Source organism: Belliella aquatica (assembly GCF_014637795.1).
Classification (GTDB): domain Bacteria; phylum Bacteroidota; class Bacteroidia; order Cytophagales; family Cyclobacteriaceae; genus Belliella; species Belliella aquatica.
This window is the reverse complement of the sequence record NZ_BMFD01000004.1, coordinates 84,685-142,355: the sequence shown is the minus strand read 5'-3', so window position 1 is coordinate 142,355 and position 57,671 is coordinate 84,685. Positions and strand designations below refer to the sequence as shown.

Sequence of the window (57,671 nt, the reverse complement as noted above, 5' to 3'; positions counted from 1 at the left end):
ACACATAGGTCAACAGTTGCTTGGAAGCTGTGTTGATTTCCACACCGACACCATTCACACAACTCATGACTGTATCATCCAAAGAGTTTTTCAAAGCTGATTGATCGACGTCGTGTTGATATTGACCGACTCCGATTGATTTGGCATCGATTTTTACCAATTCTGCCAAAGGATCCATCAATCTTCTTCCAATCGAAACTGCTCCTCTCACGGTCAAATCCTGATCGGGAAACTCTTCTCTCGCTACATCTGAAGCTGAATAGATTGAAGCTCCACTTTCATTGACCATCGTGACGATGACAGTTTTTGGTAAACCTATCGCTTTCACAAATGCTTCTGTCTCGCGACTTGCAGTTCCATTACCAATAGCAATGGCTTGAATTTGGTGTTTCTCTACCAAGTGTTTGATTGTTGCAGCTGACTCTGCAGTTCGCTTCTGTGGTTCGTTTGGATAGATGGCATCAAAACTCAATAACTGCCCTTGAGGTCCCAAGCAAACTGTCTTACAACCCGTTCTAAATCCAGGGTCTATTGCCATCACTGATTTTTCTCCCAAAGGTGCTGCAAGCAAGAGTTGTCTCAGGTTCTCGGCGAAAACCTTAATTGCATCCTCATCCGCTTTCTTTTTGGTAAAAAGTCTGACTTCTGTCTCCATAGAAGGTTTGAGAAGTCTTTTGTAACAATCTTTGATTGCCAAACGCACTTGCTCTACCGAGGTATTGGCAGCATCTTCCAAGATCATTTTTTCCATCAAAGCAATGGCAGACAATTCCTCAGGACAAGAATCCAACATCAAGAAAAGTTCTTTTTCTCCCCTTCTCATGGCCAACACTCGGTGCGAAGGCGCTGTTTTCACAGGTTCTGACCAATCGAAATAGTCCTTATATTTAATCGCTTCAGCTTCTTTTCCTGGCAAAACTTTAGAAACAAATGTACCTTCATTGATAAAGAGATCACGCATTTTCTTCCTCAATTCCACATTTTCGTTGACCCATTCGGCGATGATATCTCTTGCTCCCTGAAGTGCTTCCTCGGTCGAAGGAACTTCCTTACTTTCATCTACATACTTCTCAGCTTCTGCATCAAGATCAATGGATTGCTGCTCAAAGATCAAAGTTGCGAGAGGCTCCAATCCTTTTTCCTTAGCGATTGTTGCTTTAGTTCTTCTCTTTGGCTTGTAAGGCAAATACAAATCTTCCAACAAAGACATGGTCTCCGCTGCATTGATTTTCTTTTCCAGTTCTTCTGAGAGTTTGCCTTGTTCCTTGATCGATTTGAGGATTGCTTCCCTCCTTTTGTCCAAGTCTCTCAATTGTTGCGTTCTGTCTCGAATTGCAGCCACCTGCACTTCATCCAAACTCCCTGTGACTTCCTTTCTATATCGAGAAATAAAAGGCACTGTCGCCCCCTCGTCCAACAAAGCAATCGTATCTGTTACCTGTTTGAGTTTGATATTGAGCTCTCCAGCTATTTTCAAATAATGATCTATATCCATATTCAGAATTCTTATTCAATTTTGATGCGCAATTTATGGTATTAAGCCATGGAATCTAAAAAGAATCCACACTTATTGTGTCAATGGTCACTAAGGTATTGGAAATGTGTGGGTAAATTTACTCTCTGATTTTATGGGAAAATATTGAAAAAGTGTGTCGCCCAAATTCAGAAAAGGTCGTAGAGTCGACAGACGACTGTCAGCGGTCAACGGTTTGATTGAAATGATTTGAATTGATGGTTTTATTGGCAAATGAAGAGCAATCAGAGAAAATTTATCTTTGTTGATCTTTAATATCTGTAAAAACTAGTTTTATTATTTTGTACACTAATAACTGATCATCTAATACCCTATAACAATTAAAACTTTGAATTATGGCTAATAAATTTGATTGGAAAAAAGAACTGAAGAGTTGGGGGCTGATTTTGTCGGTTTTTGCTTTTCTCTATTTCACAGGACTGATGACTCCCATCATGGGAGGTATTCAATCTGTCTTGCTTTCTACAGGGTTAATCAAACCCAAGATTGCACTGGTCAACAAAGAGAACTTGGATTTTGACTACAGAGGAACATTCACGACTCCCGAAGGATCCATTATAGATTTAGAAGCCTTTAGAGGCAAGACTGTATTTATCAACCTTTGGGCAACTTGGTGTCCTCCCTGTCGGGCGGAAATGCCACATATTTCTGAAATGTATAAGAAAGTCAAGGACTCCGAAAACTTAGAATTCTTGATGATTGCTTTAGATAAAGACTTTGAAAAAAGCAAGAAGCTAGTGAATGACAAAGGTTGGAGTTTCCCGATCGTCCATGCCAGTCATGGTCTCAACAATTCCCTTCAATCCCAATCCATCCCAACAACAATCGTCATCAATCCCGAAGGAAAAATTGTCTTCTACCAAGAAGGAATGAGCAATTTTGATACGGAGGAGTTTAGGGGGTTTTTGAGGGGATTGTAGATTTTAAAAGGTAGATTTTAGATTCCTCCCTATCGGGAGACAAGCTCGCAAAGGATACTAAATGTGCAGAGTTGCGCTGAGAAAGTTTTTATTGCGATTTCATAGAGTAGATTTTAGATAAATCAAATGAGATAAAAATATTATTTATTTAATCTGCTTCTTTTTATGAAAATAAATATTTTTCTTTTATTATGTTACCTTTTTAGATAACTTTATTGCTGCAATTATTTTGGAAAAAGTTGAGCGATTTTAAAAGAGATATTGGTTTTTACGAAGATCACTTTAAAGATTTCTATCTAAGGCAATCACTTGCTGTACGTAAGAAAATCGACTGGACCCTATTAGTTCTAAAAACGACTAGAATTGTTCCTGAAAAATTCCTTAAACACCTTACAAATACTGATGGACTTTGGGAGGTACGGATTTCGGCAGATAATGGAATATTCAGAATCTTTTGCTTTTTCGATGAAGGAAATTTAATCATCCTTCTAAGCGGATTTCAAAAGAAAACGCAGAAAACACCAAAGAATGAAATAAAAAAAGCTGAAAGGCTTAAAAAAGAATATTATGAAAATAGATAAGAGAATCACATCATTTGATGACCATTTGGACGAGCAATATGGAAAATTAGGGACTGAATCTCGTGAGAAATTCCAAGAAGAATTTGAAACGTTCAAAATCGGTATTTTAATTCAAGAGGCAAGAAAAAAACAGAATCTTACACAAGAACAACTAGCAGAGAGAGTTGGGACAACTAAAAACTATATCTCTAGAATTGAAAATAACGCAAGCGACATCAGGCTTTCAACTTTAATGAGAATTATTCGAGAAGGATTGGGAGGTAGTTTAAAGTTCTCTTTGGATGTTTAATCTTGAAAATTATAAACCTGTTTCGAGAGATGAGAAGTGATATTTCGAAAGGTCCACCCCTATCGGGAGACAATCTTGCACAGGGGGATAAGGTGCAGAGTTGCGCTGAGGAAATGATGATAGAAGTGAGATATGAGACGTGAGATTTGAGATTTGAGACGTAAGATTTAAGACGCAAGATGGCTTGATAGCTTTGCGGACTTTGCACCTCGGCGGTCTTAGCGAGAGACATTCACTAAACTAGATTTGGCTATGTCCGCAACCTTATAACTTTTTAACCTTACAACTTTATAACCTCCTAGTAAGGATCAACATCCACAACCACCCTCACACTTCTGAATTCTTTGTTGGCGTACATTTCTTCTAAAATCAGCTGCAAATCATGTTTGAAGACTGCTTGGGCATTTCCTGATTTGTCTAGTTTGACGAGGGTTTCGAAGATGTATTGATTTTTGATTTTACCGATCAATCCCTTTTCAGGACCGAGCATGATTTTCTTGACTTGAATATCATTCAATAAATTATGCAAGTGTCGAGCGGCTTTTTCAACTACATTTTTATCCTTATGCCGACTTGAGATTTTGATCAACTTGACAAAAGGTGGATAGAAGAACTTTTGCCTTTCGGTCATGTCTTCGATATAAAACTTCTTGTAATTTCCGTTGACGATTTTCTCGTAGATATGATGATCAGGCTGCCTTGTTTGCACGATTACTGTGCCTTTCTTTTCCCTTCTTCCAGCCCTACCTGCTACTTGTGTAATTTGCTGGAAAGCCCTTTCGCCAGCTCTAAAATCTGGGAAAAACAAAATCCTATCCGCATCCAATATCCCCACAACCGTCACTTTTTCGAAATCCAGTCCTTTGGTTATCATCTGTGTGCCAACCAGAATATCAATATTTCCCGCACCAAATTCTTCCAGCAACCTTTGATAGCCATATTTGCTCCTCGTGGTATCCAAATCCATCCGTGCTATTCGCGCCTCGGGAAACAAAAGCGTAAGGCTTTCTTCTATCCGCTCTGTTCCTAGTCCAACTGCCACAAGCTTCACACTCCCACAGGCGTGGCAAGCTTTGGGCACTTTCTCCTTAAATCCACAATAATGACAGCGCAATTCCTCTGCGAATTGATGGTAAGTCAACGTCACATCACAATGCTCACATTCGGGTGAAACGCCACAATCTTCACAGACAAGATAAGGTGAATAGCCTCTTCTGTTTTGGAAAATCAAAACCTGTTCTTGGTTATTCAAAGCTTCTTGAATTTTCTCACGCATCAGACGAGTCATTTCCAATTTGAGCAGGTTCTTCTTTTTGTCTTTGAGAATATCAGCAATATGATAAGCAGGCAATTGTGCATCTCCATATCGCCTATCTAATGGCACATAACCGTATTTCTTTGTTCGAGCATTATAAAAACTCTCAAAAGATGGCGTAGCAGATCCCAAAAGCGTCTTGGCTTGATGCAACCATGCCAACATAATCGCCGCATCACGAGCCTGAAATCTCGGTGCTGGATCATACTGCTTGAAAGAAGCTTCATGTTCCTCGTCCACAATCACCAAACCCAAACTATCGAAAGGAAGAAAAATAGATGACCTGACGCCGATCACTAGCGGAAATTTCCCACTAATGACGCCATTCCAAACCTCCACACGCTCGTTGTCAGAGAACTTGGAATGGTAAACACCCATTTTGCTTCCAAAGACTTTCTTTAATCTCCCCACAAGGTGTGTTGTCAAGGCGATCTCCGGAAGTAGTAACAGCACTTGACTTCCACTTTCTAAAGCCTCTTTGATTAACTGAATATAAATCTCCGTCTTTCCGCTTCCTGTGATTCCATGAAGCAAAGCCACATGTTTTTCTTCAAAATATCCCTTGATCTGAATTATAGCAGTAGTCTGCTCTTCCGAAAGCACAATCTCTTCTTTGCTCTCACTGATCTCTTCAAAACGGCTAATAATCAGCTTATACTCCTCTAAAACATTGTTTTTCATCAAGGTTTTGAGCGAACTCATGGACAATCCAGCTTCAGTAAATGCTTTTTTGTCCAAGCCTTTCAGATTTAACTCAGGTTTTTGGTAAACAGGGATTTCTTGTAAATATTTAAGTATGACCTCCTCTTGTTTTGGTTTGGAGGCTATTTCTTGAAAAAGTCTCTCCAAAGCCTTTTTATCAGTTGCATATTCCTGTGTGAGTCGAATTCTCGTTTCCACTTTAGGGGAATATTTATCTTTCACTTTCTCAAAAACAAGAATTGCTTCCTTGATCACCAAACTTTTGATGATGCCATGAATGCTCTTAACTCCCAACAGACGCTCACAATCTTCATAAGACAGTTCCTCCTGACTTGCCAAAGCCTGTAAAATCACTTCTTCCCTGGAGTCAAGCGGATACATCGACGTTTCCGAATCGTAAGCTGGATTGAGTTGGATTTTACTTTCACTGCTCAACTTCAATCCTGAAGGCAACGCCGCATTCATCGCCTCTCCGATATGGCAACAATAATATTCAGCCATCCATGCCCAAAACTTGATTTGCAGTGGATTGACCATGGCGTAGGTATCCAAGACATCCAAGATTGGCTTGGCTTCATATTCCTTGGGTGGTTTTTGATGCACCTTGCCGATGATCCCTGTAAGTACCTTTTTTTGACCAAACTGCACCATCACCCGAAATCCGATCCCAATATCCTCAGCAAGATTTCGAGGAATCTTGTAGGTAAACATTTTGGGAATAGGCACAGGCAAAATCACATCCGCGTAGAGCCGTGATTTTTCATCTTGAGGTTCGTAAGTATCACCGAATAAACTTTCCAAAAATCTATTGTTTTATCAATTTCTAATAAGGGTCATTCAAAAAAGACCTTAAGGCAAATATAAGAGAATGATGTTAGATATGAGATTTGAGAAGTGAGAAATGGTCAGGTTAATTGAGTGAAATAGATGATTGGGTGAAATAGTTGATTAAGTGGAATAGTAGATTGGGAGGAATAGGTGATTGGGTGAAATAGTTGATTGGGTGAAGCAGTAGATTGGGTGATCGGTTAAAAAGGTATAGTGATTTTTTATTGCTCCGAGTGTCGCAGAGAAGTCACCGAGCTTCGCAGAGGAAGTTATTAAGGGAATAATAATGAAATTGTTCGATTGATTAGGTTTATATGTTGCAGTATTGTTAATCATTAAATTTTATAAGGGAACGCAGTTAAATGGGTTTTAAGGAATTGATTTTTTTGGGATGTGATTTATTGTAATGCTTTGAATTCGCTAGGATTTAATTAAGCCGAGTTGATTATTATGGTAACGAGGCCTAAAAGGGTAGAATTTTTAAAGCTTGGATTGATTTTGAGGACTGAATTGATACTTTTATGTCAATTGCTCCAACCTAAAAATGGGTGGGAGATCGATTATAGTGAGAGGGAATAATGAAGAGAAGTAGATTTCTTTCTCTTACTTTTTCCATTGATGAAAAAGTAACAAAAAATCTAGGCCTGAATTGATGCTTTTAAATTGGGATTGCGGATATGTTGAAAATATCAAATCTTGACCCAATTTAATTTTAAGTCAATTGCTCCAACCTAAAAATAGGTGGATCTCGGTGCAAGCACGCGAGCTAACCCATTTTTTTAACGGTTTCCACAATCGCCTTAAAACCAGCTTCAATTAGGGCCGTCCTTGAAGAAACTAGAGGTAGTATGGGTTAGAAAGATAGTTGTGTAATTGATTAGGATTATAATCGTTAAATGTTAAATTTTCTATGGGAACGCAGTTAAATGGGTTTTAAAGAATTGATTTTTTTTGAGATGTGATTTATTGTAGATAAGGATCAGCGAGGGGATTATTATTCTAAGGCAACTCCGTCGGAGTTGCCTTTCATTTTTAGTATTGGATATCTTGTTATGTAGGGTGCTTGATCTTGGTACTTGGCACATCGTACTTTGTACAATGAAACAGAAATTGTACTGATTGTCAAAAAGTTGTCTTAGAAAAATTATATTCTTGGAATAATTATATGTTTTCTTGGTTTTTCGCCAAAAGTCGGCGAATGGTCGGAAGGGATACGGGACACGGTCGGGAGACGGTCGGCACACAGACGGGTAAAAGTGGTGTATTTTTTAGTATAAATATGTTTATTTTAGATTAAATTGTATTATTTTAATATTTTAAAAATGCTTTATTAGGATATTCCCTATAGCTCAATCTCGAATCCTGAATAACAGGAAAATCATCGTTGAAAATTACGGGGTTGTAGGCATGAGAATATTATACTATTCTAGATAAATATTCCACAAAACCCCATAACCCAACAACTTTCTCAAACTAAACCACCCAAAGCCAAACAAACATTCCACCAAGCAACCATGCATAGGCAATCACTGCCAAATACTTCAATACTTTTTCTAGTAATGGGCTTTTGGGAGCCATTTCTTTATGATGCATTACTTCTTTTCCTTTGAAAAAGCCTAAGTAAATTAATATTCCCGTAATGGCTAGAAAAACAAGATTCAGGTAAAATGTATAGTCGATAGCAAAATGTTCTTTGGAGGTAATGTCGGTACTACTTGGGTTTGGAAGAATTCCTGCAAAGTCAAAGCTGTAGTGCAAAAATAAGGAGGTTACTATCAATGCAGAGAATAGTAGGAAAAGTATAAAAAAAGACATTTTCCAACCATAGTAAGTGGCATTGATTCGCAATACGGGGAAAACAACCAAGTCACTAAATATAAAAGCCATTACTCCCGCAAAACTGACACCTTTGCCGAAAAGCAAAGCTGCTAAAGGGATATTCCCCATCGACCCAATAAAGGTCAGGAAGGCAGCTATGGGGCCTACAACTGTATGTTGTAATAACGTTAAAAATGAAAAGCTACTCTGTCCATCTCCAGTGTTGATAAAGAGAGTTTGAAAAAAAGTGTCTGGAATAAATCCTGATACAATTCCAGCGATAGTGAATCCAATCGTCACGTCTTTCCAGACCATTTTCCACTCCATCGCATATTGTTTCCCGACTTTAGCCCAGTTTTCAGATGATTTTATCCGCTTCTTGAGTGGCTTTTTATCTTGTTCTTTCTCTTCACTTTCACCTAGATTTTTTCTTGCTTGCTCGATCAATTTACTTGGCTTGATCACTCGAATTAAAATCCAAGCAATCAAGATTAAAAGAATTCCACCAACATATTCACCTACGACAAACTGCCAGCCCAAAAAAATTGAAATAATTATTCCCAGTTCGATAACTAAATTGGTGGATGCTAAGAGAAATGCCATTGAAGCAGAGAAGCTTGCTCCTTTTTGGAACAGAGATTTGGTGGTGGCTAAAGCTGAAAAGCTGCATGAACTTGAGATAAATCCGAAGAAAGTCCCCAAAAAAATACTTTTTGAGCTTGCATCACCCATGGTTTTCTGCATTTTACTTTCAGTTACAAAAATCTGAATCATTGAACTCAGCGCATATCCCAAAATAAAAGCCCAAAGCGCCATCCAAAAAAAACCTAAACTTGTATGGGCCGAATGCCCCCAATTCTCTAAGAAATCCTGCATTTGTTATTGATTTAAATGAAACAAAAGATAAAACCTAGATAGCTTGTATATTCTATTAAGCATGAAATAGCTAGGCTCATATATTCATAAAATAAAAATACTTTCCAAAAACACAAAAAACATCTATAGGGACGGTCTAAAAACTTCATTGAATGAATTTAAATATAAGAGAGTAGGAATTTGCAGCTGCTCTTTTCGTCTCTAGCAATTCTTCATTTCATCCTTCATCCCTTATAATTCCACCTTTTATTTTACTTCCTATAATCCACCTGCTTTCTCAACTGATCCATTTCTTTGGAAAAGTCGAAGCTTCGGCTTAGGCGTTCGAGTTTCTTTTGGAGGTTTTCCAAAAACTTCATGTGCGCTGGGCTGTCGGGATTGAAAGGTCGGTGGGCTAATTCTCTTTTGATATTTTCTACTTCTTGGATAGTGACAAATGACTTTGGATCAATCCAGGAATTCTTAAAACGCTCCCAAATATAATCCTCCGCTTGCTCCGTGGGATGAATCATGTCCGATTTGTAAAAGCGATAATCACGGAGTTCGTCCATCAGAATCTCGTAACTCGGGAAATAATGCACATGATCGAAAGACTCTGCAATATCATGACAAGCCAATCTTAATAAGCTTTTACTGAGTTGATTCTCGGGAATCCCGTCTTTGGTATGGCGAACAGGGCTGACGGTCAAAATGATATTGGCATTGGGATTGAATTCCCTATACATATTGATAAAGCCGATGTACGTTTTATGAATTTCCTCCAAATTGAGTAATCTCTTTTCAAACAAGTCACCCGGTTGTTTGTGGCAATTGGCTACGATCTGCCCTGAAGATCCGTATTCATAAATCCATGCCGTACCAAATGTAATCAACAGGTGAGAGGCATTTTCTAGTTGCTTTTTGGTTTGTTGCTGCTTTTTGTGAATGAGACGCTCTAAGGAATCCTTGCTATATCCTGACACATCAGAATGCATCCCAAAATGAAGATAAACCGCATCCCGAATCAAGATCATATCAGTATTAACTGGCATTTCAAGCAATGCATCTTCTAACACTTGTGTGATAGAAATCGGATTAAAAAGTGTTCCGAATGGATTGTTCAACACATTAAATTTCCTGTCATGCAGTTTCTCCCCGATCATCGTAGAAAAACATGATCCAATGGCATAAAGTGAAGATTGGTGATTGATCTTCGGTTGAAACTCAGGGATATCAAAACTAGTAGTCCATTGCATGACCTAAAATTAAGGAGAATCCTTTGATATAGACAATGGTTGGGGGAAAATTATGGAGAAAGGTTTATTGAGATTTGAAGGTTGTAAGGTTTTAAAGTTGTAAGGTTGAGGGTTATTTAAGGTTTGAAAGTTGAAAGGTTATAAAGTTATAAGGTTGAGGTTTATTCAAGGTTTGAAAGTTGAAAGGTTATAAAGTTATAAGGTTGAGGTTTATTGAGGTTTGAAGGTTGAAAGGTTTTAAAGTTGTAAGGTTGAGGTTCCTCACAACCGTTCCCGAATGGGAACAAATCTCGATTGGCCCCGAGTCGCTACTCGGGGTTAAAATGATCGAATAACGCACCCTACCAACTCCGGAAGGAGTTGAATAACGCATGCTACCAACAAAAAAGTACCTGCCTGATGCAGTCAGAGTTGAATTTTATATGTATTAGGCAAAGCTTATCCCCTTACATTATGCCTCCATGGCTTGTATCCCCACAGTCCATTAATTCCAAGAAGAAAAGTCTAGCAATAAAAAAAGGTCTGTGCTAACACAGACCTTAAAGTAGGCTTTATTAATGTTCAACAACTGATCACTCAGTCCACTAATCTCCAAATTAACTGATCACCAATAACTAATTTACTAATCACTCAATCAACCGGTTCAACCATTATTTTTCACCCAATTAAACGCATTGACAAATGCCTCTACCCAAGGGGTGATTTCATCGTCTAATCTTTCTGTGGCGTAGTGTGGCCAATTCCATGGCTTCAACGAACGCTCAATGTGTGGCATAATGGCTAAATGTCTTCCGTCAGCAGATGCAATCCCTGCTACCGCATGATCTGATCCGTTTGGATTTCCTGGATATGCCTCGTAAGCGTAAGTCATCCCAACGTGATAGTCGGAAAGTGACTTTGGTAAAGAGAATTTACCTTCTCCATGCGCGATCCAAACTCCCAATCGCTGACCTTCCAAACTCTTGAACATGACCGTTTCATTTTGAGGAATGGTCACATTTACGAAAGCAGATTCAAACTTGTGAGATTCGTTGTGAAGCATTTTTGGCTTGACATCGTGTTCTGGGGTAATCAATCCCAATTCCACCATCAACTGACAGCCATTACAAACACCTAAACTCAAGGTGTCTTTTCTCGCATAGAAGTTGTCTAATGCTTGTTTTGCCTTTTCATTGTAAAGGAAGGCGCCTGCCCAGCCTTTCGCTGAACCAAGTACATCGGAATTGGAGAATCCGCCTACAAAGACGATCATCTGCACATCTTCCAAAGTTTCTCGTCCTGCAATCAAATCTGTCATGTGGACATCTTTGACGTCAAAACCTGCTAACCAAAGTGAATAAGCCATCTCACGATCTCCATTTACACCTTTCTCACGAATGATAGCCGCAGTTTTTCCTGATTTTTCTTTTCGATAAGGATTGAGGCTGAATGAATCAAAGGTTCCCTCCCATTTGGAATTAAATGAATAGGAAAGTGGCTGTGATTTGTAGTTTTCAAACCTCTCCAAAGCAAGTTTATCTCCTGACTGCTTTTTATCCAACAAATAGGAAGACTTGAACCAAGTATCACGCATTTCTGCAACATCCAACTCCATATTCAAACTTGTCAACTCAACTTTTCCAGTCATATTGACCGTTGCTAGGGCGATGTAATCGATTTCTTGATTTGCTAGGACTGCTCGTGTTCTTTCAGGATTGACCACTTGGATCAACACACCTGGGTTTTCAGCAAAAAGTGATTTTATAATATCGTTTCCAGCTAGTCGATCTGTTTTTACAGTAAGCCCAACTTTTGTTGATGGGAAAGTCATTTCTAACAAAGCGGTGATCAATCCTCCTGAAGAAATATCATGACCTGCTAAAATCTCACCTTTTTCGATCAACTTCTGCAAAGTCATAAAGGCTCTTCCAAAATAGTGATTATCCTTTACATCAGGCGTTTCAGAACCTATTTTATTTAAGATCTGATAAAAGCTCGATCCTCCGAGTTTTGGGAGATCTTTAGAAAAATCGATGTAAAACAATTTGCTTCCATCTACTGGTTTCAGGTCAGGAGAAACTGTTTTATTGATATCTGAACATTCACCAATCGATGAAATAATAACTGTTCCAGGAGAATAGACGACCTTTCCGTTAGGGTATTTTTGAGTCATGGATAGGGAATCTTTTCCTGTAGGAATATTTACTCCCAAATCAATTGCAAACTCACTTACTGCTTCTACAGCTCTGTAAAGTCTGTCATTTTCGCCTTTGTTTTTTGCTGGCCACATCCAGTTGGCACTTAGGGAAATTCCTGCCAAACCATCTTGAATCGGAGCCCAAACCAAATTGGTCAAAGCCTCAGCAATTGCTAACCTTGATCCCGCTTCTGGGTTTGCCAAAGCAGCTACAGGTGCATGACCGATAGACGTCGCGATACCTTTTTGACCCGTGTAATCTATCGCCATCACAGCGACATTATTCAATGGAACTTGAATCTCTCCTACTGTCTGCTGCTTAGCAACTCGACCTGTCACAGAGCGATCGACTTTGTTCGTCAACCAATCTTTACAAGCCACTGCCTCTAATTGAAGCACTTCAGAGATATATTGTTTCAGATGCTGAACATCAAATTCGGAATCTGCAAAATTTGAATTTCCACTCTTGTCTTCTAGAATTGTCTTTGGAGAACTGCCGAACATGTAAGACAAATTCCAATCAACTGGCTTTTCACCTGTATTTTGATTTTCGAATTTGAAGTGCATGTCACCTGTCGTCTCACCGACCACATAGAATGGTGCTCTTTCTCTTTCTGATATCTTTTGAAGCAAGTTTAGATCTTTTTCTCCAACGACAAGCCCCATTCTCTCTTGGGATTCATTGCCAATGATTTCTTTTGAAGAAAGGGTTGGATCGCCTACTGGCAATTGGTCGATGTGGATCGTTCCACCTGTAGTTTCTACCAATTCAGAAAGGCAATTCAAATGTCCGCCTGCACCGTGATCGTGAATGGAAACGATTGGATTCTCGTCAGATTCAGCCATGGCACGAATTACATTCATGATACGCTTTTGCATTTCAGGATTGGATCGCTGAATGGCATTCAATTCTATCGCATTGGAAAATTCTCCGGTAGCAACAGAAGAAACTGCACTCCCTCCCATTCCAATTCGATAATTGTCACCACCCATGATGATGATTTTATCACCTTTGGCAGGATCATTTTTCTTGCTGTATTGACTTCTTGTGAAACCAACACCACCAGCTAACATAATCACTTTATCGAAACCATGTGCCTTGCCATCTTCTTCATGTTCAAAAGTCAAAACTGACCCTGAAATCAAAGGCTGACCAAACTTATTTCCAAAATCACTCGCTCCGTTGGATGCTTTGATCAAGATATCCATAGGAGTTTGATAGAGCCAAGGACGTTCTGAAAGGTTTTTTTCCCAGCTTCTCCCCTTTTCTGAGCGCGGGTATGAAGTCATGTAAACGGCTGTTCCAGCTAATGGAATAGAGGCTGTTCCTCCAGCCATTCTGTCTCTAATTTCTCCTCCTGCACCTGTTGCAGCGCCATTGAAGGGTTCTACAGTTGTCGGGAAGTTGTGCGTCTCTGCTTTGAGAGAAATGACGGTATCAATCGTCTCAGTATCAAAAAAATCTGGTTTATCCTGTGTTTTCGGAGCGAATTGCTGTGCTCTTGGGCCTTGAACGAAGGCTACGTTATCTTTATATGCAGAGACAATTCTGTTGGGATGTCTCTTTGAGGTTTCTTTGATCAGCTGAAAGAGTGTTTTTTCTTTTTCTTCTCCATCAATGACAAATGATCCATTGAAAATCTTGTGTCGGCAATGCTCCGAATTCACTTGGCTAAATCCAAATACTTCCGAATCTGTCAAAGGTCTTTCCAGCTGCTTGGATACATTTTCTAAGTATTCTACTTCCTCTTGGCTGAGTGCCAAACCTTCAGCAGCATTGTAAGCTTTGATGTCTTCTATCTCTAGAACTTTTTCAGGCTGTGCATCAATCACAAAGATATCTTGATCCAGACCCTCATAAGCAGCCTGCAACATTGGATCAATGCTTTCATCTTTGGAAAGAGGAAAATACTCTTCTATCCTTAGAATCCCTTGAATTCCCATGTTGATGGTGATTTCCACTGCATTTGTTGACCATGGAGTGATCATTTCCTTTCGAGGTCCTGCATATCGGCCTGATACTTTATCGGATTGAATTTCTTTTGCTTCGCCAAAGAGCCAAGTAAGTTTTTCAATATCTGATTTTTGGATTGGGTGTTTGGATTGAACAGCGTAAATAACTGCCTGAGGGGATTGGAAAAAGAGAATCATGTCCTGAGTTTTGGATGTCTTTTTTTAAGAAGAATCAAAGGTACACAATTGCGTGAAAAGTAGAAAACAGAAATGATGATTGGAAAATTGAAAAATTGGAAAACTGAAAAGGTTGGAAGGTGAGGAAAGTTGTAACGTTCTAAGGTTGAGGTTTTGTTGGTGAAAAAATCTAGTATTTAAAAAAATAACCAGTAGCTATTAAACTACTGGTTATCAATTTATTTGTAAATAGTATACTTAGTCTATTGAAGGGAATTTGACAGGGTCAACTTCGTTCATCATGCTGTAAATTTTCTCTACCACATCCTCAATCGATGGTTTTGAGAAATAATCACCATCGGAAGAATAAGCAGGCCTATGTGCTTTTGCAGCTAAGGTTGCTGGTTCTGAATCTAAGTGATAATAAGCTTTTTGATCTTCAATCACTTGCTGCATCATGTAAGCCGAAGCTCCTCCCGGAACGTCTTCATCTGCAAATAATACTCTATTGGTCTTTTGGATGGATTTCCCTACCACGCCAGTCGTGTCAAACGGCAATAATGTCTGTGCATCAATTACCTCAATGTCAATCCCCAATTCACTCAATTCCTGTGCTGCATCCATGACGATTCTACACATGGAACCGTAAGTTACAACGGTCATGTCATTTCCTTCTTTCAGCACTTCAGGAACTCCCAACTGCACTTTAAACTGACCAATGTTACTTGGCATTTTTTCTTTTAATCTATAGCCATTCAGACATTCGATTACTAAAGCAGGTTCGTCAGCTTCAAGTAAGGTATTGTACATCCCTGCAGCTTGGGTCATGTCTCTAGGAACACAAATTATCATTCCTCTTAAAGAATGAAGTAACATTCCGATTGGGGAACCTGCATGCCATACTCCCTCGAGACGGTGACCTCTAGTTCGCACGATCAATGGTGCTTTTTGACCTCCTTTGGTACGGTATTGCAAAGAAGCAACATCATCCGCCAAAGTCATTAAGGCATAGTAGATGTAATCCAGATACTGAATTTCAGCCATCGGGCGAAGGCCTCTGAGCGCTGCTCCAAGTCCTTGACCGATGATGGTACATTCTCTAATTCCAGTATCTGTCACTCTCAACTCACCATATTTGGCTTGTAGTCCAGCAAAAGCCTGATTGACATCTCCAATCTTTCCTACGTCTTCACCAAAAGCAAAGAATCTTGGATCTCTTTGGAGAATATCATCAAAACAAGCTTGTAAAATTTCTCTTCCATCTACTAGTGGAGACTCCTCAGTATATTTTGGAGCCACTGCGTCGATTTTTTCTACACTGAAAATGGATTCACTATATAAATGACTGTTGTATCTGTCTTTATTTAATTCTTGTTGATGCGCATACCAAGCCCTCAAATCCGCTTTTACTGATTCAGCGTCAGTTCTTGAAAGCCACAAAGCTCTTCTAACTGTACTGATCACATCTTTTCTAATAGGATTCAAGGTCTTTTTCAAATCCTCTGCTAACTGCGTGACAGCAGTAGCATTTGAAGATTGCGGTGCCATGGCTGTAAGCAATTCTACAGCTTCTTTCAATTCATTTTTGATGCCATCAGCAAATGACTTCCAAGCTAGATCTTTTTGTTCTTTGACAAATTTCTTTGCCTCTGAATCGATCAGATCTAGTTGCTCTTCCGTGGCAATTTTTCTTTCCAGAAGAAATTCTCTGAATTTTAAGAGACAATCATGGTTTTTCTCCCATTCTAATCTTTCTGCTGATTTATAGCGCTCGTGTGAACCTGAGGTAGAATGTCCTTGTGGCTGTGTTACATCCACTACGTGAATCAATACAGGAACGTGTTCTTCTCTCGCAATTCTAGCGGCATTTTCAAATGCTCGATCTAAAGATTCATAATCCCAACCTTTGACTACGAAGATTTCATATCCTTTTTGGTCATCATTGCGCTGCAATCCCTTGAGGATTTCAGAAATGCTGCCTTTCGTCGTATGATATTCATTTGGGACAGATATTCCATAACCATCATCCCATACCGAAACGACCATAGGAACTTGAAGAACCCCTGCTGCATTGATCGATTCAAAAAACATTCCTTCTGAAGTGGATGCATTTCCAATTGTACCCCATGCCACCTCGTTTCCTTTGTTAGAAAATTCAGTTAAATCATGCAGACCTTTATTTTCTTTGAAAAGTTTAGAAGCATAAGCAAGGCCAAGCAATTTTGGCATTTGTGCGGCTGTTGGAGAAATATCAGCAGATGAATTTTTCATTTCTGCGAGATTTTTCCAAGTCCCATCATCATTCAATGATCTTGTCGCAAAATGCCCATTCATCAATCTACCCGCGGAAGCTGGATCAGCCTCAACGTCCGTATGTGCATACAATTGCGCAAAGTATTCCTTGACAGTTAATTGATCTATGGCAAACATAAAAGTCTGATCTCTATAGTAGCCAGCTCTAAAATCTCCTTTCTCGAAGTATCGAGCCATGGCCAATTGAGCCAGTTCTTTGCCGTCACCAAAAATTCCGAATTTCGCTTTACCCATGAAAACTTCCTTTCTTCCCATTAGAGAAGCCTGCCTGCTTTCTTGAGCTATACGGTAATCATTTAAAAGTTGCTCCTTATTTAGAGCCTTAGGGTTCCTGTTCTTAGATAATGTTGCCACTTCTCTCATATTAAAGTAATCTTTTAAGCTATTTTGGGTTATCACACTTGTCTTCCAAGTATTTCAAAAATAAAGAATTTTGTTATTTTTACAAACTCGAGCAGGGAATAATTTTTACATTTTTCAATAATTTATTTTGATAATAATTATTTTTAAGATTTAAAAAAGAATAAAATTTTACCATATTCTTTTTTTCGAAATATTATGAATATAAATAGGCAAATATGCCAATAGATATAAAAGTCTCAGGCCAAGAATAAAAATGCTCAGAATTATAAGTTTTAAAACCATGATTTTTGAAATTTTATTAAGAAAAACTCGATTAAAAAAAATTTAATTCTATATATCATTTGATTTCATCTTCGAATCAAAATAAGTAGGATGAATTAGAAAGAGAATCCCTATCCCTTATTATATTTGCCGCCATAATTATAACCCAAATTTACACGACATGATAATAGGTGTTCCAAAGGAGATTAAAAACAACGAAAACAGGGTTGCATTGACACCGGCAGGTGCTCAGGAGCTAGTAAAGAGAGGTCATTCTGTATTTGTTCAACATACTGCTGGTGAAGGCAGTGGATTTACTGATGATATGTACACAGAGGCTGGTGCTGCTATTCTTCCAACTATCGAAGATGTGTACGCTATCGCTGAGATGATCATGAAGGTGAAGGAACCTATCGAACCTGAATATAAATTAATCAAAGAAGGTCAGTTGTTGTTCACTTATTTCCATTTTGCATCATACGAGCCTTTGACCAAGGCAATGATCGAAAACAAGTCGGTTTGTTTGGCTTATGAAACTGTAGAGAGACCTGATAGAAGTTTGCCACTTTTGGTACCTATGTCAGAAGTTGCTGGTCGTATGGCAATCCAAAAAGGAGCGAATTACCTTGAAAAACCATTAGGTGGCAGGGGTATTTTGTTGGGTGGTGTACCGGGTGTTCTTCCTGCCAAAGTAATCATTTTAGGTGGTGGAATCGTAGGAACACAAGCTGCATGGATGGCTGCTGGACTTGGTGCGGACGTAACGATCATGGATGTATCTCTTCAGAGAATGAGATATTTGTCTGACGTGATGCCTGCCAATGTTAAGACCATGATGTCTAATGAATACAATATCAGAGAGATGATCAAAGATGCTGATTTGATCGTGGGAGCAGTATTGATCCCAGGAGCAAAAGCACCACACTTGATCACTAGAGATATGTTGACAGATATGAAAAAAGGTGCAGTATTGGTAGATGTTGCCGTGGATCAAGGTGGATGTATCGAAACATGTAAGCCAACCACTCACGAAAACCCTACTTACGTGATTGATGAGGTGGTTCATTATTGTGTGGCGAACATGCCAGGTGCAGTTCCTTACACTTCTACACTTGCATTGACAAATGCTACACTTCCTTATGCGGTACAATTGGCAGATAAAGGCTGGAAAGTAGCTGCTCAGGAAAATAAAGAGCTTGTTCCAGGACTGAATATCATCAACGGTGACGTGGTGTATAAAGCGGTTGCTGAAGCATTCAATTTGGATTACGTACCAGTTGACAAATACTTAGCTGACTAATTATTCGCTAAAATATATATTTAAAAAAAGCCTCTCTGATGTATATCGGGAGGCTTTTTTTGTAAGAAGTCAGAGAAAAGAAGCAAGAGCCAAGAGGGAAGATTTAAATTTTAGAGGGTAGATCTTAGATTTTAGATTTAAGAGGGTAGATTATAGATTTACCACAAAGGTGGCACAAGGACACAAAGGCAGTTTTATAGTCATATCGAACGCATGTGAGATATCTCTTTGTGATTTTAGAAGGTAGATTTTAGATTTTAGAGGGTAGATTATAGATTTACCACAAAGGTGGCACAAGAACACAATGGTAAGTTTTATGGTCATATCGAATGCATGTGAGATATCTCTTTGTGATTTTAGAAGGTAGATTTTAGATTTTAGATTTAAGAGGGTAGATTTTAGATTTACCACAAAGGTGGCACAAGGACACAAAGGCAGTTTTATGGTCATATCGAACGCATGTGAGATATCTCTTTGTGATTTTAGAAGGTAAATTTTAGATTTTACGCATGTGAGATATCTCGATCTGCTCGATATGACGTGTCCCTAAATAAATAGTGTTTATCTGTGTCCATCTGTGGTAAAAAAATTGGCGAAAGATTTCTAAAAGTTCATCAACAATCCTACTCCATTTGGAGTGATTCCAATATGATTCATGATCGTAGGGAGTTCTTTGCCATGAATATTGTGAAAAACATACTTGATCGCATCGAAACTCATCAAAAATGCTCCTTGCAAAATTACAGATTTACCAAAACCTTTAAATTGATCTTTGTCTAATCGTCTACCTCTTTCTAATAAATACAATCCACCAGCCATATACCCCAAATCCAAAGCAGCGTTGACCAGCAATATTTTTTCAATGCTGTTTTGTGCATTCATCGTTTCCCAAAATTCTGAACTCGGCACTTCATTCATCGCTGAGTAATATCCAAAACCAGCAATCGCCAAATTAACCGTATTCCAGTAGATGTTCATTTGATGAAAAGCTTTTGTCTCCCCTGCTGTTCTTCCAGCCATGATCCCGCCCAAAGCAATATTTCCTAAAGCCCATGAACCTAGGATGATCATTCCTGATTTGTTGTAATCGATTCTCACTTGATTGAACTCCGTCAGTTTTGTGGGAACGTCCTGCGCTTGAACCAATGTAATTGCAAACAAGAAAAATAAGATTGCTAGAAATGCAGGTTTGAAATTTTGATTTTGAATCATAGTTTTTCTTTTTTAAAGTTTTTAGAGTTGATTTTGTTTTCAATCAACCCATCAAGAGCATTTGTTTTTCATAAGCAAAAGCAATTAACCTCGCCCCAAAAAACACCAGTATTATTGCCACCACCCTATTCATATTTACCATAAATTTCGGCGTGACAAATGGTTTCAATTGCTTGGCTACAAATGCTTTCAAAAGATCAATTCCAAAAACTACAAACAATATCCCAAAATAATATAGAAATACATCTGATGATGAAAAAGAATCTTTGAGATTGACTACTCCAGCGATCGAAATCCAAAAAAGTAATACAAAAGGATTGATTCCATTGATGCTAAATCCTTTCATAAATGCAGTTCTCTTTTTTGGTTTGAGAATTTGAAAACCTGCGGAATTAGGTCTTGAACCCCCTTTTTTGAAAAAAGTAACGATCCCAAAGCCAATCAAAACTGCCGCTCCGAGATAGCCAAGTATCACCTCAAAGTAAGGATTTTGAGCAAAAATACTGACACTAAAATAAGTGATCAAAACATAAATAAGATCGCTTGTTAGTATTCCGAATGCTAAAATTGCGGTATTTCTAAATCCACTTTGAATGGAGTTTTGAATCAGGGTAAAAAATACTGGACCAATCATCGCTGACAGCAACAAGCCCATACTGATCCCTTCAAGTAATGCCTGATTTATCATCATTTAAGACTATGATTTTGCAGAAAATTCAACCAAGATGTTTGCTTTTCACCTTTGAGAACTCTCGGGAATTTATTCTGTCCTCCCTCCTTGCCTTCTGATTTCATCCATGCGTAAAATAAAGATGGGGAAATAGCCGTAACATTCACTTCTTTAAGCGCATGTTTTCTCTCAACTGCATAGTCATCATTAAGAAAGCTTAATTTTTCATCGAGTTTAACTTTCATTTCTGAAATATCTACTTGATCTTCTGTTCCGATAAACCAATGATGCGCAAACAAACTACCATGTGGCAAACCCAGCACAGTAAATTCACGGATATCAATATTCATATCATCTTCCAATAGATTGATTGCCTTATTCATATTATCCACAGAAAGATGCTCCCCACATAGGCTCAAAAAATGCTTTGTTCTGCCTGTGATGACGATTTCGCTTTCTTCTTTGGAGACAAACTTGATGACATCGCCAATCAAATACCTCCACGCACCTGCACAAGTACAAATCAAAAGTGCATACTCTTTTCCCTCTTCAATTTCATCAATTTTGAGGGTTTGAGCATTTTCTTTCACCTCTCCGTTATGGTCAAAGTTTTGATCATTGAAAGGGATAAATTCATGGAAAATTCCCGTATTTAAAACTAAGCGCATGGATTTTTGATCCGGCTTGGCCTGAAATGCCAAAAAACCCTCGGAAGCCAAATAGGTCTCCATGTAAATCAAAGGTCTATCTAATAGCTTTTCAAAACCACGTCTATAAGGTTCAAATGAAACACCTCCATGAACAAATATGTGTAAGTTAGGCCAAATATCATGAATTGTTTTTACTTGATATTTTTCAACGATTTTTTCCATCAAAATCTGCAGCCAAGCGGGTACGCCAACGATGATTCCAATATCCCACTTGGGAGCATTTTGGACGATTTGATCCAACTTTTGACCCCAATCTTTATTCTTAGCTATCTTTTTTCCTGGCTTATAAAAACGCTGAAACCAGATCGGCAATCTTCCTGTAGTAATTCCACTTAAATCCCCAGAAAAGTATGTTCCATTGAATTCCAAATCCGTACTTCCACCGAGCATCAAAATACCCTTAGACAACAAATGATCGGGGATTTCATATTTAGAAAGAGAAAGAATCTGTCTCACTCCCGTTTTTCGAATCGCCTTCACCATATCCTTAGAAATGGGGATAAACTTAGAAGCCGCTCCTGATGTCCCTGAGCTCAATGCAAAATATCTAATCGCTCCAGGCCAAGTGATATTTTTCTCTCCATTTTTAAGCTTGTGCCACCACTCTTCATAGATTTTATCATAATTGTAAATCGGTACTTGCTTAGAAAAATGAGTATAAAAATCATGATCTCCATTTTTGAAACTTTTGAGAATCTGATCAAATTCGTACTTTTTCCCAATTTCTGTTTTAGCCGCTTTGATTAAAAGTTTTTGTAGCGTCTTCTTTTGTAACTCCAAAGGCGCACTGAATTCTTGCTCGAGAGATTCTCTCAATCTGATCCCTTTTTTTAGTAATGTCCCTAATATTGCCATATCTTTGTTTAGGTACCTGAAACAATTGAAATATCAAATTTAAGGGAATGAGTATCAAAGAAAACTTAATTGAAATAAAAAATACTTTTGTAAATTCTGATTGCCTTCTCGTTGCGGTCAGTAAAACCAAACCAATAGAAGCCCTAAAAGAAGCTTATGCTGCTGGAATAAGGGATTTTGGAGAGAATAAAGTTCAAGAAATAGTGGACAAGCAGCCACAAATGCCAGAAGACACCCAATGGCATATGATCGGTCACCTTCAGCGGAACAAGGTTAAATATATTGCTCCGTTTATTCACTTGATCCATGGCGTAGACTCTTTCAAACTGCTCAAAGAGATCAATAAAGAAGCTAAAAAATCCGATCGCATCATCCCTTGTTTACTACAAATGCACATTGCCAAAGAAGAGAGTAAATTTGGATTTGATGATGCTGAAATGGAAGAAATGCTTCAAAGTGATGAAATCAAACAACTGCAACATGTCAAAATCGTTGGGTTGATGGGAATGGCTACATTTACGGAAAATGAAGTGGTAATCAGAAAAGAGTTTAAAGGTTTGAAATCACTGTTTGACGACTTGAAATCGAAAGAACTTCCACAAAATTTTGACTTAAAAGAAATTTCTATGGGCATGAGTGGAGATTACATCATTGCACAAGAAGAAGGAAGTACGATGGTGAGGATCGGTTCGGCGATTTTCGGAAGTAGAAATTAGAAGATTGAGCGATAGGTTATAAGGTTAATAGGTTTAAAGGTTTAAAAGTTGGCTTGCGCGGGAGTAGGATTCGTGCAGCCTTTAAATATAGATTTGGAAATTACTACTCAAAGAACATTACAACTTTTCAAATTCTAACTTTACAAATAATTAAGAAACTATGAATATATACATAAAAATAGGGGCGGTTCTGGGAGCTTTGGCTGTGGGGATCGGGGCATTTGGAGCACATAGTTTGGCAGGGATTTTAGCTGAGTATGGGAGAACTGAAACTTTCGAGACAGCTGTAAAATATCATTTTTATCATACCCTAGCAATTGCCCTTATCGGAGTTTTGAAAATTCAATTTCCCGATAACAAAAAATTAAATTTCTCAGGATATTTCTTCCTATTAGGGATTATCATTTTTTCAGGATCGCTTTACGTGATGTCCTTAACAGGAATCACCTGGCTTGGAGCCATTACTCCAATTGGAGGTGTGGCATTTATCTTGGGATGGGTTTATCTATTCTTATCAAGCAATTCAGCTAAAGTTAATTCATGATGTTTAAAAAAGCTTTTTTATCCGTTTTACTAACGGTTACTTTTATTTTCATTGGATTTTCTCAAAATGAATCGAGAGAAGATAGCGTTTCTTTAAGATATCAAAAGCTTCATTCACTTCTTGGACCTAACACATTTTTCGACAATCATTTGACTGGCTTTATGCTCTATGATTTGGATAGTCAGTGGGTGCATTACGAGAAAAACAGCCATATGAATTTCATTCCAGCTTCCACAACAAAGCTTCTTACTTTTTATGCTTCCCTGATGGTGATGAATAATCAAACCAATACCTTTCGCTATACCACCAACGGTAATGAAATTACAATTTGGGGTTCTGGAGACCCTTCTTGGAAATACAATATTTTGCCCCAGCCTAAAGTTGAGGAATTTCTAAAACCCTACAGCAAGGTATTTTATTCAGATCAAAACTGGAATGATACCCCCTTTGGATATGGATGGCAGTGGGATGACTATTATTATGCCTATTCTGCAGAACGCTCTCCTCTGCCCATTTATGGAAATATCGTGACTTTTAGAAATGTTAACCGCATTCCTCAAGCTAGCATTTCTTCTTTCAAAACCGAGTCTAAAAACATCGGTGGTAACCTAACTACCGTGAGAAGAGATTTTCATAGCAACACTTTTTACTACAATCCAAGGACTTACACCAATCCAGGGCCGATCTTGCCATTTGTCACATCTCCAGAACTTACTGTCACCCTATTGCGCGATATCCTTCAGAAACCTGTTGAATTGGTCAATACAAAACTACCTTCCAACAGCCAAACATTTCATGGAGGCTCCATGCGTCCGCTTTTGAAAGAAATGTTGCAGGAAAGCGATAATTTTATTGCAGAGCAAATCCTCCTAATGGTTTCTGATCAGATGTTGGGAGAATTGAATAGTGAAAAAGCCATAGAAAACGTTTTGAAAAAGTATTTAGATGATCTTCCGGATAAACCGCAATGGGTAGATGGCTCGGGGCTTTCGAGACATAATCTAGTCACGCCAAGAAGTATGATCAGGCTAATTGAAAAAATCGATCAAACTATCCCAAGAATTGAGCTGATTAACCTTCTTCCTCAAGGTGGAATTAATGGAACATTAAAAAATAATTACAAAGGATCCAAACCCTATGTATTTGCCAAAACGGGGACAATCAGTAACAATCATGCTTTGGTCGGCATCATCAAATCAAAAAGTGACCGCTATTATGCCTTTGCATTTTTGAACAACAATTACCTCAACAAGGCGAGTGAAGTTAGAAGAGAAATGGAAAAAGTCTTAGTCTTCATTAGAGATAATTATTAAGAAATATGATTATCCGCAATGACACCCGTTTGTGATTTTATCACAAATAATCTTGGGGATAATTGTCAAATACCGACAGCTAAAGGTTCATAGCACCTTAAATTTAGGATTTAATTTATTTTAAGTGGCTACCGTTGTAAAAGCGGATATACATATCAGGAAATAAATTTAGCTTTATAAATCATTCTTGAAATTGAATAGAAATGAATAAAAGAAACTTTATCAAATCACTTGGCCTTACGCTTGGAGCTGTTCCATTTTTTGCTTTTGATAATCTAAAAGAAGAAAGGTCTAGTTCTATTTCACTCCTGCCTAAATCTCTCAAAAAAGGCGATACCGTAGGATTGATCAGCCCTTCTTCGGCTACAGCAGAGCGCATTCAGTTTATGTTTGCTCAGGAAGCTTTAGAGGCTTTGGGATTCAGAGTGAAACTTGGGGAAAATCTCAAAAACCGTCGAGGTCATCTTGCTGGAACGGATGAAGAAAGAGCAGGTGATTTGAATAGCATGTTCGCCGATGATGAAGTAAAAGCTATTATTTGTATCCGTGGAGGTTCTGGAGCGGCGAGAATCCTCCCAATGATCGATTACAAATCAATTAAAAAGAATCCAAAACCACTTCTTGGCTATTCTGATATCACTGCCTTGCATAATGCCATTCATGCAAAAACAGGCTTAATTACTTTTCATGGACCCAATGGAACTGGAAGCTGGAATAATTTCAATGTACAGCAATTCGAAAATATCTTTTTTGACAAAGCGTTGACCACTTTCCAAAATGAAGTTCAAAAAGGGGATGATTTGGTCATCAAAAATAATAGAACAATCACCCTAAAATCAGGTACAGTAGAAGGAAAAATCCTGGGAGGAAATCTTACTGTACTCACTGCACTTTCCGGAACACCCTATTTGCCTGACTTCAAAGATTCCATTCTTTTTATTGAAGACATTGGCGAAGACCCATACAAAATCGACCGGATGATGAGCACCTTAAAACTCAATGGTACTTTAGATCAGATCAAGGGATTTGTCTTTGGTCAATGTACTGACTGCACTCCATCGGGTGGCTATGGTTCACTTACATTGGATGATGTATTGGATGATTATATTCTTCCATTGGGAATCCCTGCATACAAAGGCGCTATGATTGGGCATATCCAAAAGCAATTTATCATCCCTGTTGGTGCAAGAGTAAAACTCGATGCAGATGCAGGTACTTTGACTATGCTAGAAACAATATTTCAATAAAACCTTATGAAAAAAACTCACTTAATAGCTAGCCTTTTCCTCGTATTGGGACAATGGAGCTGTATTTCTACCCAGAATATTTCAAAACAAAATCAAAATATGGATTCAGATAAAATGACATATTTGGCACTTGGTGATTCTTATACCATCGGAGAGGGTGTTGAGGCGAAAGACCGCTATCCCCATCAGGCAGTGGAAATGCTCGAGGCATCGGGAATTGTTTTTTCAGAGCCAAAAATCATCGCCACTACAGGTTGGACAACTGATGAATTGAAAAAAGGTATTCAAGCTTCAGATGTCAACGGAAAAACTTACGATTTGGTCACTTTACTGATTGGAGTAAACAATCAATATCGAGGAAGACCTGTTGACAATTACCGAAGTGAATTTCGACAACTTTTGGAAGATACCATCGCTTTTGCAAAAGGAGATAAAAGTCATGTCGTGGTGCTTTCAATTCCAGATTGGGGAGTTACACCTTTTGCGGTAAACAGGGGTTCGGATCAAGAAAAAGTAGCGCGCGAAATTGATCAATACAACCAAGCAAAAAAAGAAATTACAGAAGAAATTGGCGTTACCTATATCGATATTACTGAACATTACAGAATCAATGGGATGAAGCCTGAGTCAGTTGTCTCAGACCAACTCCATCCAAGTGGTTTGATTTATCAATATTGGGCGGAAAAATTGGTGGAGATTGTTGAGGTAATGGAGTTTTAATATTCAGATGTTCATCAACCAAAATCACTATCTAAGAGGTATCTAACAGTTAAATAGAGAAATTTCCTTATCTAACAACCATAAAATAAGGAAAAAAAACGCCTAGATTTTCGGGTCAAAAGAGTCGTTCTTAAAAGTTATTTTCAAATTTGAGCCCTTTTTATGTAAGTTCGTTGTATTAATGAAAATTCAAAAAGAAAAATATGTCCAAAACTAAAATAACCGTAAATCCCAATGGCTTTCTAAAAGTAGAAGGGGATTTTGAAATTGTTGACAATCAGGGTAACGCCTATGGCCTTCAAGGAAGAACCACATTAGGACTCTGCAGGTGTGGTCACTCTAATAATAAACCTTTTTGTGATGGTTCGCATAGAGGTAATTTCGAGCACGAAGCGACATCCTTTGATTTACCTCCAAAGAAAGTATAAAACAGTCTTAAGTAGCAAACAAACTCGAGATAACAAGTTAGATCGTTTTTAGTCTTGAAGCTACAGAGTAAGTCTTTATGCGTTTAATTGAGAGTCAATAGACCGCATGCGGACACAGCATTACCTAGCAAAAGCCCTGATTGATATACGAATCAATCAGGGCTTTTTATTTAGGGTTTTCTCTAATATGCTAAATATTAATGTCAGATATCTTCAAAATAATCTGTCCCAAATTCATATTTTTTTTTGTTATCGAATTTTTCCTCCAATCGCTCAATCCGTCACTCAAGGTGTCTTATCCCATTTTAATTGAATTTATATTAAGATTCTGCTTCATTGGCGGAGTTTTTGAGCTTTTTAGTATTGAGGGACAAGCCCTTTTCTAAATTACATGTTTAACCTAAATCTAATCAAATGGAAATTTTTAATAGAAATGCTTTTATCAATCTATCCAAAAAGAAGGGGAATCCCTTTGTAAGTATTTATAGTCCTACATCAAGACAGAGTTCTGAAGGTTATAAAAAAGATCAGATTCATTTCAAGAATCAATTGCAAGAAGTCACTATCAAATTGGAGAAAGATCATAATATTGAAAATAAGGAAATCAAAAACTTACTTTCTCCAGCTTTTGAACTTTTGGATGACCAGACTTTCTGGCAAAATAATTCAGATATGTTGGCATGCTTTATTTCATCCGAAGGCATGGAAGTAATCAAAGTACCCATTGATCTAGAAAATGGTCAAAATTTCATTGGCGAGAAACCTTTGTTATTGCCTATGATTCCTGAATTGTCAGATGATGGACATTACTACATCTTATTGCTCAATCTTGATAAGAACCTATTGTATGAAGCTACAAGAAATACAGTACAAGAAATCATCCTAGACCGTGAAGAGGTAGCGGTGTCTTTTACCACTGAAGAAAAGGAAGATGAAAATCAAAAACAATTGCAGGGTCAGGGAGGGTCTGGCAATGCAGGTGCAATGTATCACGGGCATGACGGTGGTTCTGATGAAGTGAAAAAAGTCACCATTCTAAATTATTTCCACAGAATGACCAATATGCTTGAGCCCAAGCTAAATAACAATCCACTACCGCTAGTTTTGGCTGGAGTCGATTACCTTATTCCTATTTTCAAAGAAGCAACCAAATACAATCACCTCTTGGATGGGCATGTGAGTGGTGCTTATGGCGAAAAAGACATGATGACCTTACATCAAAAATCTTGGGAGGTAGTCGCACCATTTTTTGAAAAAGAAAGAATCAAGAGAAAAGAGGCTTTCAACCAAAAGGCTGCAGACGGACTTGCAATAAGTAATGATAATTTAAAAATCATCAAAGCTGCTCTGACTGGCGGAATAGATACGCTTTTGGTGAATATGAACCACAAACATCTTTTCGGAACTTACGATCCTGAAACCCACCAAATCAACGTGTCTGAAAAGCAAGAGAACACGGGGCATTGTCTGATAGATGAAGCTGCCGCGAGAACAGTTGAATATAAAGGCAAAGTATATATGGTAGAAGAGGAAAACATGCCTGAAGAAGCACAAGTTGCAGCGATACTCAGGTATCCTTTATAATCAAAAATCTTATTTCATTAACCCAAAAAAGACAGGAAATCCTGTCTTTTTTGGGTTAAATAATATGCTTAGATTTCCCAAAAGACATACTCAAAAAATAAGGATTTCAGCAGTTCAGGTTTCGTAATAGAATATCTCCTGTTTTTTTTAAAATTGAGAAAAAAAAACTTGTTTTAACATGAAAATTATATAATCTCAAATCTTTTTTATAAGTCCTATCTGCTCTCTTTCTTATGAGAAAGAATTGTATTTGACATAAAAAGACTTAGTACTAACTTCCCTAAGAACCCTCCAATAAGAGCAGGAAAAAAAGCATTGAGGCCACAAATTATTATTTCGAAAGGAGCAAGGTTATGAGATGTTGAATCCCAAAATGCAACATCAAATATTATTCTGGCTAAAACAGCCATAATAACCCCAAGGGAAACAAAATTGGCAATTTTGAGAGGTTTTTCTTTGAGATAAATTTTAATAAAAAAAGAAGATAGAAAAGCTCCAACTCCCATAATCAGATAAATGCTTACTCCAAACAAGTCTTGTTGATTATATGGTTGAAACCAATATGCTATCCCTCCTAATAATAGTCCTATTAATGAGATCGCAATTGTTATTTTATATTTCATAAAACAAATATTAATTTTATATTTTTATAAATATACCAAATAATATTTTACATTACCAAGAATATATAAACCTATAATACAAATATCACGGACAAGACATAAAAAAAGCAGACCCGATCTCAGGTCTGCTTTTTAAATTATTTTAAATTCTCTTAATTTCCTTTTGGAAGGACATTAGAGATCAGGGATACTTTTTCGATTGGCTCGGCAGCATTGGAGTAAACTCTTACTACGGAGTTTTGCTTGCCCATTTTACCGGCAGAGTTGAATACAACTTTCATTTCTCCTTTTTCTCCTGGTGCGATTGGAGTTTTTGGCCAGTTAGGTGCAGTACATCCGCAAGTCACTGCTACATTAGAAATCACCAAAGGCGCATCTCCTGTGTTTTCGAAGATAAATTTATGTTCTACCTTATCCCCCTGAGTAATATCTCCGAAGTCGATAGATTTTTCTTTAAAGATGATCTGAGCACCTTTTTTTTCTTGGGCTTGTACTGCTATTGCAAACAGTGCCATTACCATGATTAATACTAACTTTTTCATTGCTCTAAGTTTTAATTTATTCTTTGTTTTCTATATTCTAATTTAAAATTACTCAATCAACTAATCACTAATCAAACAAATAACTTAATTCACTATTACTCCAATTCACTATTTTCTGAATTAAGGTAAAACCTAGGATGAAAGTTCACCATGAATACTTCTTTTGTTGCTCTGGTCACCGCAGTGTAGAGCCATCTGATGTATTCATGATCCACTTGCTCCTCTGTCAGGTATCCTTGATCGACAAATACTGCCTCCCACTGTCCTCCTTGTGATTTGTGACAAGTCAATGCATACGCAAATTTAACTTGTAAGGCCGAAAGATAAGGATCTTTTTTTATCAAATCCATCCTTTCTCCTTTGTTGGCTACATCTGCATAATCCTCTGCCACTTCTTGGTAGAGGTTTTTATATTGCTCCACACTCAAAGCTGGAGTTGGGCTGTGGAGCGTATCCAAAATCACCTTCGCTTCAAAGTAAGGTTCGTCTGGATAATCTATTAGCTTCAATTCTAATGTTGCAAATCTCAAGCCATACAATTCTTCAAAAGAACGAATTTTTGCAACTTCCACAAAATCCCCATTAGCAAGAAAATTCACCTTGTCTGAATCTGCCATATAGGTATAATTGTTTTTGACAATCATCAACATATCACCTGCAGAAATTTCCTCTTCATAAAAGTGGATGGTTCTTCGAATGTATTCATTGTACTGTACTGCCATTTTGTTAGATCGGGTAACTATGATGGTATTTTCCACGCCATATTTATCATAAGCATACCTTAAGCCATCTTCCAATCTTTCTCCGGTCATTTTGAAGAAATCCTTGAATCCCTTGGTATAAAAACCAATCACAGGTTTCTCTTGCAGCACCTGACCTCTTAGCAAAGTGGCATTATACAAGATGCCAGAATTAAGTTGCTGCCGCATGACTTCTTGCAGTTCTGTATCCTCCACGGCTAGTCTAAAATTCCGAATCAAATAACTCTTATCCAATGCCGGACTTAGTGAGCTACCAACAGGAGGAAGCTGTGCAGTATCACCCACCAGCAAAAGTCTGTTGGTGGATTCTTGAAAAACAAACCGAACCAAATCTCTTAACAAACTTCCTGCTCCATCATCTGCAAGCATGGAAGCTTCATCGACGATAAAAACTGTGTTTTTGTAATAATTTTTCATCAAATCAAAGCCCATCGTCAATTCAGGTGAATTGCCTTTTGGGCGATAGATAATTTTGTGAATGGTAAAACCAGATTTCCCTGAATAATTACTCATTACTTTCGCCGCGCGTCCTGTTGGCGCTAAAAGCAAAGACTTCATATTTAGTCTTGGAAGAGAGTTTACCAATGCAGAAATCACAGAGGTCTTTCCCGTACCCGCATATCCTCTCAAAATAAATGTGCTTCCCTCAGCTACTTCGGTTTTGAGAAAGTGATCCATCTTCAAAAAAAATGAAAGCTGTCCCGAAGTAGGTTCATGGGGGAAATTTCTTTGGAGTAAAATAGAAGGCTTTGTATTGACTTGATTATCTTTATCGTTCATTAATCACGAAGCTAAGTCTAAAATGACGAAATTGGAAAAAGAAATTGAGGAGAAATTTGGGGGAAGACTGAGAACACGTGTCAATGGCGTATTGATCCAAGATGAGAAAATTTTGATGATCAAGCATAAAATGGGCGAAAACAAATTTCTTTGGAATGTGCCTGGCGGAGGAATGAAATACGGGAGTTCTGTTGCTGAGAATTTAAAAAGAGAATACCTTGAAGAAACAGGTTTAGAAATCAAAGTTGGGAATTTCCTATGTACTTATGAATATCTGCACAAACCTCTACATGCTGTGGAGCTTTATTTTGAAGTTGAAGCGATCGGTGGGGAACTTAAAATGGGCAAAGATCCAGAACTGTCTGATGATCTTCAATTGATCACAGAAATGAGCTTTCTTGACATCGATAATCTTGCGTTTATCAAAAAAGAAGAAAAACATCGGCTATTTTGGGGAATAAAATCACTGAATGATGTGAGAATGTGGAAAGGATATTTTAATTTTGAAAATAATTATCTAAAATAGCACTTTAATAAATATACCATCAACCTTATTTAGCAGATTAAATCAATCCGAAAATGACGTTAACTAGAATTTTATCTATTGTCTTCTTATTAGGCGCACTTGGCCTAGGTTACATGCTTTATGACTCCGTGGACAGCGTAGTAGAAAAAGAAAAAGAAATCGCCAGAACAGAGGCTCGAATTATTGAGAAATTACAAATGCTCAGAGATGCACAAATTGCTTACGTTGCTACTAATGGTGAATATGCCGGTAACTGGAACGATTTGAAAAAATTCATCGAAGAAGGACAGATTTGGTTAATCCAAAGAAGTGAAACCACTAAATTATTGGATTACGGTAAGGAAGAAACAACCGTAACTTTTGATACTTTAGGATCTGTAAACGTAATAGATTCTCTATTCAATGAAAGAAAATATCCTGATTTCAACTTAGAAGCATTACATGTAGTTCCTGGTTCTGGTGGACAGACTTTTGAGTTTTTCTCTGATAAAGTCGAAAGAAATCAAAGAGAAATCCCTGTATTTGAAATCAGAGATCCAGACCCTATTAATCCAAAAAGAAGGTTGAATAATAAGGAAAAAGCCTTGAGAGTAGGTTCTAGAACTGATTCATCTACTTCAGGTAACTGGGAGTAATCTTGGCTAACTCTAAAGAAAATATTCAAGAGAACATTTACAGCGATAAATTTGATACCCAAGCGGTATCAAGTTTATCGCTTTTCTTATTTGATGAAAAATATATTCTCCTATCCAAGGATATAAATGGGGATGTATCTGGTATTCATCAAAAGTTTTTTGCCGATCTGAAGTCTTTAAAATTCGTCATAGAACGAGACAAACTTTATGCATTAGATGTTCGAAAAAAAGTTTTTCTATTCCAAAAACCTGTTGCATTAATTCCTGGATTAGTTTTCGATTCTAGTCATCTTCCTGTTTACTTAGGGTTTTCGGAGGAAAATGGAAATGATGTAAGTTATATATCCTCCGGTATAGATAGCAACAATTGTTATTTGGTATCAAAAATAGGTAATGAACTGAAAGAAGTTTTTACAGGTACAAGCAAGCAAATTTCATTTCATCATGGGGCAGCGTCATTTTTATCCTACATCTTAAAAGATAAAAACACCTATATCAATCAAGAGACCTTCATTTCTGTTTTTAGCCATGGTTTTTATCTTGCCGCTTTCAAAAATCAAAAATTAACTGTTTTCAATGTCTTCGACTGCGATGATAGAGATAGTCTGATGAAATATTTGTTTGGAATAACCAATCATTTAAATTTTGATCGTAAATACTGCAGAGTCACCGTGTTTGGTGAATACGCTGCTTTAGATCTTGATCAAGAATTTGGTCGTACATATTTCAAAAATTTCGTTTTGGATCAACCAAAAGCGAATCAACAATACCAATTAGGTGCTGGCATATTTCAGAATTCAAATTTATTTGAAGCCTTCTGGGAATACTAAAAGACAACCCAATGACAAAAATAGCCATTTTCCCAGGATCATTTGACCCTTTTACAAAAGGGCATCACGACATCGTCAACAGAAGTCTTGATATTTTTGACAAGGTGATTATAGGGATTGGATATAATTCATCTAAAAAAAATAGGTACTTTGATATTGACATCATGGTCGAAAAAATCAAAGAGACCTATGCTTTGAATGAAAGAGTTGAAGTTCATGTGTACAATGAATTGACGTCAACCTTTGCAAAAAAGCATAACGCTAATTTTCTGGTGAGGGGATTGAGAAATACAACTGATTTCGAATATGAAAACACAATCAGTCAGATGAACCGAAATCTTAATCCAGACTTAGAAACTGTATTTTTGATTACATCACCAGAATTCGCTGCTATCAGTTCTACAATCATCCGAGAAGTTCACAGATTTGGTGTTGACATCAATAAGTATCTTCCTTACGAAGTCTGAGCTTTCGGTGCCATTCTTAAAAAGCGTTTGTAAAGATACCTCATGGAAGGATAAGAGTTGACTAATGCGACTTTTGCTTCATGATGACTCAGCCATTTAATATCTTCTATTCCTTCTTCTGCCTGAGGCTTCATTCCTTTATCATCCATATTTTCCATTGCATACCAAAAAGTCTTTTTGAGAATACTCTTTCTATTATGCGTATAAGTATGCCATGTTTTACAGATTTCAGGTCCTAACTTGACCTGAATAGCGCATTCCTCTTCCACTTCTCTAACCGCACACTCCTCTGGACTTTCACCTTTTTCGAACTTGCCCTTGGGCAAATCCCACTTTCCTAAGCGGTGGATAAAAAGCACTTTATCCTCTTTTGTCACTACTCCCCCAGCTGCCTTGATAATTGTAAATCTACTTTTGATAAACTTTTTCAAGGTTTCTTTATCCTTTGTCACTAAGACCACAGAATCTAAATTCTTAAGTTTCCTTGTACGCATAAGGTATAAAAGTTTGATTATAACATCTTTGGATGGGTTGGTAATCAAAACATCATCATGAAAATTAGCCGTTGCAGGTAAGTCAGCTGGATTTTCATAGATACATTCAAATGTCCTATCATCAGTAAGTTCCTGAGGAGTCAAAATATCCAAAGGCTTATCATTTATAAAAATCTTCATAGTGCTTGGTAAATTTTATCAAATGAAATCGCTACGCAAATCAAAAATGCAGAAAAAAAATCAACCTGCACAATCCCGCTTGATTTTTATCTGCTATTTTTGAGGTATGAAATTATTTGATAAAACTGTAGCGGCTGAAGTAGCTTCAAAACTTCTAGAAATCAAAGCAATTCGTCTTCAACCTGACAAACCATTTACTTGGGCTTCTGGCTGGAAATCACCGATTTACTGTGACAATAGACTTTCTCTTTCCTACCCTGAGGTGAGAAATCTGATCAAAGACCATTTGATCAAAGCCATCCAACATTACTTTCCTCAAACTGAGGCAATCGCTGGTGTTGCAACAGCTGGGATTCCACAAGGAGCACTTTTAGCAGATGGATTGGGATTACCATTTATTTATGTTCGATCGAAGGCAAAGGGCCATGGAATGGAAAACATGATCGAAGGAAAGGTTACACCGGGTCAAAAAGTCGTAGTTGTAGAGGATCTAGTGTCTACGGGAGGTAGTTCTTTAAAAGCTGTAGCTGATCTGAAGGCCGCTGGCTTTGAGGTGTTGGGAATGGTTGCAATTTTCACATATGGATTTGATGTTGCAGCAGAGAACTTCAAAAATGCAGGAGTAGATTTGATTTGCTTGAGTGATTATGCAGCGATGTTACCACAGGCATTGGCTAATGACTATATTAATGACGATGAAACCTTGGCTTCATTAGTAGAATGGAGAAAAGATCCCGCTGTGTGGGGAAAAGAATAACCATCACAATATTATTTTTAATTGAAAGTAAAAAAGAGAGCTACGAAAGCTCTCTTTTTTTATATCTATTTCTACAACTTCTCAGTCAGAATAGATAATGCTGTCATAATTCCTTCTCTGTAATTTCCCAATCTGATATTTTCATCAGGACCATGTTGATTGTTGTCTGAATTGACTGTTGGTATGGTCACAGCTGGAAAACCCAGTGCATCAACAAATGGAGAAATTGGTAGTGAACCTCCACTGATCCTGATCTTTATTGGAGATTTAGCAAATGCTCTTATGAAAGCTTTTTCTAACCATATACCCGGTTCCGAATCAAATGGCGTTCGAAATGCCTGATAGGAAATTGTTCCTTTCCATTTGACAAGTTTAGGATATTTCATCCGTTCTTCGTCTGTGGGTTCTCTGTCCAAGATATGATAGCCTTGTTCTTCAATATGACTGCGAACCAATCCAAATAACCTCTCTGGATCACTTTCAGGTACTAATCTGATATCGATCTCTGCTGTAGCATCAGCAGGTACGATTGTCCTTGACTCCGCTCCTATCCATCCTGACCCCAAGCCTCTGATATTTAAAGAGGGGTATTGAATTGACTCTTGATAATTGCTCCCAACTTGGTCTGTGAAGCCAATTCCAAGTTTTCTTTTGATTTCTGCTTCATCATCTGGAACAGCATCAAGGATCATTTTCTCTTCTGGACTTAAATTAATCCCATCATAAAATCCCGGAATGATCACTCTACCTTCATCATCTTTCATTGATGCCAATAATTTGGATAACCTAAGTGCTGGATTGGGAGCGTAATTTCCATAATGTCCAGAATGCTGCGCCGCTCTAGGACCAAAAACAGTCAAAGTGATTTCTGAAATACCTCTTGCGCCAAAACTCAATGTTGGTTCATTGCTCAGGTGTCTTGGCCCATCCATGATTAGCATCATGTCTGCCTTGAGTTTTTCACGGTGATCCAAAACAGCTGCGGGTAAATTCGGAGACCCAATTTCTTCTTCAAAATCCAAAATCACTTTCAAATTGTAGTTGGGTAAATGACCTTCTGCAATCATGGCATCCCAAGCAGTCAAAAACATAGCTAAAGGACCCTTGTCATCTGATACTGCTCTTGCATATATCCTCCATTCATCATCAATTCCTTCTTCAATTTTATCCATCGAAATCTCTTCCCAATCCCCAGATTCATTGATTTTCTTCAACACTGGGGTGTATGGATCCGCTTGATTCCATTTTTTTCTATCAACAGGCTGGCCATCGACATGGAAATAAAACAAGACTGTTTTATTCGTAGCTTCCACTTCGTAGCTTGCTAACATCAAAGGGAATCCTTTGGTAGCTAATTGTTGAATACTCCAATTTCTATTGGAAAAATTCTCTTCGCACCATTCTAAATTAGGAACAAGCTGATCAGGATGATTAGAATCGTTGGGTATTGAGACAAGCTCATTGAGCAACTTAACACCATTGACAAGGTGCCTTTCTGTCGTTTTTTGAAGATCAATATGTTGGGCTTGAACCAAGCCTGGAAGACATAAAAAAATGGCACTTATAAGTTTATAGATTTTCATGGTGAATGTGATTTAGCATGGTTGAATTTAAGCCACAATAAATAAATTTAAAAGTCAATTCTATAAACGGCTCAAAATAAATAAACCAGTCCCGAATGGACTGGTTTATTTATTTTTATATGTATACCCGCTTTCTTGGCAGTAGCCATACATAATGTTGTATGTAGTTCATCATTTCAGCTGAGGTCAGTCGACTGAGGACTATTATTCGCATAATTATAATTAAAATATTCACCTCCTGTCGTCATTGCGGATAATCATATTTATTTGTGGATGAATGTAAAACTCACATTTACCCTATCTGTCAGCGTCTGTTCTTCGGGACTAAAAGTAGGCTCTACTCTATCTTCAGAGGCTGTCTTCATCATCATCGTTTCCATTCGATACTCAGTTGGCTGGAAACTAGCACCTGAGCTGTAGTTAACTTTATAAACTCGGATTTGATCGATCCCCATGGTCTTAGCAATGATATCAGCCTTTCTCTTTGCATCAAGCAAAGCCAATTCTAAAAGCTTTTCCTGATAAGATTTCTTTTGATTCTCAGAAATACCAAAACTCACATTATAACTTAAGTCAGCCGATTCATTGATTGATTCGACGATTTTCACTAAATCATTATCTCTTTGCTTGAGTACGACTTTGATATTTTGGGTGGCAACATATCCACTATCTTTAGAAGATCCTCTGGTATAGATTCTATTGATATTGACATAGTAGTTTTCCACTACAAATTTGTAATCTTTTACACCTGACTTTTTCAATGCATCTTCGATTGCTTTTGTCTTTTTATTCAGCTTGTTAGTTACGTCTGAAACTTTCATCCCCAATTCTCGGAGATTCATATTAATAGTAGCTTCATCTGGCATCACTTTGATTTCACTGGCGCCATCTACTTCAATCGATGGGACAGATTGTTGCTGTGCAGAAGCAAATAATGGCAGTAGCAAAACGGGTAATATAAAGAGTAGTTTTTTCATAAAATATAGATTTTAGTCTGTTTACAGTATTCAAATCCCAAGCCACAAAAACTTAATATCTGTTAATTCCCAAAATTGATTTTCTTGAGAAAGTATTTATCCTAAATTTAAGGGTAAGAAATTATCAAACCACATTCATGACGAATTAACATCCCATTATGTCTCAACAATTTTCCATACTATGAAAAATATTAACAAGCTTTTTGCCCTATCAGTATTCGCTTTCCTCATCCCTATTCTCAGTTTCTGTCAAGGAACAAATGTAAATTTCTCCATTTCAGAAAAAGTCAACCAAGATTCACTTCGCAATATTGACATCTTGCTTAAGAAAGCAGTAGATAATCAATGGATTGCTGGAGCAGTTGCATTGGTGGCGGTAGATGGGGAAATCGTCTATGAAAATGCATTTGGGTACAAAAACATAGCTCAAAATAAAGCGATGAAGACAAATGATATTTTCAGAATGGCCTCCATGACCAAACCTATCACTTCTATTGCAATTCTTAAATTGTATGAAGATGGAAAATTGGATTTCAAAGATCCTGTTTCCAAATATATTCCTGAGTTTTCAAACCCTCAGATATTGGTTGATGTAAATCCTGCTGACTCCAGCTACACGACAAGATCTGCTTCTAGAGAAGTGACTATCCATGATCTATTGACCCATACTTCCGGAATTTCTTATGGCTTTGCAGATACTTTGATGAATAAGATTTATGCCAAAGAAGGAATCATAGATTTGACCACTTTGAAGCCAATCATGCTGGAGGAAAGCATTGCTAAACTAGGGAAACTCCCTTTGAAACATGAACCGGGTGAGAAATTCACTTACGGATTGAGTATAGATGTGCTAGGACGAGTAGTTGAAGTTGCTTCAGGACAATCATTTGATCAATATTTGTTGGAAAATATTTTTGATCCACTAGGCATGGATGATACTAGATTTTATTTCGATGATGAAGCTCAGGCAGAGAGGCTTACGACTATGTATGCAAATACTAGATCTGAGCCTTTAGTGGAGTTCCCAGAAAATCCAAATAGAGGCTTATCCGGTTTCTTCCCAATCAAAGGAGCAAAAACTTATTTCTCAGGGGGAGCTGGTCTGAGTTCTACAGCTCAGGACTACTTCAAATTTTGTCAAATGGTACTCAATGATGGAGAATTAAATGGCATAAGAATCCTACAAAAGGAAACTGTCGCATTCGCAAAAAACAATCAAATCGGAGAAATTAGAATGGGTAGAGATCATTTCACCTATGGTTATCAGGTTGTTCCAGAAGATGGAGATTTACGTTTTGGAAGGATTCCTGGAAAAATCTCTTGGGGAGGTGCCTTTCAAACCACATTCTGGATAGATCCTGCAAGAAATTCTGTAGCCATGCTGCTTACGCAAATGTACCCATCATATCATCAACAAAAGCTTTATGGACCATTTGAGCAAATGGTGAATGGGGCGTTTGAGGCCGAAAATTAATGGCGTATTATATTTCAGTGGGAAAAAGGGCAAGCTTCTCCTGTATCAATAGTTGACTATCATTAAATCATCACAAATGGAAAATTAGTTAACATCGATCCAGGCGAAATTCTATTATTTGAATTCCTAGAACCACTTGAAATCACACCTTATAGACTTTCTAAAGATTTAAAAATCCCTGCTAGCAAACTAACAGGGATTTTACTTTATTTTCCTAAATCTAAAATATCTCCAATTTTATTGATTTTTTGCATTTCTGAAGCTAGACTTTCATAATCTTCAGCAATGATTTTATCTCTGAATTTTGACAAATTAGATATATAAAGACTCAAGGCTTCGAGCATATTTTTTTTGTTTTCCTCCATAATCGGTGCCCACATAGCAGGAGATGATTTGGCCAACCTTACTGTAGATGCAAAACCTGAACCTGCCATATCAAAGATATTTTTTTCATCTTCCATCTTATCCAAAACAGTCTTGCCAAGCATAAAAGAAGATACGTGCGAAAGATGCGACACAAAGGCAAGGTGTCTGTCATGCTCTTCCGCATCCATAAATCTCAGCTTCATATTGAGCGCTTCCAAGATATCATAAGCCATCCCTTTCAAATGCACATCAGTCAATTCCATTTCGCAGATGATAAAGACTTTCTTATCCAATAAGTCAGCTTTAGCAGCTTTTGGTCCTGAATATTCCGTACCTGCAATTGGGTGTCCTGCCAAATATTGGGCTCTTTTAGGATGCTCTGTAACCGCTTTGCAAAGATTCTCCTTCGTAGAACCAAAGTCTATAATCAATGTATTTGGCCCTACTTGATCCAAATATTTGATTAGAAGTCCAGATAGCGTATTCGCTGGAGTCGCTAAAATGATGACATCAGTATCTGCATCTGGTTCTTCTTTGGCTTCATCTATGATTCCTAAGATTTGAGCATCTTCTTGATTTTTGGGATTGGCATCAAACCCAGTAAATTTAATATCAGGTTTAGCCTGTTTTAAAGCTAAGGCAAAAGAACCTCCCAAAAGTCCTAACCCGATAATGTGTATCTTTTTCATATTGATGGTTTTATTTGATTCTATTGATTACTTCTTTTATTTTTTCTTCTGAAATGCAAAGTGAAAAACGAACATATCCTTTTCCCTGACTTCCAAAAATACTTCCTGGCGTGATAAACAAGTGATGTTGATCAAGTAATTCGTCCACAAAATCTATATCTGTTTTATCGTTTTTGATTTTCGCCCAAACGAACATCCCTACAGCGTCTTTTTCTACCTCCAAATCCAAAAGGTCAGCTATTTCCCAGACTAAGTTTCTTCTTTTCGCATAAGTCTCATTCAGCGAAGCATACCAATCTTGACCCAATGAAAGTGCGGCAATAGCACCTTTTTGGATCCCTAGAAACATCCCTGAATCCATATTGCTTTTTACTTTCAGCACTGCATCAACCAATTCTGCCTTCCCCACTAAAGCTCCAACTCTCCATCCCGCCATATTTGCGGTTTTACTGAGGGAATTGAGCTCTATTGCAATTTCTTTTGCTCCGTTTATGGACAAAATACTTGAAGGTTTATCTTCTAAAATAAAGCTGTAAGGATTATCGTGAATGATTAAAATGTCATGCTTCTTCCCAAACTGAATAATCTTTTCAAATAATCCTTGACTAGCTCTAGCACCCGTCGGCATGTGGGGATAGTTTACCCACATCAATTTTACTTTGGAAAGATCGTTCTTTTCCAATGCTGCAAAATTTGGCTGCCAGTCATTTGCTTTATCCAAGTCATAGAAAACAGCCTTAGCTTCCACAAGCTGTGCTGCCGAGGCGTAAGTGGGATAACCGGGATTTGGGATAAAAACTTCGTCACCTGCATTCAAAAACGCCATGGAGATGTGTATTATTCCCTCTTTCGAACCCATCAAAGGGAGAATTTCGGAGTCTGGTTTGAGATCAACTTCATAATGCTTTTGATAAAAATCAGCAAAAGCCTTTCTCAACTCAGGAATTCCCTGATATCCTTGATACCCGTGGGCAAGGGAATCTGAGGCAGTTTCTTGGAGTGCCTGGATCACGGATAGGTGCGGTGGTAAATCCGGACTTCCGATGCCCATATTTATTACAGGCTTCCCTTCAGAAATCAACTGACGGACTTCTTTAAGTTTTTTGGAAAAATAATATTCCTCAATGTGTATTAGCCGATTAGAAAAACCCTTCATTACTTTCTGTTCTCGTATTCCCCGAAAATTTTCACATCGCCAAAATCACTTTTTATATCTTGAATTACCGACTGATAGGCTTGATAATTCTCAAATTGCAAATCAATAAAAAATGCATACTCCCATGGTTTGTCAATCACGGGGATAGATTGAATTTTACTCAAGTCCAAACCAGAGCTACTGATCAATGACAATAATTTTGCAAGAATGCCTTTTTCATTGTTAACAGTTACTTTGATAGAAGCTTTATTAGGTTGTACTAATCCTAAATCCAAAATAGGTTTCTGTAAAATAATGAATCGGGTAAAATTATTTTTAACAGTTTGAATATCGCCTGCAAGTATCTCAAGTCTGTATATTTTCGCAGCTGTAGTACTTGCTATAGCAGCAACATTTTTGAGTTTTTCATCTTTAATTCTTCGCGCAACAGAAGCTGTATCGACATCATCAATTAATTTGATATTTGGATAGGCTTCAAAAAACTTCTTGCATTGCAACAAGGCCATAGGGTGAGATCTTACTTCAGTGATATCATCGATTTGCTGACCTTTCAGACACATCAAATTATGAGAAATTGGCAAGTAATATTCATCCTTGATAGTGAGATTATAGCGATCTATCAATTCATAATTTGGAAGAATAGCACCAGCGATTGAATTTTCAATGGCTAAAATCCCAAATTCACATTCTCCTTTACTCACACATTTGGCAGCTTCTTCAAAAGTCCTAAAACCCAAAATCTCTGCGTCCTCTCCAAAACAATTGAGCGCCACTTGATGATGAAAAGAACCTGGTATTCCTTGTATTGATATTTTCATTGGAAGAGACTATTTTTCAGGTGATAAAAGTGCTAACCCTGTTATTCTTTCAAAATGTTTTACTTCGATTTTTCTTTCGGAAAAAATCTAAAAGCACAGAAGTGTCCAAACAAACTATTCGTTTCTCCATAACGCTAATAAACTTCTTGCTTCTTGAATTTTTTCAATTTCTTGATCTGAAATTACAGGTGCATTTTTCAAAAGTTGCTTTAAATTTATCTTCTCAAATGAGCTCGAAGATTCATCATGTGAGATCTCGTTCACATACTTTCTAACTGCTTCAAACTGCTTTGGAGATAAACTGCTCAGCAATTCTTTTATCTGCTCAAGTTTAAGGTTAACTGAAATGTCCATGTTTAAATATACGTAAATCTATTTTTAAAGATGAATTAAACTGCCAATTGTACTATTCATTCCTATATTCTCCTTTTGAAAACAGTAGAGACAAATTCAAACCTTACAATTCTTTCACAAACCCCACGTGCTTCCAAAAACTTGGATAGGATTTGTTGACTACTTCGGGATCTTCGATTATGACTTGAGTTTTGGTCATCAATGGCATAAATGCCATCGCCATCCTGTGGTCATCATAAGTATGAATCTTTACTTCATTTGGAATATCAACTGAAGGAATAAGCGTGAATACCTCGTCTTTCCCTTCGACCAATTGTGCATTGAACTTGGCTAGTTCTTGCTGCAAGGCTAAGATTCTATCTGTTTCTTTGATCCTTAGGCTTTCAAGCCCAGAAAACTCTACTTTCTGACCTAAGATTGCACACGTGACAGCCACCGTTTGTGCCAAATCAGGACAATGAGTAAAATCCCATGACTTCAATCCTTTGACAGATTGCTTGGTCAATTTAACCCCCGAGTCATTGAATTCACTTCTAACTCCCAAATGATCCATAATTTCTACGATCTTGGAATCACCTTGAAGGCTGTCTTGCTTCAATCCTCTTAAGAACAATTCTCCTTCTTCAGCACATGCCAACAGGCTAAACCAATAACTTGCACCTGACCAATCAGATTCAACGGCGAAACTTGTTGGCTGATATTTTTGAGGAGCAACATGAATCCTATTTTCATCCCAAGTAAATGTCACACCGAATTGCGCCATCAACTCTAGTGTCATTTCTATGTAAGTTCTCGAGCCTACTTTGCCTTCCAGCTCCAACTCTAATCCTTCTGGCAAAATCGGTGCAATCATTAACAAAGCTGAAATATATTGACTGCTTACGTCTCCTCTAATCCTGATTTTATTGGTTTTTTGATTGCTAAAGCCGTGAATTGCCAAAGGTGGGTAGCCTTCTTTGTTCATATAATGTATCTCCCCACCGAGCTCTCTCAGTGCATCTACCAAGATTCCTATAGGGCGCTCACACATCCTATCGGTACCAGTCATGATCTTATTCTGATTAGTGATTGTAGCAAAGGCGGTAAGAAAACGCATGGTCGTACCAGCATCAAGCACATCAAAAACAGGTGGGTTAGTTTCCAGCAAACGAATCATCGTTTGCGTATCTCTTGCCTCAGCAAGATTGCTAATCTGATTTTCACCTTCTGTCAAAGCATCAATAATCAATACCCTATTGCTTTCGCTTTTTGAAGAAGGAAGAGGGATATCCGTAAAGTTGAATTTTGATAGTTGAGATAAAGTAATGGTATTCATTAGGTATAGATAAGCTTAAAGAGATTATTAAAGGGATTTGTAGAATGCGATCGCTTCTTTGATTTCTGCTGTACTCCCTGTGATATCGTATTCGCACTGTCCGATTTTCCTGAGAAGGGAGAAATTTATGCGTTCTGAATCATTTTTCTTGTCTTGTGAACAAAGCGTTACAATAGCATCAACATCAGCAGCTGGAATTTCTATTTTCCCATACACTCCCAAGAGTAAATTTGTGATTTGCTTCAATTCATCTAAAGTCAATCCTGATTTTTTGTTTGAGAGAAAAGCTTCAGAAATCATTCCGATGGCAATTGCTTCTCCATGAAGTAAATGCTTGTCAGAATCCAAATAAAAGGATTCAAAAGCATGACCAATGGTGTGCCCAAAATTGAGAATTTTCCTCAATCCCGATTCCTTCGGATCTTTCTCTACCACTGACTTTTTTATGCTGACTGACTTTTCGATCAAGGTCTTCCAATCTTGAGATTCCCAATCTTGAATTTTCAGGCAAGAAAAATAATCTGCATTTTGGATCAAGCCATGTTTGACCACTTCTGCATATCCGGATCTGAGTTCTACTTCGGGTAGTGTTTTGAGAAATTCATCTGAAATTAGAACAGCAATAGGCTCTGCAAAAACACCGATATGATTCTTGAAACCATTAAAATCAATCCCAAGCTTTCCTCCTACGCTAGCATCGACCTGTGAAAGCAGTGTGGTTGGTATATTGATGAAGCGAACACCTCTTTTGTAAGTACTAGCGCAAAAGCCACCCATATCACCAGTCACGCCTCCACCAAGATTGATGATCAGCGCTTTTCGGTCGAATCCACAGTCTGTCATCCATTGCCAGATTTGAGTGCAGGTATCCAAGTTTTTATTGATCTCTCCCGCTGTAAAAGCGAAAGTCTGATGTGGTGGTAGCTTGGATTTAATCAATGGATAGCAATGCTGCTGTGTATTGCTATCCATGATCAATCCGAGTTGGGAATAATCCTGTCTGTTCAAAAACCCAGCAAGATCATCCAATATGGTATTAGAAAATATAATTGATTCCAATTTTTCTATATTATTAATTGACTCGAAATTACAAAAAGCCCGGGGATAAAAGTTATAAAATCGCAAAGTTGTAATGTTGAAAAGTTTGAAATTAGCTTTGATTAAATACAAAATGAAATCAATGATTGCCAATAACTTTTAAACCTTTCAACATTTTAACCTTTTAATCTATTTACTATCTCTTAACTGGATCCGCTTCTCTTAATTGCTTCTCTTGTCTTTTGACAGATTCTTCATGAATACAGTAAAGTAATTCTTTCATGAATTTTTCACTCAAATTTTTCGTCACCCCCTTTTGGGTTCTAGATTCCATTACATATTTCCATCTGTCCGATTGGAATACGGTTAGGTGATTTTCTCTTTTGTAAGCTCCAATTTGATCGATCATGGAGAATCTTTCTTGTAGCAAATCCAACAGTTGATCATCTAAATGATCTACGGCCGATCTCAAATCATTCAATCTTTCGCTTGGGTTTTCAGAACCAGCAGTTTCTCTAAAGTCTATCTGAGAAAGAATTTGCTTTAAAGCAGCTGGAGTAACTTGCTGTTTTGCATCAGACCAGGCATTATCAGGATCATGGTGCGTTTCGATCATCAGTCCATCCAAACCAAAATTAATCGCACGCTGAGCAGTCTCTAAAATACCAGCTCTATTTCCTACGATGTGACTAGGGTCGTTGATCACTTCCATTCCTTTCCACTCTCTCTTTAAGTGAATTGGCATAGACCAATTTGGCTTATTTCTAAAACGCTTATCATAAGAATCAGAGAATCCTCTATGAATAGCAGCCAATTTATTGATCCCTACAGTCTGAAGTCTTTCCAAAGCTCCCAGCCACAGTTGAAGGTCAGGATTCATTGGGTTTTTTACCATCACAGGAATATCTACGCCTTTCAATGCATCAGCAATTTCCTGCACAGCAAACGGATTAACTGTTGTTCTTGCCCCTATCCAAAGTACATCCACCTTGTGCTTCAATGCTAATTCAACATGGGCAGCATTTCCAACTTCAGTCGTGATCGGAATGTTCAGGTGATTTCTCACGATTTCCATCCACGTCAGTCCTTCTTCCCCAATCCCTTCGAAACTCCCCGGTCTAGTTCTTGGTTTCCAAATTCCCGCTCTGAATAGGTGAGGAATCATATTTTCCTTTTTCATATCCAAACAGACTTTTTCTATCTGCTCTGGCGTTTCTGCGCTACAAGGTCCTGCAATGATCAAATGACCATTTAATCCTAGTCCCCAGTCTTTTGTTTGTAAGTGATTTTCCATGAGTTTAATTGGTTTGAATAAAAAAAGCCCGATTCTTGCGAATCGGGCTTCTGTGTTTGTATGATTGTTTATTTTTTGACTAGACAATACGCAGCTCCGATTCGACCTTTGGGACGAAAGTAAAAATAAAAGAAAGTAAAATAGATCGCTGCTGTGATTAACATACTCCAAATGTAAATGGTCATTTTTTAAAAACAAATTAATTTTTCAATATTTTTTTACCGATTAGATAAAACTAGCCAATATTGTTACCAATTCATCAAAAGAGTATAGAAATTCGATTTTGTGCAGAATATAATTTGGACTCGATTTTCCAAAACTCTTCAATATCTGGGAACCATCTTTTTGAAAAACTCATTAGAATATTGGATTACCTTCTTATAAAGAAATATGGAAACGATCACCAAACCAAAAACAGAAATTGATCCTGAAATATTAGAGCAAATTGTTTCAGATGAGGCTGTAGAAAAACAAGTTATCGTGAAATGCTCTTTCAAAAATGGCCCGATGGAGCAACTGATTAGAATATGGAACAGTACTTTTTTGATCCCGACAGGTGACAGCCATAAATCCAAATTGCTCAACATTGATAATATTACATTTTTTCCAATGTGGACCGTGATCAAGCCTTTTGAATTATTTCAATTTACCTTGATTTTCGAAGGACTATCCAAAGATTGTAAGTCATTTGATCTAATTGAGGAAATCCCACAATCAGGTGGATTTAGTGTTTTAGGAATTCCGAGGAATCAAACGGATGTTTATCATGTGGAATTCTAATTTACTTTTCCAGCTTTGTTCCTTCCATAATTTCTGTTTGCTTACTGATCGATTCGGTATGAATAAGTTTAAAAATTTCTCTAGCGAATTCAGGATTCAAATTCATAGCCTGCGCCCATTCTGCTCTAGTTTTGAAAACCTTCTTCCACCTTTCGATTTGAAAAACGGTCAAGTTATTTGATTTTTTATATTCGCCCACTTGCTCTACCAGATTCATCCTGCGAGTCATCACTTCTAATAGTTCCCGATCTACTTCATCTATTTGTTCTCTCAATTGTTCTAATTGATGTTTGAAAATAGGATTTTCCAATCCAGTATTTCTGGTTTTAAGTCTTTTGAGCATTACACCAAATGCCTCCGGAGTCAATTGTTGCGCCGCATCTGACCAAGCCTTATCAGGATCGATATGAGATTCTACGATCAAACCATCGAAATTCAAGTCATAAGCCATCTGTGCGATATCAAATAGCAGGTCTCTCTTTCCACCAATATGACTGGGATCATTCAACAAAGGTAGATTAGGGAATTTGGTTTTTAATTCAATCGGCAGTTGCCACATCGGAGAATTCCTGTATTTAGTATCATTGAAATTAGAAAAACCTCTGTGAATCGCTCCTATTCGCTTCAAACCTGCTTGATCTAATCTTTCCATAGCACCGATCCAAAGTGCCAAATCTGGATTAACTGGATTCTTAACAAAAATAGGCACGTCTACTCCCTTTAAACTATCGGCAATTTCTTGAACCGCAAACGGATTAACAGTGGTCCTTGCTCCAATCCATAACAAATCAATGCCCGCATCGAGCGCTTGCTCCACATGGTTGGGATTTGCTACCTCAATCGCGAACTTTACACCATATTTCCCCTTCACTTCCTTGATCCAAGGCAAAGCGATTGCTCCTACTCCTTCAAAATTACCTGGTCTTGTTCTCGGTTTCCAAACACCGCCACGAATGATTTTCACACCCTGATCTACTAAACCTGATACGGTCTTGTCCAACTGCTCAGGTGTCTCTACGCTACAGGGTCCTGCTATAATCAAGGGATTTTGGAGATTCATTCCCCAATGCTCAAAAGTTCTCGTTTCCAAATGGGCTTATATTTTTAGCAAGTTAACAATTGCCTAAGGTAAAAAGTTATTCCCTCAAAAATGTATCAATATTTCGCTTTTTGATAAAAGATCATAAAGATTAAAAATAGTTTGAACAAATGCGCTAAGAGCCATATAAGGTTTGGAAGGCTTTGTTTGTTAGCGTATATTTGCAGCTCGATTATCAGGATATGCCCACAAAAACGAAAATTTCTTTGGAAAATTTAGAAGTCGCTTTCGCTTCTAAATCAAATGCAGAATTGAGAAAAATGTATCTCATTTTCGCTACTATGAATAACAACGCCGCTGTAAAATTGGGTATTAAAATGGCGAATTTTGCATTCGCTATTAAGGCACCCATCAAAGGTTTGATGAAAAAAACGATGTTTGGGCATTTCTGTGGTGGTGAAAGCATAGAAGATTCTCAAGCCACCGTAGATGAATTGGCAGCATTTCATATCAAAACCATCTTGGATTATTCTGTAGAAGGCATAGGAAACGAAGCCAGTTATGAAGCAACCAAAAATGAGATTTTGAGAACCATTGAAAGATCGGCTGGCGATGAAAATATTCCATTTGCTGTATTTAAAGTGACAGGTCTTGGTAGCTACGAAATCATGACCAAAGTACAGGAAGGGAAAAAGCTTTCTGAAAAAGAGCAAGCTTCCTTTGACAAGCTGAAAGCTCGAGTAGACGAATTGTGTAGAGCTGCTTTTGAAGCAAAAACCAAAATCCTGATTGATGCTGAAGAATCTTGTTTTCAAGACGTCATAGATCAAATGGCTTATGAGGCCATGGAAAAATACAATCAAGAAGATTGCATTGTCTACAATACTTATCAAATGTATATGCACGAAATGTTGCAAAGACTCAAATCTTCACAAGCAGTTGCGGCACATAAAGGATATAAACTTGGCGCTAAGCTCGTGAGAGGAGCATATATGGAAAAGGAAAGAGATCGTGCAAAAGATAAGGGATATAAAAGCCCTATACAGCCAGATAAAGCATCAACAGACAGAGATTTTGATGAAGCACTACGCTTTTGTATTGAAAACCATGGTCATGTTAGTCTCGTGGCAGGTTCACACAATGAAAAAAGTAATATCCTATTAACCCAGTTAATCGAAGAAGCTAATATTAGCCCGAGCGACGAAAGAGTTTATTTTGCTCAGCTTTATGGAATGAGTGATAATATTTCATTCAACTTATCCCATGCAGGATATAATGTAGTAAAGTATGTTCCTTATGGCCCAGTAGAAAAAGTAATGCCTTATTTGGGCAGAAGAGCAGAGGAAAATACTTCCGTGGCAGGTCAGAGTTCGAGAGAATTTGACTTGATCAAAAAGGAAATCGCAAGAAGAAGAAACGTCAAAGCATAAAATATAAACCAACACAGAGCGCAGTTCATATAATTTCGCTCAACATCTCAAATCATTGAACAAATGCAATTATTAAGCGAACAGGAAATAGAGCGTAGAAAAGATCGAGAAGAATTGATGAAACTGGGAATCAACCCTTACCCAGCAGAGTCTTTTCCTATCAACGTGACTGCGGCAGATATTCATAAAAATTACGAAAACAACAAAACTGACTACAAAGGCATCACCATTGCGGGTCGATTGATGAGCCGTCGAATCATGGGTTCTGCTTCTTTTGCGGAGATTCAGGATTCTACGGGTAGACTTCAAATCTATGTCAGAAGAGACGATATTTGCCAAGGCGAAGACAAAACGCTTTACAATACTGTTTTCAAAAAACTATTGGGAATCGGTGATTTCATTGGTGTTCAAGGTTATATTTTTACTACTCAAACAGGTGAGATTTCCCTCCATGTAACTGATCTCAAAGTGCTTTCTAAAGCCGTAAAACCTCTTCCTGTTGTCAAAAGAGACGAAGAAGGAAATGTCTATGATGGATTTACAGATCCTGAAATGAGATACAGACAGCGCTATGTTGATTTGACAGTCAATCCCGATGTGAAAGAGGTGTTCATCACTAGAACAAAAATCATCTCAAATATGAGAAGGTATTTTGATGACCACGGCTGGTTGGAAGTAGAAACTCCAATTCTACAAGCTGTTCACGGTGGTGCAGCAGCTAGACCTTTCAATACCCATCACAATACTTTGGATATGCCTTTGTATTTGAGGATTGCCAATGAATTGTATTTGAAGAGGTTGATTGTTGGAGGATTTGACGGAGTGTATGAATTTGGGAAAATGTTCAGAAATGAAGGAATGGACCGCACTCACAATCCGGAATTCACTTCCATGGAAATCTATGTAGCTTATAAGGACTACATTTGGATGATGGAAATGGTGGAAGAACTTCTCGAAAAAGTAACCAAATCCATCCATGATAAAACAACAGTTACTGTTGGAGATAAGGAAATCAACTTTGCAGGACCTTACAGAAGAATCAGCATGTATGATTCCATCTTGGAATATACAGGAATAGATGTCTCTGAAATGGATGAAGCAGGTTTGAAACAAGTTTGTAAAGATCTTGGTATCGAAACTGATTCAAGCATGGGTAAGGGAAAGTTGGTGGATGAAATCTTCGGTGCAAAAGTAGAAGCAAACCTTATCCAACCTACATACATCACAGATTACCCTATTGAGATGACTCCTTTGGCTAAGAAACACAGAACCAAAGCAGGTCTAGTAGAGCGATTTGAGTTGTTCGTAAATGGAAAAGAAATCGCCAATGCCTACACAGAGTTGAATGATCCAATCGATCAAAGAGAACGATTTGAGGAGCAATTGAAACTAGCCGCACGAGGTGATGATGAAGCGATGGCGATGGATGATGATTTCTTGAGAGCTTTGGAATATGGCATGCCTCCTACTTCAGGCTTGGGTATCGGTATCGATAGATTGACGATGATGCTGACGAATAAAACTACTATTCAGGAAGTTTTATTCTTCCCTCAAATGCGTCCTGAGAAAAAAGTCAAAATCGCATCCGATGAAGATTTCATGGCTTTGGGAGTTGCCCAAGGATTGATTCCTGCATTGAGAGATTTGAATATCTACACCATCGATCAATTGAAAGAACAAGATGCCAATAAGCTTTTCAATGATGTCTGCGGAAGAAGAAAAAAACTCAAACTTGACGCAAGCAATCCTACCAAAGAAGAAGTTGAAGCTTGGTTAGCCTAAGGTTAATTTAAGATTTTAGATCTTTGATTTTAGATTTAATAAAATAACAAGCCGGGTCGGAAGATTCGGCTTTTTTTTTATTAAACATAAAAAGAATTAATCAAGAAATACATCCCCGCTAAAAAAGCTACAACACCAGAATAGTAAATATTAACATTTCCAGTATTGAATTTTTTTCTTGTATAAGCCTTTTCCCTAATTTGGATAATGAAAATTATAATAGAAATTGATATAAGCCCAATCCCAAATAACATTTCAAAAATGTTCATATGCGTGTTATTTTTAATAAACTTAAAGATTTTTTAAGTTTTTATTCCAATTTTTTTGCATTTAGTCTATTCACCCTCGCTTTCAGATCTCAAAAAAAACATTGATCACAGATCAACTAGGCTACTGATAACAACTCTTTTGTTGTAACTCCAAACTGTAATCATTGCGAATAATTCAATAATTACATCACTATTTACACCAAATTTTAAATTTTTTACAGTATTTTTAAGAAAACAAGTAAAAAATAAAACCATGAACTTGAGACTTAACTCTGAATTTGGAACATTGAAGGCTGTATTGATGCATAGACCAGGAAAAGAGATTGACCGGCTAACTCCATACAACAAAGAATACCTCCTATTTGAAGATGTACCCTATTTGGATGCGATGCAGAAAGAACATGATTTTTTTACAGATTTGATAAAGCAAACGACAGGAGCACAAGTTTTCAGGTTGCATGAGTTACTAATTCAGGTACTATCAGATGAAAAGCTACTTTTCCAATTGATGCAACAAGCGCTTACAAAATCAGGAATGACGCATTTGACGGAGCACATCATGGGTAGATTATCTACCGCAGAATGTGCCACAGCGCTCACCGCAGGTGTGAAAGTTCACGAGCTCAAACGAAAAATACCGAATCTATCTGCTGGAGAATTGATGGATTACGCATTTGTAATTCCACCAAGTCCAAACTTATATTTTCAAAGGGATCCGATGGCTGTTACCCCGGGTGGAATCATTTTTTCAAGTATGAAAATGGACGGTAGACAAAGGGAAGCAGATTTGCTGAGAAGCATTTTTGAAAATCATCCTGACTTCAAAGAAAATGTCAACAAACTCTACCCTGTCAATGGACACGACAATCCTCCAAGCATAGAAGGTGGAGATGTTATTGTGCTTTCAAAAAAAGCAGTTGCAATTGGGAATTCCGAACGAACTGATGAAAAAGCAATTTATCATGTAGCCAAAGCGCTACTGGCAGAGGGGACTGTAGAGCGCGTTTATGAAGTTCATCTTCCTCAAAAAAGGAATTATATGCATCTAGATACTGTATTCACCATATTGGATGAAAACCTTGTATTGACCTATCCCGACGCACTCAATGCTGTTTTACAGACTTCCCTCTACACGCTCAAAGAAATCAAAGACGGCAAAGTCCATATCAAAAGAGAGGTTTTGAATGAATCTTTGCTTACTGTTTTGGAAAAAGAAATCCCCTATCTGGAGATTCTTCATACTGCTGATGGAAATCCTGATTATGCGATGCGCGAACAATGGTTTGATGGTGCCAATGTCTTCGCTATCGGCCCAAGAAGGGTGATTTCCTACAATAGAAATAAACACACCAATAGAGCTTTGAGAAACCTAGGAGTAGAAGTATTGGAAATTCCATCTTCAGAACTCTCTCGAGGTCTTGGAGGCCCAAGATGCATGACCATGCCTTTGAGCAGAGCTAAAATCTAGAATTTTAACTCAATTCCATTTCCAAACTTTCAATCTCCTCAGCGAGCTTTTCCCATCGGATGTTCAAAGCGCCTTCCTTGGCTTGAAAAGCTGCGTAATCCTTGTTCAAAGCCTCTAACTTTTCTGCATCTGCATAAACTTCAGGCTTTGCCATTTCTATTTCCAAAGCTGCTTTCTTTTTCTCAAGACTTGATATGTCATTTTCAACCTGTTCCAGATCTTGCTCCTTTTTCTTCAGCTCTTTTTTGATCAAATTAGCTTCAGATTGGTTGACTTCTTTTCTTTTAGGAGCTTCTACTTTCGGCGCAGACTCCACACTTGGAGTGATTGGTTTTACGAATTCTTGCTTCGCTTTCCAGTCCACATACTCTTGATAGCTGCCTAAATATTCCTTGATTTCATGATTTTCTATGTACCAGATTTTATTCGCTACACCTTTGATAAAGTGTCTATCGTGAGATACAGTAATGAAAGTCCCTTCGTATTGCTCCAAAGCCTGAATCAAAATATTCACAGACTGCATATCCAAGTGGTTGGTCGGTTCATCAAGCAATAGAAAATTCGCTTCAGAGATCAATGTTTTTGCTAAGGCAACTCTAGATTTTTCGCCTCCAGAAAGCACTTTGATTTTCTTAAAAACATCATCATTCGAAAAAAGAAAACACCCTAAAACACCCCTAAGTTCTTGCTCTGTTTTCTTGGAACCTGCCTGCGACATTTCTTGAAGAATTTCATTGCTTACATTTAGCGCTTCCAGCTGATGCTGCGCATAAAAAGATTTGATTACATTAAATCCATGCTCTCTCTTCCCTTCAATTGGTTCAGTGCCATCAATAATCCTAAGCAAAGTAGATTTCCCTTTTCCGTTTGCTCCAATCAATGCGATTTTATCACCTCGCTCTATCCTAGCAGTGGAATTTTTGAGTATTACCAAATCACCATAAGCTTTAGAAACATTTTCTAAAGAGACGATGTCTCTACCTGATTTTTGGGAGAATTTGAATTTAAAATTCACGGAAATATTATCATCCACCACTTCATTTACCCTGTCTAATCTATCCAAGGCTTTTACCCTAGACTGCACTTGGTTGGATTTGGTAGCTTTTGCACGGAATCGCTCAATAAACTTTTCCGTTTGCTTGATCATTTGCTGCTGATTTTCATAGGCATTTTGCTGAATTTCCATTCTTTCCTTTTTCTCCTCTTTGTAGAAAGAGTAATTTCCAGAATACAAGGTCAGAGAGCCATTTGAGACCTCCACGGTGGACTCAATACAATTATCCAAAAAATCCTGATCGTGGGAAACCACGATTACTGCACCTTCATAGGTTTTGAGGTAATTTTCTACCCACTGTATAGAGGGTAAATCCAAGTGGTTGGTAGGTTCATCAAGCATCAATAAGGAAGGCTTTTCCAAAAGAAGTTTCGCCAACATCACACGCATTCTCCAACCCCCAGAAAATGTCTTCAGCGGTCGTTGCAAATCCTTGGTATTAAACCCAATTCCTTCAAGCACTTCCTCCGCTTTAGCTTTGATAGTATAGCCTTCATTTGCTTCAAATTGGTCCTGAAGTTTTGCTAATTTATTGATCACTTGATCAGAATAGTCCGTTTCCATTTGCTTGAGAACCGCATCTATTTCCTCCTGCAAGCGCAAAGTTTCTTGAAAAGCTTCCAAAGCCACGTCCAAAATAGAATCTTCCGATTGATAGGAAAGTAAATCTTGATTCAAAAATCCAATAGAACAATCTTTCGCTTTTTGAATTTCACCAGAAGAAGGTTGGAAGTCCCCATTGATGATTTTTAGAAGCGTTGATTTGCCTGTGCCATTTAAGCCAACGAGCCCTATTTTATCTTTTGGTTTTATATGTAAAGAAGCATTTTCGTAAAGACCCCTGCCTCCGATAAAGTACGATAGATTATTAATTGATAACATGGCGCAAAAATAGGCAATCTCCCATTGATATAGAAAGATGCTGGAAAATTTAAAGAAAATGATGATATTTAAGTTCAAGTAAATTTACAACTCATATGCTAAAAAATACGCTACTACTTGCTGCTATGATGATTTCCATGGCTTGCAGCGCTCAAAATAAAAATAATTACATTCAACTTGAAACCATCAAACTCCCTCCAAACTTTGAAATATCAGTTTGGGCAGATGATGTTCCCAATGCACGGTCACTAGCCCTCGGTGATAATGGGACTGTTTTCGTAGGAAATAGACAAGGAAATAAGGTCTATGCCCTTCGTGATAACAACAAAGATGGAAAAGCTGATCAAAAATTCACCTTGGCGGAAGGACTCAGAATGCCCAATGGAGTGGCATTTAAAGATGGTCACTTATATGTTGCAGAGGTAAGTAAAATCCATCGCTTCAAGGATATTGAAAAAAACCTATCCAACCCCAAATCTGAAATCATTTTTGATCAATACCCTGACAAAGCACATCATGGATGGAAGTTTATCGCTTTTGGTCCAGATGGAAAGTTATACATTCCTGTAGGCGCTCCTTGCAATATCTGTGAATCAGAAGAAATTTTTGCAAGTATCACTAGAATTGATGTGAATTCAGCTTCTATCAAGCCAGAAATTTTTGCCAGTGGAGTTAGAAATTCAGTTGGATTTGATTGGCATCCTGTCACCAAAGAACTTTGGTTTACTGATAATGGAAGAGATATGATGGGTGACGATATCCCCGATTGTGAATTGAATCATGCTCCACAAAAAGGCATGCACTTTGGCTATCCTTACTGGCATGCTGGTGATGTCAAAGACCCAGAATTCGGTAGCAAAGGAAAAGCAAAAGAAGCCTACACCGCTCCTGCAGCCAAATTAGGAGCACACACAGCACCTTTGGGGATGCGATTCTATACAGGAACACAGTTTCCAGAGAAATATAAAAACAACATCATCATCGCCAAACATGGTTCTTGGAATAGAAGTAAGAAAGTCGGTTATCAGCTGACCAACATCACTGTCAATGCCCAAAATAAAGTGGTGAAAGAAGAAGTCTTCGCTGAAGGCTGGCTAGATAAAGACTCACAGGAGGTTTGGGGAAGACCTGTTGATGTCCTCCAACTCCCAGACGGAAGCATGTTGGTGTCAGATGACATGTCCAATTGTATTTATCGGATCAGTTATAAAAAGTGAAAATTTTAGATTGAAGGTTTAAAACTATGGGCAGTAAGAATTTAAAAGTTTCAATAGAAAAACCATGTGATAAGAAATGGGATTCTTTTTCAGTGAATGAAAATGGTGGTTATTGTTCTAAATGCAGAACGACAGTTATTGACTTCACCAATTATTCAAACACAGAAATCCTACACTATTTAAAGTCTAATAATCATAAAGTATGTGGAAAGTTAAAAAAAGATCAAAATCAAATCCAACCTACTCTAGCTAGAAAATTTCAATCAAATATAGCTTTCAAAATTATAGCAAGCTTATTTCTATTTACTGGATCTGAAAAAATTATCGCTAAAAATCAATTTTCACAAGAAAAAAATATCATTACAAATCAAGCAACACAAAAGACTGCAAAGTTAGAGTTTCAGATAATCAAAAATGATAGTACAAAGAATTTCATCCAAGGAAAGATTCTTGATAGTCAATCAAAAATGGAACTTCCAGGAGCTACCATATTAATACGAAAAACGGTTATTGGAACTGTGACTAATAAAAAGGGGGAATTTAAACTTGTAATTCCAGAGGATGAAGCAAAAAAGAATATAGAATTGAGAGTAAGTTTCATAGGGTATGAAACAATTTTTCTAAAGTTAAAAAAAGATCAGCTCCCTGTATTTCAAGATTTTGAGCTAAAAGAATCCAACGAGGTTTTGATTGGAGAGATTATAATTACTAAAAATAGAAACAAGTGGTGGCAGTTCTGGAAAAAGAAATATAAGCCATTAAAGTACTAGCTTTTTTTTGTCATTCAAATTAATCTCTATGTAACTTATTTTGGAACATCCTTTGCACTTTTGATAATAGCACTATTGAAAAAACGAATGTTGAATCAATAAACAACTATTATGAAAAATTCCATTTTATTATCGTTAATCACCCTTATTATTTTGTCTTCAAGTTGTGCTCCATCTACCCAAATCACTGCTAGTTGGAAATCAGATGAAGCAAAAGTTGACTTTAAAAGTGTATACATAGCTGCTTTAACAGAAGATTTACAAATTAGACAGAATATAGAGAATGAATTTGCATCAAGACTTCAAAATAGAGATGTAGCCACGATAAAAAGTATTGAAAATTTAAGCCCGGACTTCTTTAGTTCTGGTGAACCAAGTAAAGAGGATATACTTGAAGCGATCCAATCAACCAAGTCAGAGACAATTCTTACAATCACCCTAATTGATATTGAAGAAGAGGAAAGATTTATCCAAGGGGGACAAATGGGACCCATGTTTGCTCCAATTGGAAGATTTGGGTATTATGGGGATTTCGGAGGTTACTTTAATCACTGGCACGGTGCAGGATGGAATCAAGGGTACTACTCAACAGACAAAAAATACTTCTTAGAAACCAATCTTTATGATTCCTCAACTCTAAAGCTTCTCTATTCAGCTCAATCAAAGGCTCTTAATCCAGGA

The 57,671-nt window shown here is 37.6% G+C and carries 48 protein-coding genes (2 of these 48 only partly in view); 24 read left to right on the top strand and 24 right to left on the bottom strand.

Annotated features, from left to right (window positions below; genetic code table 11):
- Nucleotides 1-1,495: the 5' portion of a Tex family protein gene (locus tag IEV57_RS07335; protein ID WP_188441187.1), read on the bottom strand. 749 nt of this gene lie to the left of the window's left edge; only the first 1,495 of its 2,244 coding nucleotides appear in the window; the start codon lies at nucleotides 1,493-1,495; its stop codon lies beyond the left edge, outside the window.
- Between the two features lie 374 nt (nucleotides 1,496-1,869).
- On the opposite strand from IEV57_RS07335, the gene IEV57_RS07330 reads away from it, so the two are divergent.
- From IEV57_RS07330 to IEV57_RS07320, 3 genes are all read left to right on the top strand, one after another.
- On the top strand, nucleotides 1,870-2,454 hold the full coding sequence (locus IEV57_RS07330; protein WP_188441185.1) for a TlpA family protein disulfide reductase: 585 nt from the start codon (nucleotides 1,870-1,872) through the stop codon (nucleotides 2,452-2,454).
- Nucleotides 2,455-2,693: 239 nt separating this feature from the next.
- A complete protein-coding gene (locus IEV57_RS07325; protein ID WP_188441184.1) occupies nucleotides 2,694-3,035 on the top strand; it encodes a type II toxin-antitoxin system RelE/ParE family toxin in 342 nt (113 codons plus the stop codon).
- On the top strand, nucleotides 3,022-3,324 hold the full coding sequence (locus IEV57_RS07320) for a helix-turn-helix domain-containing protein (RefSeq protein ID WP_188441182.1): 303 nt from the start codon (nucleotides 3,022-3,024) through the stop codon (nucleotides 3,322-3,324). Before IEV57_RS07325 ends, IEV57_RS07320 begins: the two co-directional genes overlap by 14 nt.
- Before the next feature lie 298 nt (nucleotides 3,325-3,622).
- Here IEV57_RS07320 and priA read toward each other — a convergent pair whose 3' ends face one another.
- The 5 genes from priA to IEV57_RS07295 all read right to left on the bottom strand — a co-directional run bounded on the left by priA (nucleotide 3,623) and on the right by IEV57_RS07295 (nucleotide 17,080).
- The gene (priA, locus tag IEV57_RS07315) at nucleotides 3,623-6,142 is read right to left on the bottom strand and encodes a replication restart helicase PriA (protein ID WP_188441180.1); all 2,520 of its coding nucleotides are present in this window, start codon (nucleotides 6,140-6,142) and stop codon (nucleotides 3,623-3,625) included.
- Nucleotides 6,143-7,642: 1,500 nt separating this feature from the next.
- Nucleotides 7,643-8,863, bottom strand: a complete 1,221-nt coding sequence (locus IEV57_RS07310; RefSeq protein ID WP_188441178.1) for a permease — start codon at nucleotides 8,861-8,863, stop codon at nucleotides 7,643-7,645.
- 251 nt (nucleotides 8,864-9,114) lie between these two features.
- Complete coding sequence (locus tag IEV57_RS07305; protein WP_188441177.1) at nucleotides 9,115-10,098, bottom strand: GSCFA domain-containing protein; 984 nt, start codon at nucleotides 10,096-10,098, stop codon at nucleotides 9,115-9,117.
- 643 nt (nucleotides 10,099-10,741) lie between these two features.
- Nucleotides 10,742-14,425, bottom strand: a complete 3,684-nt coding sequence (purL, locus tag IEV57_RS07300; protein WP_188441175.1) for a phosphoribosylformylglycinamidine synthase — start codon at nucleotides 14,423-14,425, stop codon at nucleotides 10,742-10,744.
- Nucleotides 14,426-14,662: 237 nt separating this feature from the next.
- The gene (locus IEV57_RS07295) at nucleotides 14,663-17,080 is read right to left on the bottom strand and encodes an alpha-ketoacid dehydrogenase subunit alpha/beta (protein WP_188441173.1); all 2,418 of its coding nucleotides are present in this window, start codon (nucleotides 17,078-17,080) and stop codon (nucleotides 14,663-14,665) included.
- 442 nt (nucleotides 17,081-17,522) lie between these two features.
- Here IEV57_RS07295 and ald point away from each other — a divergent pair, with 442 nt between their 5' ends.
- Nucleotides 17,523-18,641 (top strand): alanine dehydrogenase, encoded by a 1,119-nt coding sequence (ald, locus tag IEV57_RS07290; RefSeq protein ID WP_188441171.1) that lies wholly within the window; start codon nucleotides 17,523-17,525, stop codon nucleotides 18,639-18,641.
- Nucleotides 18,642-19,244: 603 nt separating this feature from the next.
- Here the strand turns inward: ald and IEV57_RS07285 are convergent.
- The 3 genes from IEV57_RS07285 to IEV57_RS07275 are packed head-to-tail and all read right to left on the bottom strand — an operon-like array spanning nucleotide 19,245 to nucleotide 22,088.
- The gene (locus tag IEV57_RS07285) at nucleotides 19,245-19,853 is read right to left on the bottom strand and encodes a DUF6992 family protein (protein ID WP_188441169.1); all 609 of its coding nucleotides are present in this window, start codon (nucleotides 19,851-19,853) and stop codon (nucleotides 19,245-19,247) included.
- Nucleotides 19,854-19,896: 43 nt separating this feature from the next.
- Nucleotides 19,897-20,544, bottom strand: coding sequence for a LysE family translocator (locus tag IEV57_RS07280; protein ID WP_262916527.1), 648 nt, complete (start codon nucleotides 20,542-20,544; stop codon nucleotides 19,897-19,899).
- Entirely contained in the window at nucleotides 20,541-22,088 is a 1,548-nt protein-coding gene (locus IEV57_RS07275) for a GH3 family acyl-acid amido synthetase (RefSeq protein WP_188441167.1), read from the bottom strand. Before IEV57_RS07275 ends, IEV57_RS07280 begins: the two co-directional genes overlap by 4 nt.
- A gap of 47 nt (nucleotides 22,089-22,135) precedes the next feature.
- Between IEV57_RS07275 and IEV57_RS07270 the strand changes: the two genes are divergently transcribed.
- The 7 genes from IEV57_RS07270 to IEV57_RS07240 all read left to right on the top strand — a co-directional run bounded on the left by IEV57_RS07270 (nucleotide 22,136) and on the right by IEV57_RS07240 (nucleotide 28,640).
- A complete protein-coding gene (locus tag IEV57_RS07270; RefSeq protein ID WP_188441165.1) occupies nucleotides 22,136-22,804 on the top strand; it encodes a YggS family pyridoxal phosphate-dependent enzyme in 669 nt (222 codons plus the stop codon).
- 160 nt (nucleotides 22,805-22,964) lie between these two features.
- Complete coding sequence (locus IEV57_RS07265) at nucleotides 22,965-23,348, top strand: DUF423 domain-containing protein (protein ID WP_188441163.1); 384 nt, start codon at nucleotides 22,965-22,967, stop codon at nucleotides 23,346-23,348.
- Nucleotides 23,345-24,661, top strand: coding sequence for a D-alanyl-D-alanine carboxypeptidase/D-alanyl-D-alanine-endopeptidase (locus tag IEV57_RS07260; RefSeq protein ID WP_229744260.1), 1,317 nt, complete (start codon nucleotides 23,345-23,347; stop codon nucleotides 24,659-24,661). The genes IEV57_RS07265 and IEV57_RS07260 overlap by 4 nt, the downstream gene beginning before the upstream one ends.
- 203 nt (nucleotides 24,662-24,864) lie before the next feature.
- A complete protein-coding gene (locus IEV57_RS07255) occupies nucleotides 24,865-25,908 on the top strand; it encodes a S66 peptidase family protein (RefSeq protein WP_188441161.1) in 1,044 nt (347 codons plus the stop codon).
- A gap of 6 nt (nucleotides 25,909-25,914) precedes the next feature.
- Nucleotides 25,915-26,628, top strand: a complete 714-nt coding sequence (locus IEV57_RS07250; RefSeq protein ID WP_188441159.1) for an SGNH/GDSL hydrolase family protein — start codon at nucleotides 25,915-25,917, stop codon at nucleotides 26,626-26,628.
- 203 nt (nucleotides 26,629-26,831) lie between these two features.
- A complete protein-coding gene (locus IEV57_RS07245) occupies nucleotides 26,832-27,056 on the top strand; it encodes a CDGSH iron-sulfur domain-containing protein (protein ID WP_188441157.1) in 225 nt (74 codons plus the stop codon).
- A gap of 414 nt (nucleotides 27,057-27,470) precedes the next feature.
- On the top strand, nucleotides 27,471-28,640 hold the full coding sequence (locus tag IEV57_RS07240) for a baeRF7 domain-containing protein (RefSeq protein WP_188441155.1): 1,170 nt from the start codon (nucleotides 27,471-27,473) through the stop codon (nucleotides 28,638-28,640).
- A 215-nt stretch (nucleotides 28,641-28,855) separates the two neighbouring features.
- On the opposite strand, the gene IEV57_RS07235 is transcribed toward IEV57_RS07240, so the two are convergent.
- The 3 genes from IEV57_RS07235 to IEV57_RS07225 form a co-directional block, all read right to left on the bottom strand.
- Nucleotides 28,856-29,263, bottom strand: coding sequence for a hypothetical protein (locus tag IEV57_RS07235; protein WP_188441153.1), 408 nt, complete (start codon nucleotides 29,261-29,263; stop codon nucleotides 28,856-28,858).
- Nucleotides 29,264-29,415: 152 nt separating this feature from the next.
- Nucleotides 29,416-29,805, bottom strand: a complete 390-nt coding sequence (locus tag IEV57_RS07230) for a DUF1573 domain-containing protein (protein ID WP_188441151.1) — start codon at nucleotides 29,803-29,805, stop codon at nucleotides 29,416-29,418.
- Between the two features lie 95 nt (nucleotides 29,806-29,900).
- Nucleotides 29,901-31,346 carry an ATP-dependent DNA helicase gene (locus tag IEV57_RS07225; RefSeq protein ID WP_188441149.1) on the bottom strand — a complete coding sequence of 482 codons (1,446 nt, stop codon included), beginning with the start codon at nucleotides 31,344-31,346 and terminating at the stop codon, nucleotides 29,901-29,903.
- A gap of 22 nt (nucleotides 31,347-31,368) precedes the next feature.
- Between IEV57_RS07225 and IEV57_RS07220 the strand changes: the two genes are divergently transcribed.
- The 4 genes from IEV57_RS07220 to coaD are packed head-to-tail and all read left to right on the top strand — an operon-like array spanning nucleotide 31,369 to nucleotide 33,804.
- Nucleotides 31,369-31,872, top strand: coding sequence for an NUDIX domain-containing protein (locus IEV57_RS07220; RefSeq protein ID WP_188441147.1), 504 nt, complete (start codon nucleotides 31,369-31,371; stop codon nucleotides 31,870-31,872).
- Between the two features lie 53 nt (nucleotides 31,873-31,925).
- The gene (locus IEV57_RS07215; RefSeq protein WP_188441144.1) at nucleotides 31,926-32,507 is read left to right on the top strand and encodes a hypothetical protein; all 582 of its coding nucleotides are present in this window, start codon (nucleotides 31,926-31,928) and stop codon (nucleotides 32,505-32,507) included.
- Between the two features lie 2 nt (nucleotides 32,508-32,509).
- Nucleotides 32,510-33,337, top strand: a complete 828-nt coding sequence (locus tag IEV57_RS07210; protein WP_188441142.1) for a DUF3822 family protein — start codon at nucleotides 32,510-32,512, stop codon at nucleotides 33,335-33,337.
- Nucleotides 33,338-33,348: 11 nt separating this feature from the next.
- A complete protein-coding gene (coaD, locus tag IEV57_RS07205) occupies nucleotides 33,349-33,804 on the top strand; it encodes a pantetheine-phosphate adenylyltransferase (protein WP_188441139.1) in 456 nt (151 codons plus the stop codon).
- Here the strand turns inward: coaD and IEV57_RS07200 are convergent.
- A complete protein-coding gene (locus IEV57_RS07200) occupies nucleotides 33,792-34,478 on the bottom strand; it encodes an NUDIX hydrolase (RefSeq protein ID WP_188441137.1) in 687 nt (228 codons plus the stop codon). The genes coaD and IEV57_RS07200 overlap by 13 nt on opposite strands.
- Nucleotides 34,479-34,584: 106 nt before the next feature.
- Between IEV57_RS07200 and pyrE the strand changes: the two genes are divergently transcribed.
- Nucleotides 34,585-35,235 (top strand): orotate phosphoribosyltransferase, encoded by a 651-nt coding sequence (pyrE, locus tag IEV57_RS07195; RefSeq protein WP_188441135.1) that lies wholly within the window; start codon nucleotides 34,585-34,587, stop codon nucleotides 35,233-35,235.
- A gap of 71 nt (nucleotides 35,236-35,306) precedes the next feature.
- Here the strand turns inward: pyrE and IEV57_RS07190 are convergent, their stop codons facing one another.
- Together IEV57_RS07190 and IEV57_RS07185 are read right to left on the bottom strand one after the other, a co-directional pair.
- Nucleotides 35,307-36,818, bottom strand: a complete 1,512-nt coding sequence (locus tag IEV57_RS07190) for a M20/M25/M40 family metallo-hydrolase (protein ID WP_188441133.1) — start codon at nucleotides 36,816-36,818, stop codon at nucleotides 35,307-35,309.
- 263 nt (nucleotides 36,819-37,081) lie between these two features.
- A complete protein-coding gene (locus tag IEV57_RS07185) occupies nucleotides 37,082-37,795 on the bottom strand; it encodes an SIMPL domain-containing protein (protein ID WP_188441130.1) in 714 nt (237 codons plus the stop codon).
- 181 nt (nucleotides 37,796-37,976) lie between these two features.
- Between IEV57_RS07185 and IEV57_RS07180 the strand changes: the two genes are divergently transcribed.
- Nucleotides 37,977-39,269, top strand: a complete 1,293-nt coding sequence (locus IEV57_RS07180) for a serine hydrolase domain-containing protein (protein WP_188441128.1) — start codon at nucleotides 37,977-37,979, stop codon at nucleotides 39,267-39,269.
- Between the two features lie 206 nt (nucleotides 39,270-39,475).
- On the opposite strand, the gene IEV57_RS07175 is transcribed toward IEV57_RS07180, so the two are convergent.
- The 7 genes from IEV57_RS07175 to IEV57_RS07145 form a co-directional block, all read right to left on the bottom strand.
- Nucleotides 39,476-40,324, bottom strand: a complete 849-nt coding sequence (locus IEV57_RS07175; protein ID WP_188441126.1) for a prephenate dehydrogenase — start codon at nucleotides 40,322-40,324, stop codon at nucleotides 39,476-39,478.
- Nucleotides 40,325-40,334: 10 nt separating this feature from the next.
- On the bottom strand, nucleotides 40,335-41,480 hold the full coding sequence (locus tag IEV57_RS07170; RefSeq protein ID WP_188441124.1) for a pyridoxal phosphate-dependent aminotransferase: 1,146 nt from the start codon (nucleotides 41,478-41,480) through the stop codon (nucleotides 40,335-40,337).
- Nucleotides 41,480-42,298: a prephenate dehydratase gene (locus IEV57_RS07165; protein ID WP_188441122.1), complete on the bottom strand. Its 819-nt coding sequence runs from the start codon at nucleotides 42,296-42,298 to the stop codon at nucleotides 41,480-41,482. Before IEV57_RS07165 ends, IEV57_RS07170 begins: the two co-directional genes overlap by 1 nt.
- A 114-nt stretch (nucleotides 42,299-42,412) precedes the next feature.
- The gene (locus tag IEV57_RS07160; RefSeq protein ID WP_188441121.1) at nucleotides 42,413-42,652 is read right to left on the bottom strand and encodes a hypothetical protein; all 240 of its coding nucleotides are present in this window, start codon (nucleotides 42,650-42,652) and stop codon (nucleotides 42,413-42,415) included.
- Between the two features lie 103 nt (nucleotides 42,653-42,755).
- On the bottom strand, nucleotides 42,756-43,967 hold the full coding sequence (locus IEV57_RS07155) for a 3-phosphoshikimate 1-carboxyvinyltransferase (protein ID WP_188441118.1): 1,212 nt from the start codon (nucleotides 43,965-43,967) through the stop codon (nucleotides 42,756-42,758).
- Nucleotides 43,968-43,994: 27 nt separating this feature from the next.
- Nucleotides 43,995-45,026 (bottom strand): 3-dehydroquinate synthase, encoded by a 1,032-nt coding sequence (gene aroB, locus IEV57_RS07150; protein ID WP_188441116.1) that lies wholly within the window; start codon nucleotides 45,024-45,026, stop codon nucleotides 43,995-43,997.
- A 175-nt stretch (nucleotides 45,027-45,201) separates the two neighbouring features.
- Nucleotides 45,202-46,299, bottom strand: coding sequence for a chorismate mutase (locus IEV57_RS07145; RefSeq protein WP_188441114.1), 1,098 nt, complete (start codon nucleotides 46,297-46,299; stop codon nucleotides 45,202-45,204).
- 390 nt (nucleotides 46,300-46,689) lie between these two features.
- On the opposite strand from IEV57_RS07145, the gene IEV57_RS07140 reads away from it, so the two are divergent.
- Nucleotides 46,690-47,079, top strand: a complete 390-nt coding sequence (locus tag IEV57_RS07140) for a hypothetical protein (protein ID WP_188441112.1) — start codon at nucleotides 46,690-46,692, stop codon at nucleotides 47,077-47,079.
- 1 nt (nucleotide 47,080) lies between these two features.
- On the opposite strand, the gene IEV57_RS07135 is transcribed toward IEV57_RS07140, so the two are convergent.
- Nucleotides 47,081-48,169 (bottom strand): chorismate mutase, encoded by a 1,089-nt coding sequence (locus tag IEV57_RS07135; protein ID WP_373282230.1) that lies wholly within the window; start codon nucleotides 48,167-48,169, stop codon nucleotides 47,081-47,083.
- A 191-nt stretch (nucleotides 48,170-48,360) separates the two neighbouring features.
- On the opposite strand from IEV57_RS07135, the gene IEV57_RS07130 reads away from it, so the two are divergent.
- The 3 genes from IEV57_RS07130 (at nucleotide 48,361) to IEV57_RS07120 (ending at nucleotide 53,067) form a co-directional block, all read left to right on the top strand.
- Nucleotides 48,361-49,548 carry a proline dehydrogenase family protein gene (locus IEV57_RS07130; protein WP_188441109.1) on the top strand — a complete coding sequence of 396 codons (1,188 nt, stop codon included), beginning with the start codon at nucleotides 48,361-48,363 and terminating at the stop codon, nucleotides 49,546-49,548.
- 63 nt (nucleotides 49,549-49,611) lie between these two features.
- Entirely contained in the window at nucleotides 49,612-51,330 is a 1,719-nt protein-coding gene (gene lysS, locus IEV57_RS07125; protein WP_188441107.1) for a lysine--tRNA ligase, read from the top strand.
- Between the two features lie 522 nt (nucleotides 51,331-51,852).
- Nucleotides 51,853-53,067 (top strand): arginine deiminase, encoded by a 1,215-nt coding sequence (locus IEV57_RS07120; RefSeq protein ID WP_188441105.1) that lies wholly within the window; start codon nucleotides 51,853-51,855, stop codon nucleotides 53,065-53,067.
- 4 nt (nucleotides 53,068-53,071) lie between these two features.
- Here the strand turns inward: IEV57_RS07120 and IEV57_RS07115 are convergent, their stop codons facing one another.
- Entirely contained in the window at nucleotides 53,072-55,003 is a 1,932-nt protein-coding gene (locus IEV57_RS07115) for an ABC-F family ATP-binding cassette domain-containing protein (protein WP_188441103.1), read from the bottom strand.
- A 125-nt stretch (nucleotides 55,004-55,128) separates the two neighbouring features.
- On the opposite strand from IEV57_RS07115, the gene IEV57_RS07110 reads away from it, so the two are divergent.
- From IEV57_RS07110 to IEV57_RS07100, 3 genes are all read left to right on the top strand, one after another.
- The gene (locus IEV57_RS07110; RefSeq protein ID WP_373282247.1) at nucleotides 55,129-56,220 is read left to right on the top strand and encodes a PQQ-dependent sugar dehydrogenase; all 1,092 of its coding nucleotides are present in this window, start codon (nucleotides 55,129-55,131) and stop codon (nucleotides 56,218-56,220) included.
- A 26-nt stretch (nucleotides 56,221-56,246) separates the two neighbouring features.
- Nucleotides 56,247-56,990 carry a carboxypeptidase-like regulatory domain-containing protein gene (locus IEV57_RS07105; protein WP_188441099.1) on the top strand — a complete coding sequence of 248 codons (744 nt, stop codon included), beginning with the start codon at nucleotides 56,247-56,249 and terminating at the stop codon, nucleotides 56,988-56,990.
- Nucleotides 56,991-57,101: 111 nt separating this feature from the next.
- Nucleotides 57,102-57,671, top strand: the 5' portion of a protein-coding gene (locus IEV57_RS07100) for a hypothetical protein (protein ID WP_188441097.1). It continues 75 nt past the right edge of the window; 570 of the gene's 645 nt are visible here — the first part of the coding sequence; the start codon lies at nucleotides 57,102-57,104; its stop codon lies beyond the right edge, outside the window.

What these genes read in the sequence shown, in the direction of transcription:
- IEV57_RS07330 (WP_188441185.1), top strand. Translation starts at nt 1,870, where the DNA reads ATGGCTAATAAATTTGATTGGAAAAAAGAACTGAAGAGTTGGGGGCTG.
- IEV57_RS07320 (WP_188441182.1), top strand. Translation starts at nt 3,022, where the DNA reads ATGAAAATAGATAAGAGAATCACATCATTTGATGACCATTTGGACGAG.
- IEV57_RS07310 (WP_188441178.1), bottom strand. Translation starts at nt 8,863, where the DNA reads ATGCAGGATTTCTTAGAGAATTGGGGGCATTCGGCCCATACAAGTTTA.
- IEV57_RS07305 (WP_188441177.1), bottom strand. Translation starts at nt 10,098, where the DNA reads ATGCAATGGACTACTAGTTTTGATATCCCTGAGTTTCAACCGAAGATC.
- purL (WP_188441175.1), bottom strand. Translation starts at nt 14,425, where the DNA reads ATGATTCTCTTTTTCCAATCCCCTCAGGCAGTTATTTACGCTGTTCAA.
- IEV57_RS07295 (WP_188441173.1), bottom strand. Translation starts at nt 17,080, where the DNA reads ATGAGAGAAGTGGCAACATTATCTAAGAACAGGAACCCTAAGGCTCTA.
- ald (WP_188441171.1), top strand. Translation starts at nt 17,523, where the DNA reads ATGATAATAGGTGTTCCAAAGGAGATTAAAAACAACGAAAACAGGGTT.
- IEV57_RS07285 (WP_188441169.1), bottom strand. Translation starts at nt 19,853, where the DNA reads ATGATTCAAAATCAAAATTTCAAACCTGCATTTCTAGCAATCTTATTT.
- IEV57_RS07280 (WP_262916527.1), bottom strand. Translation starts at nt 20,544, where the DNA reads ATGATGATAAATCAGGCATTACTTGAAGGGATCAGTATGGGCTTGTTG.
- IEV57_RS07275 (WP_188441167.1), bottom strand. Translation starts at nt 22,088, where the DNA reads ATGGCAATATTAGGGACATTACTAAAAAAAGGGATCAGATTGAGAGAA.
- IEV57_RS07270 (WP_188441165.1), top strand. Translation starts at nt 22,136, where the DNA reads ATGAGTATCAAAGAAAACTTAATTGAAATAAAAAATACTTTTGTAAAT.
- IEV57_RS07265 (WP_188441163.1), top strand. Translation starts at nt 22,965, where the DNA reads ATGAATATATACATAAAAATAGGGGCGGTTCTGGGAGCTTTGGCTGTG.
- IEV57_RS07260 (WP_229744260.1), top strand. Translation starts at nt 23,345, where the DNA reads ATGATGTTTAAAAAAGCTTTTTTATCCGTTTTACTAACGGTTACTTTT.
- IEV57_RS07255 (WP_188441161.1), top strand. Translation starts at nt 24,865, where the DNA reads ATGAATAAAAGAAACTTTATCAAATCACTTGGCCTTACGCTTGGAGCT.
- IEV57_RS07250 (WP_188441159.1), top strand. Translation starts at nt 25,915, where the DNA reads ATGAAAAAAACTCACTTAATAGCTAGCCTTTTCCTCGTATTGGGACAA.
- IEV57_RS07245 (WP_188441157.1), top strand. Translation starts at nt 26,832, where the DNA reads ATGTCCAAAACTAAAATAACCGTAAATCCCAATGGCTTTCTAAAAGTA.
- IEV57_RS07240 (WP_188441155.1), top strand. Translation starts at nt 27,471, where the DNA reads ATGGAAATTTTTAATAGAAATGCTTTTATCAATCTATCCAAAAAGAAG.
- IEV57_RS07235 (WP_188441153.1), bottom strand. Translation starts at nt 29,263, where the DNA reads ATGAAATATAAAATAACAATTGCGATCTCATTAATAGGACTATTATTA.
- IEV57_RS07230 (WP_188441151.1), bottom strand. Translation starts at nt 29,805, where the DNA reads ATGAAAAAGTTAGTATTAATCATGGTAATGGCACTGTTTGCAATAGCA.
- IEV57_RS07225 (WP_188441149.1), bottom strand. Translation starts at nt 31,346, where the DNA reads ATGAACGATAAAGATAATCAAGTCAATACAAAGCCTTCTATTTTACTC.
- IEV57_RS07220 (WP_188441147.1), top strand. Translation starts at nt 31,369, where the DNA reads ATGACGAAATTGGAAAAAGAAATTGAGGAGAAATTTGGGGGAAGACTG.
- IEV57_RS07215 (WP_188441144.1), top strand. Translation starts at nt 31,926, where the DNA reads ATGACGTTAACTAGAATTTTATCTATTGTCTTCTTATTAGGCGCACTT.
- coaD (WP_188441139.1), top strand. Translation starts at nt 33,349, where the DNA reads ATGACAAAAATAGCCATTTTCCCAGGATCATTTGACCCTTTTACAAAA.
- IEV57_RS07200 (WP_188441137.1), bottom strand. Translation starts at nt 34,478, where the DNA reads ATGAAGATTTTTATAAATGATAAGCCTTTGGATATTTTGACTCCTCAG.
- pyrE (WP_188441135.1), top strand. Translation starts at nt 34,585, where the DNA reads ATGAAATTATTTGATAAAACTGTAGCGGCTGAAGTAGCTTCAAAACTT.
- IEV57_RS07190 (WP_188441133.1), bottom strand. Translation starts at nt 36,818, where the DNA reads ATGAAAATCTATAAACTTATAAGTGCCATTTTTTTATGTCTTCCAGGC.
- IEV57_RS07185 (WP_188441130.1), bottom strand. Translation starts at nt 37,795, where the DNA reads ATGAAAAAACTACTCTTTATATTACCCGTTTTGCTACTGCCATTATTT.
- IEV57_RS07180 (WP_188441128.1), top strand. Translation starts at nt 37,977, where the DNA reads ATGAAAAATATTAACAAGCTTTTTGCCCTATCAGTATTCGCTTTCCTC.
- IEV57_RS07175 (WP_188441126.1), bottom strand. Translation starts at nt 40,324, where the DNA reads ATGAAAAAGATACACATTATCGGGTTAGGACTTTTGGGAGGTTCTTTT.
- IEV57_RS07170 (WP_188441124.1), bottom strand. Translation starts at nt 41,480, where the DNA reads ATGAAGGGTTTTTCTAATCGGCTAATACACATTGAGGAATATTATTTT.
- IEV57_RS07165 (WP_188441122.1), bottom strand. Translation starts at nt 42,298, where the DNA reads ATGAAAATATCAATACAAGGAATACCAGGTTCTTTTCATCATCAAGTG.
- IEV57_RS07160 (WP_188441121.1), bottom strand. Translation starts at nt 42,652, where the DNA reads ATGGACATTTCAGTTAACCTTAAACTTGAGCAGATAAAAGAATTGCTG.
- IEV57_RS07155 (WP_188441118.1), bottom strand. Translation starts at nt 43,967, where the DNA reads ATGAATACCATTACTTTATCTCAACTATCAAAATTCAACTTTACGGAT.
- IEV57_RS07145 (WP_188441114.1), bottom strand. Translation starts at nt 46,299, where the DNA reads ATGGAAAATCACTTACAAACAAAAGACTGGGGACTAGGATTAAATGGT.
- IEV57_RS07140 (WP_188441112.1), top strand. Translation starts at nt 46,690, where the DNA reads ATGGAAACGATCACCAAACCAAAAACAGAAATTGATCCTGAAATATTA.
- IEV57_RS07130 (WP_188441109.1), top strand. Translation starts at nt 48,361, where the DNA reads ATGCCCACAAAAACGAAAATTTCTTTGGAAAATTTAGAAGTCGCTTTC.
- lysS (WP_188441107.1), top strand. Translation starts at nt 49,612, where the DNA reads ATGCAATTATTAAGCGAACAGGAAATAGAGCGTAGAAAAGATCGAGAA.
- IEV57_RS07120 (WP_188441105.1), top strand. Translation starts at nt 51,853, where the DNA reads ATGAACTTGAGACTTAACTCTGAATTTGGAACATTGAAGGCTGTATTG.
- IEV57_RS07115 (WP_188441103.1), bottom strand. Translation starts at nt 55,003, where the DNA reads ATGTTATCAATTAATAATCTATCGTACTTTATCGGAGGCAGGGGTCTT.
- IEV57_RS07110 (WP_373282247.1), top strand. Translation starts at nt 55,129, where the DNA reads ATGATGATTTCCATGGCTTGCAGCGCTCAAAATAAAAATAATTACATT.
- IEV57_RS07105 (WP_188441099.1), top strand. Translation starts at nt 56,247, where the DNA reads ATGGGCAGTAAGAATTTAAAAGTTTCAATAGAAAAACCATGTGATAAG.